The organism is Mycobacteroides sp. CBMA 271 (assembly GCF_009729205.1).
Classification (GTDB): domain Bacteria; phylum Actinomycetota; class Actinomycetes; order Mycobacteriales; family Mycobacteriaceae; genus Mycobacterium.
Window position 1 is genome coordinate 223,432 of the sequence record NZ_VTHB01000003.1, and the last position, 56,569, is coordinate 280,000.

Here is a 56,569-nt window from a genome sequence, read left to right on the forward strand (position 1 = left end):
TGATAATGGCTCTGTGTTCAGTCACGAGCGGTCGACGCGGACCGCGTTCGAAGCGAAGGTCGAAGGACTCGCGGGATTGCGGATCGAGGCTGTCGACTATTGGGACTTGCAAACCGAAGAGCCTGAGCCCGCTCAGTGGGACTACGGCGATTGGCATCACGCTGTGATGGGCGTCCAGTTGACGACTGATTCGGGGCCTCGCACGATCACGTGGACCAACGCCTTTCACCCCCACGGTGTCGAGGTCTTTAACGAGCCGATCCAGTGCCTGTTCGTTGGTGAGAGCGGGTGCGAGCGCAACGGACCGATTGGGATGTCGCGGTGGCAGCCGCTGGTTGGGCAACCAATACGGCGGGCGGTCCCGATATGGGAGAGCATTGAATTGGGGCCGGCGACTGATCGGCGTGGTTGCGTTGTCGGTGCGCCGAGAGTGGTCGAGGTGCCGGCTGCCGTCCGCGTAGATTTTGCCTCGGCTGCGGTGTGGTTCGTGGCCGCGATTCCCAAGCCGCATTCGGTAGACGACGTGGTCATGTTCGGCGACGAAATCATGGTCGTCTTCTCTGCCGACAAGATGCGGGCGATCGGGTTCGAAGATCCGACGATTGCGTCATAGGGCGACGACTCCAGCATCGTCGGCGTCGTGGCCAACCGCCGCGTACGTTCAACGTATGGGCCTGAAAGTCATACGGGACAGCGACCCATGGGAATCGCGGGATCTCGAGCTCTTGCATCACGCAGTGCTTGATGAGATGAAGACGACGAACGCCTTCCATGAATTTGGGCTGTCAGAACAGATAATGAAGACGCTGTCCTGGGCGGTCACTACTCGGATCGACTATGCGTTTGCGGTCAAGTGGTCACCAGACTGGGTGGCACATGGCCGGCCGCATACCTGGCGAGACGAGCAGGGCTGGCATGCCCGCTGCAATGAGTGCCTCGCGGAAAACGTCTCCGCGCAAGCCGAAGATGAGGTCGTGGCGTGGTTTGACGATCACTCCAGCCAAGAACATCCGTCAACATGACAGACGCCGTCTCCTCGCGCCTTCGTCGGAGGGTCGTGCGCGACTTCCCTGACCCCGAAACCGCGGCAGAGGGGATTCGACTCGTTGGAGGCGCTTCGAATTCGGAACGCATACAAGCAGCGATCGTTTTCGCAGCTGATGGCAATCAGCGGTGGATTCAAGACGGAGTCGAACTGGCTGCTTTGGACTATCGCGACGTATTAGTCAATGGGCGATTGGCGGGCGGCGACTGGGTTGTGCAGCTTGATCGTCAACTGGGGCCGTAGTGGCAGGGGTGCGTGCAGTCCTCTGCCGCTTGGGAATTGACGTCACTCGTAGAACTGGACGAGGCAGAATTCGTGTCTCTCGGGATCGAGCATGACGAGCACAACGCCTTCGTCATAGTCGTGACGTTCACCCGACCAGGATCCTCCGAGGCTTTCGACCTGCGCGCGAGCGGCCTCGATGTCGTCGACGTCGACATCGAGGTGCAACCGCACCTTTGAAGTCTTCGGCTCCGGTACCCGCTGAAAGGTAAGTCGGGGTTGGCTGCCCGTTCGTGAGCCCAACGTTGCCCAGTCCGGATCGTCGCCGTGTTCGGTAGAGGGCGCAAGGTCGAGCAGCGCACCCCAGAACAACGCGAGCCGCGTGGGATCCGTGCAGTCAATGGTGAGTCCGAACCAACGATTCGCCACTCGAGCATTGTCGCTCATAGGCGGGCACTTGTTTGTGTCCTAAGAAATCGCCAGCGTGTCAGTCTTGCACGTAGGACACCACGGTCATCATTCCGGTCTCGCCGTGATAGATGTTGTGGCAGTGAGTAAGCCACTGTCCGGGGTTATCGGCGTCGAAGTCCACCTCGACGGTTTTCATCGGGGCGACGAGGACGGTGTCCTTCCTGGCGCGGTGACCGCCCTTGGCGTCGCGCACCGCGAAGGTGTGCCCATGCAGATGCATGGGGTGGAACATCATCGAGTCGTTGATGAACCGCAGACGCGCCCGCTGCCCTTCGCGCACGGGCAGGCCATCGCGCGGATCGTAGGTCTTGCCGTTGATGGTCCACGTGTACTTGCCGACGGGCCCGGCCAACCGCACGTCATGCGTGACGTCGGGGTTGCGCTGCTGAAGTTGAACCTCGGGGGTGGCGGTCAGCGTCGAAGTATCCAGTGGCACTTGGGACTTCATCAGCATGGCGGCGTCCTGCGCACGCCCGAGTACCGGGGTGTCACCTGAACGCAGAATCAATTGCGCAAAGCCATCTTTCCCTTCGGGCACGGCCACAAGCGGCACCGACGCAGCCGGGATGGTGACGACGGCATCGACGCGCTCGCCCATAGTGACCAGGATGGTGTCGGCCTTGTACGGCTGCACCGGGAAGCCATCGGTGTGGGTGACGGTCATGGGAACGCCGGGGATACTGACCCGGAACGCCGTGTCGCCACCGGCGTTGATGATGCGCAACCGCACGCGTTGTCCGGCGCGGTAGGTGACCGTCTGTGGATCGGCGGCCACCCGGCCATTGGCCAGATAGTACGGATACTTCACGTCGCCGCTGTCCATGCCGAGCGGCGCCGTCGGGTCGACTCGCATGCCTCCCATGGAGTGATCCATCGGTGGCATTCCCTTGGTGCGCAACTCCTCCAGGACTCGATCGGGATCGGTGCCGGTGCCGTCGATCCAGTCGTCGAGGGCCACCACGAGTTCCTCGTCGTACTGGCCGCCGTCATCGGGATCCTCGATGATCAGCGGTGCGTAGAGCCCGCGATCGATCTGCGTCCCGACGTGGGGGTGGAACCAGTACGTGCCCGGGTGCGGCACCGCGAACTCGTAGTCGAACGTTCCCGTCGGTGGGATCTCCGGTTGGGTGAGGCCAGGTACGCCGTCCATGTCGTTGCGCAGCGCGAGGCCATGCCAATGCACCGTGGTGGGTGCCGGGAGATTGTTGACTGTTTGCACGCGAAGTATTTCTCCCTTGCGCACGCGGATCTCGTGCCCGGGTACCCGTCCGCCGTATGCCCATGTCGACGCGGGCGTTCCAGCGAGGTCGATTTGAGTGGGGCCGGCATTCAAGGTGAATTGTCGGATCTGTGCCGACGGGCCGCGTCGGGCCGCCTCTGCCGCCGCGACTCGCGGAGAGTCGGCAGTAACGCGTTGTGGTGTAGCAGTTCCCGTGGAGTTCCTGGTGCACGATGCGACGAATCCCGCCGCGGCCACTGTCATACCGAGCCGCAGTAGCTCGCGCCGGCCAATCATTGGTCGGATTCCAGACGCCATTGTTCCTCCTGAACCGGGATGTCGAAGACCCTCTATATATACCCCGTAGGGGTATATATAGGCAATTGCATGCTAGCGTCGGCATGTGTTGCCGTCCAATGGTGAACTGCAACCGGTGTGGCGGGGCTACGTCGCGTCGGATGTCCGTACGCGGGCTGTGGTGACGTGCTGAACGTCGCCCGCCTGCCGCGGTGGGTCGCTCTGGTCATCGCAGGCGTGATCGCCGCCCCCGTTCTTCATTGCACAGTCGCCACAGGCGCGGTGTCGCATGACTCTGTAGGTGTCATCGCAGACGCATTCCGCATGCCGTGGGCCACGGCATATCGCCTGTCTGCCAGTGAAGTCTTCGCCGCGCTAAGTGCGGCACAAACGTAGGGAATCGCATGTACGGACGCAGCATTTTCCACCGCATCGGCGGCCTCTGCGTGGCTGCCGCAACTGCCGGTGTCATCGCCGCTGTCGGCGCTCCGATCGCCGACGCTGGCCCCAAGAACCTTGGAGATGCCGAGGTCGTCGTCACCTCGCTGAAGGCCAGGGGCGACAAGGTTGTCATCAACCGCCGCGGCAGCGCGCCGTTGACCGAATGCATCGCGACCTCGGTGCGTGAGGGGCGGTCGGAGTATCGCTGGCAGCGCGTGCGTGGGGCCGACCCGACGAGTCCATTGGTGCAGGTGCTGGATTACCGGGTGATGCATGTCAGTGTTGAGTGCTGACCTCGGTTAGGTAGCGATCAGGTCACATACCCCGTGAGGGTATGCGAAACCGTGCTAGCCTGGCTCCATGCTGACCAGGGTGCGCCGTACGCGTGGCCAGGGTCGACTGTGGCTTGTTGCGGTATTGGTCGGGATCGTCGCGAGTCTGCCGATCCTGCATTGCGTCTCGGGTAGCGCTAGTGCCGCCCCCGCCCCGCATCATCAGGCGACGCATGCCGCACTCGTTGGGCACGGTCCGTCGGCCATCCATGCGCACCTCGACAATGCGGTGCATCAGATGTCATGCCAGACCGTGGACGGGCTGGTCGCGCTGACCCGAGGCCACAACCCGCTGCGGGTTCTCATTGTGCTGGCGGCGTTGGCGCTCGCCACGTTGGTGTTCCAGCCGGTGGCCGCACATCTCTCCCGCGGGCCGCCGCTACCCGTCGGCTATCAGGCGGCCCGGACGGGCCGCGACATACTCTCCAATCTCTGCGTCCTTCGGCGCTGATCGGCTCTTTGGGCCAAGCGGAGTTCCGCCATGCCCACACATGCCGTCATCAGCTTCCCGGCCGCCTCATGCGGCCCTCACGCAGGGATCCTTCATGAATAACAGCATTGCTCTGTCATCTCGCCGTAGCTGCACCCATCTGGGGCCGCGGTTCCACGACCCCAACACCTTGGTGGGCAACACCCCGGTGCTGTGGGTGGCCGAACCGTTTTCGGGGCCCGATACGGGCTTCTGGGCAAAACTCGAAGCCCACAACCCCAACGGTATGAAAGACCGCCCCGCCCTGTACATGATCGAGCAAGCCAGGACGCGCGGCGACCTCAAGCCCGGCGCCATGATCGTCGAATCCACCAGTGGAACACTTGGTTTGGGGCTGGCACTGGCCGGAATCATCTATCGCCATCCGGTCACTCTCGTCTGCGATCCGGGTTTGGAGCCCATCATCGTGCAGATGCTGACGGCCTATGGTGCGCGCGTGGACATCGTCGCCGAGCCACATCCGGTCGGCGGATGGCAGCAGGCGCGCAAGGATCGCGTCGCCGAAATTCTTTCCGTCGAAACCGATTCATGGTGCCCCGACCAGTACCAGAATCCCGACAACGTCGAAGCCTACCGAGGGCTTGCCGAGGAACTGATCGACCAGTTGGGCACCGTGGACACCCTCGTCTGCTCGGTGGGCACCGGCGGACATTCCTCGGGCGTGGGACGGGTACTGCGGGAACATAATCCGGACCTACGTCTCGTGGGCGTCGACACCATCGGCTCCACCATCTTCGGTCAGCCCGCCAGCACGCGGCTGATGCGCGGCCTCGGGTCGAGCATCTATCCGGGCAATGTCGATTACAGCGCGTTCGACGAAGCTCATTGGGTCGCACCCAATGAAGCGGTTTGGGCGGCCCGGACCCTGGCCGCCAGCTATCACGCTAGCGGCGGATGGAGTGTTGGCGCCGTCGCGTTGGTCGCAGGCTGGGTGGCCCGCACGTCCGCCCCGGGTACCCGCGTCGCGGCCGTTTTCCCCGACGGCCCAATGCGCTACCACGGCACAATCTACGACGACGACTACTGCCGCGAGCACAACCTGCTGGACCGCCCGCCGGCGCAGGATCCCGATGTGATCGACGATCCGGCGGACCGAGTGGTAGACCGGTGGACCAGACTGACCCGTGTGGTGGACCCCATAGGACGGACGGCGTGATCCAGACGTTCCGGCAGTTCCGGACTTTCGATCGGCCCAGCCAGGTGTTGATGGTGAACCAATTTGCCATCAACGTCGGTTTCTACATGCTGATGCCTTACCTGGCTGGGTATCTGGCCGGGCCACTGGGTTTGGCCGCCTGGATGGTGGGGCTGGTCCTGGGTGTCCGTAACTTCTCGCAGCAGGGGATGTTCCTGGTCGGCGGAACCCTGGCCGACCGGTTCGGCTACAAGCCGCTGATCATCGCCGGATGTCTGCTGCGCACCGGTGGATTCCTGATGCTGGCCTTCGTCGGATCACTGCCGGCGATACTGATCGCCTCGGCTGCAACGGGTTTCGCGGGCGCCCTGTTCAATCCCGCGGTGCGCGCCTACCTGGCGGCGGACTCGGGTGAGCGCAGGGTGGAAGCCTTCGCCGTCTTCAACGTCTTCTATCAGGCCGGCATTCTGTTTGGCCCGATCGTCGGTCTGGCGTTGACGGCGTGGGACTTCCGGATTACCTGCGCGGTCGCCGCGGCGGTGTTCGCGATCTTGACGGTGGTTCAGCTGATGGCTCTGCCGCCAAACCGTGCCGAGCAGGAGGCGGATAGGCAGCCGGTGTTGTCCGAGTGGCGTTCGGTGGTGTCCAACAAGGCTTTCCTGCTGTTTTCGGGCGCCATGATCGGCTCATACGTGCTGACGTTCCAGGTGTACCTCGCATTGCCGTTCCAGGCGGCCTTACTGACGGATGACAAGAAGTCCGAAACGGTGTTGGTGACAAGCATCTTCGTCGTATCTGGTCTGGTGGCGATAGCCGGGCAACTGCGGCTCACCCGGTGGCTCTCGGCACGATTCGGTCCCAGCCGCAGCCTGGTACTCGGGATGCTGGTCATCGCCGCTGCCTTCGTGCCGTTGGCGCTGTTACCGACGGCCGGCACCGCCGGATCGGTCCTGGCGGTCGCCGCGCTGCTGTTCTCGGCGGCGCTGTTGGCCGTCGGAACCATCGCGACCTTCCCGTTCGAGATGGACACGGTGGTCACCCTGGCGCGTAACCGGCTGGTTGCCACGCACTACGGGTTGTACAACACGATCGTCGGTGTCGGCATTCTGGCCGGAAACCTCTTGACCGGCACCATCTTCGGGTACTCGCAGCAGCACGGCACGCCCGCATTGCTCTGGGTATCGTTGACCGGTGTGGGTGTGGTGTGTGCGGTCGCGCTGCTAGCGCTGCGGCGGGCGGGGATGCTCGACCAGGGCAGGGAAGTGGCGCCGGCCGCCCGTGCCTGAGTAGTTTGTGGGGGCCATGACCATCCCCGCGAAGTCCGTCAACCTTGTCAACCTCGAGAACGTTTCGAAGTCATACGGCGTCAAGCCGTTGCTCTCGAACGTCAGTCTGGGGGTGCAGGAGGGGGACCGCATCGGGGTGGTGGGTCTCAACGGCGGAGGCAAGACCACGCTGTTGGAGGTGCTCGCGGGCATCGAGCCGGCCGATCAGGGCCGCGTGAGCCGCGTCGGGGACCTGCGGCAGGCCGTCGTCACCCAGCGCGACGACCTCGACGGCGCGACGGTGTTCGATGTCGTGATCGCGCCCCTGGGTGTCGCCGAGCACGAATGGGCAGGCGACGCGCGGATCCGCTCTATTCTCGACGGTCTCGGGGTCGCGGGGCTCGGTCTGGACAGACGCGTTGATCAGCTGTCCGGCGGCCAGCGGCGCCGGGTCGGCCTCGCCGCCGCACTCGTGCGCGATCTGGACCTGCTGATCCTCGACGAGCCCACGAACCATCTGGACGTCGAAGGCGTGCAGTGGCTCGCCGAACATCTTCTGGCACGGCGCACCGCGCTAGTGGTCGTCACCCACGACCGATGGTTCCTCGACACCGTCGCCTCCCGCACCTGGGAAGTGGTCGACGGCAGCGTCGAATCCTACGAAGGCGGGTACGCCGACTGGACTTTCGCGCGTGCCGAACGTGGGCGGCAGGCGGACGCCGCGGAAGCGCGTCGCCGCAATCTCGCGCGCAAGGAGCTGGCCTGGTTGCGGCGCGGTCCGCCTGCGCGCACCTCCAAGCCCCGGTATCGGATCGAGGCGGCCGAAGCCTTGATTGCCGATGTACCGCCGCCACGAGACTCCGTGGCGCTCACCGCGTTTGCGCGCCGGCGGTTGGGACGCATCGTCATCGAGCTTGAAGATGCGACGGTGACAACGCCCGGCGGCGAGGAACTGGTACAGGACCTGACCTGGCGTTTGGCGCCCGGTGAACGCATCGGCCTGGTGGGGGTCAACGGATCCGGGAAGACGACCCTGTTGCGGGTGCTTGCCGGTGCGGTGCCCTTGGCTGCCGGGCATCGCAAGGAGGGCAAGACGGTCAGCATTGGCTGGCTGCGTCAGGAACTCGACGATCTGCCGGGCGATATCCGGATGCTCGACGCGATCGAGGAGATCGCCCTGCGAATCACGCTGGGGGACAAAGAGATGTCCGCGTCACAGGTTGCCGAGATGCTCGGTTTCAGCCCGGCACGGCAACGCACGCCGGTGGGCGACCTCTCCGGTGGCGAGCGTCGCCGGCTTCAGCTGACGCGTGTGCTTATGGCGGAGCCGAACGTACTTATTCTCGACGAGCCCACCAACGACCTGGATATCGAGACCCTGCAGCAGGTGGAGGATCTGCTGGACGGCTGGGCGGGGACATTGGTGGTGGTCAGCCACGATCGATACCTCATCGAGCGTGTCTGTGATTCCACCTGGGCGCTGTTCGGTGACGGCAAGCTGACCAACCTGCCCGGCGGCATCGAGGAGTACCTGCGCCGGCACACGCCTACGGTGACTGGCCCCTTAAAGTCCGCACCGGATCGCGGCCGCGACGGTGCGGCGCAGCGGGCCGCGCAAAAGGAACTCGGCCGGCTCGAACGGGCTGTTGCCAAGTTCGACGATCGTGAGGCGGTGCTGCATCAGCAGCTCGCACAGCACGCCACCGACCCGGACCGGGTGGTGAGCCTGACGGCCGAACTCAACGCGGTCGTCGCCGACAAGGGTGCCGCCGAAGTGCGCTGGATGGAACTCGCCGAAGAGCTTGAGTAGTTCGGCCAGGGCAGATGTCACGTCCAGTGTGCGTCTACACAGAGATTTCGGCGCTTTTCTCTGCGTGGACGCACACTCGCGGATGCGGGATCTTAAATAAAGAACGCGGGCAGTCGGTGTGACTGCCCGCGTCTGTGAACGGATGGATGAGTGAGAAACATCCGGGACTGGGCCCGGCATGCGATGCGCTACGCGCCTCGCCGATGCGTCCCCCTATGGGGTTCGCCTACCTGCCGTTATCCGGCTAGCGGGAACCACTCATCGGTCTGCTCCGAGTTGTCGCCCTCAACCAGCAGCTCGCCGCTGTAGATGGCTTCGAAGTCGATCTCGATGACCGTGGCACCGAATTCCTCGTTCGTCATGTACTGAACAGTAGGGGTCACTATTAAGAAATCATTGAGTCACGATTCGGAAAAGTCTGGCAATTTTCGGAGAGGGCATCTGCCCAGGTCATAGACCATGAACGGCCTTGCTGAATCCTTAAGAAAGCGGATTCGTGTCCTTGACAAGTACCCAGGCGGCAATCGCGGCCCCGATTCCGGCCACCACAAGCACCGTCGACGCTGCCGGCGGCCATTGTGTGCGCCCGAATCGGCCGTCCACGGAGACGCGTCCCGGCCCCAGCAGGATCACGGAAATCGCGCCCACGCCGAGCACCAACGGCATCTTGATCCAGTCCCAGTCGGGGGCAACTCCCAACCCGGTTCGCATGGAGTAGCCGTGCAGCCCCACATACAACATCGCGGCCAGTACGGCGCAGGCGCCGAAGGGAGTGAGCAGGCCGACTACCAGCATGGCGCCGCCGATCGTGTACGCGCCGACGAGCACCTGCGCCGCCAGATCCGGGTAGGAATGTGCCGGCGATCCGATGATCTGCGCGGATGGCGTGGGCCCGAATAGGGCTTCGATACCGCTCCAGCACAGCACCGCGCCCAACGCGACACGCAGGGCCAGCAGCCCAATATTGTTGCGGGTCAAGGATTCACTGTATTCACCGGTGCGCGGCACGCCGGAAGTCTATGGCACGGGCGCTAGGGTGAATTCGCTATGGCGGCGGTCACTTCCCGGTACGACGACGGCAATGACGTCCCCGGCCTACCTCCCGTGCGGATTGCGCGTGGCGACCTGACGACGATCACCGCGCTGACGGCCCTGGTGTTCGGGTGGGCGAGCAGGGGTTACGGGTACTTCTTCGACGAGGCCTACTTTGTTGTCGCGGGACGCGACCACCTGTCGTGGGGCTACTTTGACCAGCCTCCGCTGGTGCCGTTCATCGCCGGCATGGCCGACAACCTCGCGCCCGGATCGTTGTTCGTGCTGCGCCTGGCGGCGACGGCGGCGGTGGCGATCGGGACGTTGATGTGTGGGCTGATCGCCGCGGAGCTGGGCGGTGGGCGCCTGACGCAGTCGCTGTCGGCGATCGCCTATGCCACCGCCATGTTCCAGATCCTCGCCCACTGGCTGCAGACGCCGGCGATCGATCCGGCACTGTGGGCGGTGGTGTGCTGGCTGTTGGTGCGCTGGACGCGCGGCTACCGCGAAGGGCTGCCCGACGATCGGCTGCTGCTATGGGCGGGAGTCGTCACCGCGGTCAGCATGCAGACCAAGTTCCTAATTCCTGCTTTGTGGTTGGCGGTGCTGCTCGGCGCGGCGGTCCTCGGACCGCGTGCGCTGCTGCGTCGTCCGAAGCTGTGGATCGGGGCGGCGGTTGCGGTGGTGGCCACCGTCCCGACTCTCATCTGGCAGGCGACCCATGGTTGGCCGTACCTGCGGATGGTCGGCATCGTGGCGGCCGAATCCGAGCGCGGTGCGGCACTACTGGCCGGGATGCTCATCGGTTCCGCGGTCATCGGATTGGTAATGCTGCTGGCTGGGATGGTGGCGCTGTTGGCGGCGCCGTCGCTGCGGTCCTATCGGTATCTCGGCATTGCGGCGGTACTGGTCGGGGCGTTCATGTTCGCCTCCCACGGGCGTGCCTACTACGCCATGGGGTTGTATGCACTGCTGATTGCCGCGGGTGCGGTGGGCCTTTCACGGTGGCGACCGGTGCGGCCCGCAGTGCGCGGCGTCGTCTATGGACTCATCGCGCTGGTAACCGCGGCATCGGTGGTGATGGCGATCGTTCGGCTTCCGATCGTGTCCGAATCGGCTGCGGCGCGTTGGTTTTCCTGGGCCGGGGCGATGGGGCCCACCATGCTGGCCGGAGGGGATCACTCGACCGAAGGGCTGCGCCGGGTGGCCCGGGACACCTACGAGTCGATGCCGTCGGACGTGCGCGACCGCACCGCACTGGTGGCGCAGATTTATCCGATGGCCGCCGCCTACGACGTCGAGGCCGGACGTGCGGGTACCTCCCGGGCCTTCAGTTTCCACCGCGGCTACTACTACTTTGGGGCGCCGCCGGAATCGATGACGGACATGATGTACATCGGTGTCGACGACCCGGATCCCACACTTGCCCAGGGGTTCCGGGGGGTACAGCGGATCGAGCTGCTGCATGCGCCTGACGAGGACGAGGCGCATGTCTACCGGTACTACGGCAGAATTGCGCCGTGGCAACAGCTATGGGATCAGTGGCGCACCTTCTAGTAGGCACCCGATGACGGTCGAACAGATGGCGCCTCGTGACGCCCAGATGTACTGGATGTCGACGAAGATTCCGAACGACCAGTTCCTGTTGTTCTGCTTCGATGGGCCCACCGCCGGTCTCGAGGCCGTGCGGTCGACCGTGGCCGCGCGTGCTGTCCGTATCGCCGATCTGCGGGTGCGGGCCGTCGACGTTCCAGGCCACCTCGACTATCCCTACTGGGGGCCACGCGACGAATCGCATCTGCCGTTGACGGTGCATTCGCTCGCCGAACCCAGTTGGTCGGAGTGTCGATCGGCGGTCGCCGCGCTGCTGACGGGCACCGTAGATATTCGCGAAAGTCCTTGGCATCTGCATATTTTCCCGGACGTTGTGGGCGCGCCAGAGACTTCTGGTCCGGCGCTGGTGGCGGTGCTGCAGGTGTCGCACGCACTGGCCGACGGTCGACGCTCCACTGCCGCAGCGCGTGCACTGTTCGGTGCTGACGCACCTACGGGCGGCCCAGTTCCCGAGGTGCCCCCGCTGACGGTCCTGCGCGGTGTGGCGGATTTCCCGGCGAAGCTGGGACGGCTGCTGGGTGCGAGCAGGGGCGGCTATCTGGCCTATCGACGGCAGCAGGAGTTGGTCGCGGCGGGTGAGCTGGAGCCCGAACCGCAAGGCTTCCCGTTGATTTCACTCAATGCCAGGCCCGACGAGCGCCACGAGATCCGGATGATTGTGCGACCACGCGAGGAGCTTCGGGCACCCCCGGTGAGCGTGACCGTCGCCGTTGTGGCGGCGATCGGCACGGCGCTACCGCAGTACTTGCGCGATCATGGTCAGTGGGTTCCAGAGAGGCTCGGTGCCGAACTCACCGTCGCCGACTCCGGAGAATCCCTGGCCCGCAACAATTTCCGGAACGTCGGCGTCGACCTGCACTGGAACGAGCCGGACCTGCGTATCCGGGCGCAGCGAATCACCGAGGGCATCGAGAACAGACGGCGTCGGGCCGCGCATCCGGTGATGGTCGCGCAACGTGAAGGCGGTAGCGCGATGCCCGCGCCGATGATGTGGGCCGGCGTCAACGCCTTCAACGCCGATCTCATGCCGCCGACCGTCGCCGGTAACACCGTGGTGTCGAGCGTGGTCAGGGGCGCCGCCGACCTGACGCTGGCGGGTGGACGAGTGGTGTTCACCGCCGGGTTCCCCGCACTGTCGCCGGTGATGGGCCTGACGCACGGGGTGCACGGGATCGGCGACACGGTGACGGTGAGCGTGCACACCAGCGCGGCGGTGATGCCCGATATCGATCATTACGAGAGCCTGCTGGCCGAGGCACTGGATACGGTGTCTCGCGGCTTGCGATGAGTTTTCTGGTCGGCGCCGGTCGATACCGATATGCCAACGATTATCCCGTGTCTCTGGTTCGACACCCAGGCCGAAGAGGCCGCCACGTTCTATGTGTCCGTGTTTCCGAACTCTCGGATTCTCGAAGTCACTCATTACGGGCCGAACACTCCTCAGCTGGAGGGCATGGTGCTCACCGTCGAATTCGAACTCGATGGGCAGCGCTACACCGCCCTCAACGGTGGGCCGCAGTTCACCTTCGATGAGGCGATCTCACTGCAGATCGACTGTGAATCGCAGGAGGAAGTTGACCGCTACTGGGATGCGCTGACCGCAGATGGGGGAGAGGAGTCCCAATGCGGTTGGCTCAAGGACAAATTCGGGGTCTCCTGGCAGGTCGTTCCGCGTGAGCTGATCGACCTGTTGTTCCACTCCGATCCCGTCACCGGCAATGCGGCGATGCAGGCCATGATGGGTATGCGCAAGCTCGACCTGGTGGTAGCGCGGGAGGCGGTGGCCGCCGCTAAGGCGTGATTGCGGGGCTTCATACACTTGGTGTGTGGCTGTCGAGGGTTGCATCGGGTACACGCGCGGTTGTCGCTGTCCGAAATGCACCAGGCATCGGAGACGGCGCGAGGACCGACTTGCCCAGGCCGAACAGCAGGCCGTCGACGAGCGAGCTGAGCGCCGCACACAACTGCGGGATGAACTCACCAGCACAAGGCCCGGCAGTTCCGAATCCGGCCGCGTTGCGCAGTCGCTGAACTATCGGCGCGAACTGGAACAGGAAAGGTCTCGCGTTCTGCAGATGCAGGGGCAGATCAGCGCGCTGCGGCAGATGGCGGTGCAACACTCACCGGGTGCGGAGAGCACCGAGTTGGCGTTGCTTCAGATGCGCCAGCTCCATGAGCTATTGGAGCAGCACCGCGACCAGCTGCGCGAGCTGCTGAACGGCAATGCTGCCGACGATCTGCCGCCGACGACCGACGGATAGTTACTGCGGCCCGAGTCCGTGCGCATAGTGTGCACGTAGCCAACAGACGTCTGGGGAGGGTCCATGAGCGGCGACAAATCTGGGGAGCCGGCGATCGAAGGGGCGGCAGAAGGCGAGCCCGATGCGACGCCGAGCTCAGCCGATCAGACCGGATCTCGTCGCACAGAGGCAGATGACGCGGGGCCGTCGTTGGTTCGCCGGTCGGTCGCCGGTCTCGGTGTTGGGTTTGCCGCGGCAGCGGCGATAGCTGCGATTGTTTTGATGATCCTGGCGATCGTACTTCGGCCGGCGACCGACTTGATCTCTGCGCGAACAACATTGGCATCATGGCTGGTTCTAGTCGCTGCTGCGGTTGTGTTGGTCGGAACGGCGGCTCGGCCGAAGCTGAGAACCGGTGGGCGTTCGACACTAGCCGGAGTAGTCGGCGTCGAGATGATAGTCGTAGCGGCTGTTGTGGTTCCGCTCTGGCTCGGCGGATTCTTTGACGATCTGGGGATATCTCGTTTTGTTGATACCACTGGAGTCACGGTTCTTTGGCGAGCGGCGATCCTGACAGTGCTATCAGCCGTGGTGATAGGCGCTGCGGTTGCGCTCTTCAAACACAAGGTGCCGCTTTACGCGGTGATCAGCGCTTTTGTCGTAGCGGTACTTGTGATTTCAGCGGTGTGTTGCTGGGCTACCGAAAGGTATCGTTCCAGTGTTTGGTACCCGAGTCTGACCGCGATAGCGGCGACGCCGGCGGCGGTGCCCGACGCGCTGGGAGTCGTCCGTTACAAGCTACGACCCGAACTTGGCCCACGGGCCGCCAGCACCGACACCGCGGACATTTACCCAGTAGGCAACGGATTTGTGACCTACGAGGACAACGAAGTGGTCGCCTACGACGGCCCCACCGGGGTAGTGCGTTGGCGTGCGACAGGCTTCGGCACCTTGGAGTCGGACGCAGGTCATTCGATGCTGCGGAGCGTCAACGTCGCGTGGCGAGATCGCGACGACAGGGTCGGCATTGTCGTGTTGCTGGTTGGTGGCGGCCTGGTCGCGCTGGATGGAAGTTCCGGAAAAGTGTTGTGGCGTAGACAATATGACGGCGACTATCCTAAGGTCACCGGTTGGGTTGATGCCCTGGCCATCGCGACACGAATCTCAACAGGCCCGGTGGACGACAAGACCCGTCTGGATTCTCTCGACCCTCGGACGGGCCAGGTGCGTTGGAGCAGGGAGCTCTCTTGCAGTACAAACCTTTCGGAGGGCGTGTCCGGACAATTCATTTCAAACGAATGTGGCAGCAGGCAATCGTCACTTGTCGATGCGTATACCGGAAACATCCTCGGTGAGACCGATCACGGGTGGCTCGACGTTTCGGCCGATAATGATGTGTACGTGACCGAGCCTGCAACTGTATACAAGTGGCCGGATGCGAAAGATGTGACGTCCGTGATTGATTCGACCGGTCATGTCATCGACAAAATCACGGGCGCGATCCCGGTCGGCCGAGCCTTTGACGGTTATCTGCTACTCAGCACCGTTGGTCAGATACCAGTCCTGCGGAACTACCGCACGCACGAATCCGCACCGCTACGTCTTGCGCCATTCCGTGATCCTTACTTCACCGACGCAGCCTGGTTGCAGCATCGGTTGGTGATCAACACTGGGCGCCGCGCCGCGGGCGATCCGATGCCGCTGCACGTGTTGGACCCGGCCCGCGTCGACGCAGAGCCCATCACCTCGCCGTCGCCGTGTGGCGCGAACCGGGCGGTTGAGCAGATCAAGGCGGTCCCCGGTGCCGTGGTGGCCTCTTGTGGCGGTGGCGACGACGTGGCTCCCCTAATCGTGGGTCTCACCAGCCCCGGGTAGCGGCGGTGCGTTGCAGGGTATCTTGCCGCCGTTACGGTTCGCCGAAGGTGTTGCGCGGCTGGTACGCCCGCTGCAGGTGGGCGAGGAGTTCTGGCACGAGTCGGGTGCCGATGTCGTTGAGCGTGTATCGCGCGACGTTGTCGAGGGTGTGCGCGTTGTTAAGATGGCTAGTGGTGGAGCTTTCGGCATAGGCCCCGAGGTCGGTGAAGATAATCCACAATTGGTGGCGGGTGAGGTCTTCGGTGGTTTCGCTGATTTTGGTGAACACCTCGTCCGCTAGGTCGGCGGGCAGCGGCAGCGTTATCTCGGGGTAGCCATCCCAGAATTCGGCGGCGACGCGGTGGATGCGTTTGAGCCAGAGCATGGCTTCATCCAATGTGGGTGCCAATGTGCCTGCCATGCGTGCGGTTTCGCGCGGCGCGAGCTGGCCGAGCATATCGATGGCGTCATGCCGATCCGACATCTCTGTTACTTCTCGTCGCCGAAGTCGACGTCCCAGCCCATGGACTTGTAGCGGCGTTTCTCTGATTCACGGCGCTGCTTCTCGGCGCGTTCGTGTTCGGTCCAGTCGCCGATGACGCCGGGGGAGGCCGGAGGCAGGTCGCCGAACAGCTCATTGCCGTTGTCCCAGTTGATCAGGAATTCGGGTGTCTGGTGTTCGTCATCCTCTTCGCCCTTGCCGCCGCGGCCGTGTGCGCCCGCGCCGCCCATCATGCCCATGCCACCCATGCCCACACCGCCGCCGCGGACTCCGGCGCCGCCGATGCCGGCCGCGTTGGTGCCGGGGCCGCCGGTTCCCGCTCCGGGGATGCCCGCGCCGCCACGCAGCGAGCCCGGGCCTCCACTGAGAGTTCCTGTGCCCGAACCTGTTCCGGTCGGAGAGTGGTAGCCCGCCGCGGTCGTGGAGCCCAGCGGCAAGCCTGTTCCGGTCTTGTCGGTGCCGGTACCTAAGCCGCTGAGGGCATTGCCGAGTCCGCCGCCAGAGCCTCCGCCGCCTTGTGGGGCGCCGCCACCCGAACCTCCGCCTTGGCCTTGGCCGCCACCCTGGCCCTGGCCTTGCCCACTCGGGTTTCCCGAGCCTTCGTTGAAGGCAGGCCTGGTGTTCTTGTCGGCGAGCTTGCTTGGATCGCTTGGGTTTTGGCTGCCGCTGCCGTTCGGGCTCCCGGTGTTGTTGCTGACGTTCTGAATACCGTTTTCGGGACGGTTCTCCTGCTGAGGAAGGGTGATATTCCCCGGGTTGTGAGCCTTTGGCGGCTGAAGGTCAGTGACCTGGCTGCCCTCACGCACGACGGGGTCGCTGAAGAGACTGACGATTTGGCTGCGGGCGTACTTTGCATCGTCGTCCTTAAGCTGAGCGATCTTGGCGTCAGACATGCCGGACTTCTTTTTGATCGCAACATCGGTCTCGCTCATGGGCGGCTCAATGTGTGACTTCGCGGTGCTCATCGCATCGGCCAACGGCGGCATGTTGCTGGCCAAGCGCCTGATGTAGATGGTGGCTTGTTCTGAGGCTCGGAAGTATTCAGACATCTTGGACTGCAACGTGAGCGCGGCCTCGCCCTGCCAGTCCTGAATCAGCATGCCCTGCACTTTCCCGCCGAGAGCCTGCATGATCTCACTCAGCTGCTGAGCAATGCCGTTGATCGATTCCTGGGCGGTGTTCGGGCTTCCACTCTGGAATGCCTGGGCTGCGTTGTAGACCGACTGGTGGTCGTGGCCTTCCCAGGACTCCTTTTGGATCTGCTTCCCCATGATTTTCTCCTCCTGAAAACTGTTGGGCCTAAGGTATTTTCGGCTCGATCTGCGTCATGATGCGCAGCGCGAGCGGGCACTGGTCCAGTCTCTGTCTGGTCTCGTCCAGGTTGAGGTCAACTTGAACAGTGGCGAGAGCTTGTTGCGACGGAACGACGATGGTGCAGCTCATCCCATCCTTGTCGTGTAGCAGCCATCCCGATTGCGAACCAATGGTGACGATCTCGTGACGATCCCACCTGTCCTTGGGCTGCTCGAACTGAGAAATGGATCCGTCAACCGCATACACTTTGATGCCCCACTTGGGTCCGTCCCAGATGCAACCGCGAACATTCTGGCCAAATGCTGTGGTGTGCGCGTCGCGCTTTCCGGGGTTGACCCCCCACGTCACAACATCGGCGTCAGTGATCGCCGTGCACGCGTCGAAGCTGGTTCCCTTTACCGGGTTGCTGTTAGCGACCGTTGTTGTAGTGGGGGACGTGCTGTCTGGCGAAGCGGACGAACTCGCTGAGGTCGCCGCGGATCCAGCAGTTGGTGTGCCTTCGATACCGCCCTGAGTGCAGCCGGACAGCAACAGTATGGACATGGCCGACACGGCCGCCGACAACCTCATCGATTGATTCCCTTATCCATATGTCGGTGTCGGATAGGCCCGGTGTAGCCCATTTTCGTCGAGGTTGTTGTCGAGCGACTTGAACGAGCCCGTGCTCTGGTGTTCGGTGTTGTCGTACTCGTTCTGCGCGACCGCTGCCCACTCGGCCCAAGTCCGCACGGTGTCGATGTGGGCGTCGATCACTGCGGCGACAGAGGCTGAATCGCCAGTTACCAACTCAGTTAGCGCCTTGTTCCAGGAAGTGCCTTCGGCGCATGCGCCCATGCCGAGGTCAAGGGCGAAGGAGGCTGCTTGGCTCCGCAATTCCTCTAACTTATCGACGGTTGCCTTGAACTCTTGCGAAACCTTCGTTGCTGCTCCGGGCGCTAGGTGCAGCTTCTGCATTTCGAGCCCTGAATCTCCAGGCATGGATGCTTCCCCTCGCTGGTCACACGGACAGGTTTGTCCTATATACACCTCAGACGTCGGTTGGCCCGATTTGGTTCCATCTTTTCTGAAAGATTTCGCTGCGCCGCGGGTATGAGCACGTCACAACCGGTCTGTGGCATGAACCGGCCGCGCCGTCAGGGTATTTTCGGCTGGATCTGCGTCATGATCCGCAGGGCGAGTGGGCATTGGTCGTAGTGCTTCCGAGTCAGATCTAGTTTGAGATCGACTTGCACGGCCGCGATGGCCTGCTGGGACGGGATTCCGACGGAGCAAGCAATCCAACTCTTGTCATGCAGTAGCCAGCCGGAGCGCGACCCGATTTGCACTGGTTCTTGTCGGTCGAACCGACTGTTGGGTTGCTCTAGTTGCGCTAGTGACCCATCAACGGCGTACACCTTGACAAACCAATCTGGCCCACCCCAGACACACCCACGGACTCGTTGGCCGAACGCGGTGGTGTGTGCGTCGCGCTTGTTGGCGGGGTCGACATTCCACGTCGCAACGTCGGCGTCGGTTATCGCGGCACACGCGTCGAAGGTGGTTCCTTTGACTGGGTCGCTGTCCGCGCTTGTTGTCGTCGTTGTAGTGGCGGGGGCAGATGATGAAGACGAGTAGGCACTGATTCCGCTGGATTCGGGGGTTGGCGTGCCTTGAATACCGTCATGCGTGCACCCCGAAAGCAGCACAGTCGTTGTCGAAACGATAAGTACGGCAGCTTGTCTCACGATTGCCATGTTCCCCTCCGGAGTCTGCGGGACCAATCTATCTGACCTTGGACACGCCAGGGGCTTTAGGTGCCTGCTGCCGGCCAGCCGGGGTCGGCGGGCAGGGTGGGGAAGTCGGTCCTCGGGTGTTCGCCGGTGACGAGGAACTTGCGCCGTTCGTAGGAGTCGGGCGCTTTATCACGGCACGCAAGCTGATCGTGGCCATAGTCTGCTCTAGGCCATGCGTTGGGTTCGTCAGGATATAGCTCTGTTGGTAGGTGAATCGCGCTGCGAATCCTCCACCCGCCGAATACATCTACGGTGGGATTGGGTGCATCGCCGCGTTGGGGTATGGCGGTGTGACCTGCTTCCGATGGTGGAGGCGGTGTGAGCGTGATTCGTACGGGCATGGTTCCGGTCAGTGGATCTGCAGTATCTGGTAGTTCAGGGGGCAGCCGGTGTGGGTACCGGTATTGGTTGTCGGGTTGTTGTGCAGCGGTGGCGTAGCTCCAATCGCAGACTATTGCGGTGTAGCCGGACGCGGGGTCGCCGGTCAGAGCCAGTAGATGTTGTCGCCAGGTGCCAACGATGGGCGTGGTGGTCTGGAACCCGCTACTCTGCAGCTCCGCATCGCCAACGGTCAACGGCCGTACATGGAGATTCGAGCCGCGATTGTTGGTTGGGACACTGTGTTCGAAGCCAGGGTAGTAAAACTTGGGGCTGGCCATGAGTCCGCCAACTATGTATGACTCGCGGTAAGCCCGAACGATGACCGCCGGGCCTGTGAGCAGATCAATACCGGGTTCTGCACTCCACTGGACCCGAAGGTCTTGGGTCAGCCCGGTGAACGGTATCGGCAGTTGATTCGTGTCGCTGGGAGTGGGGTTGGCATTGTCGCGATGGTGTGTGCATCCTGCTAGCACCAAACCGACAAGAACCAATGCCTGGATTCTGGATACCGGCTTGCATAGGGCTGAAACGGATTTCACTAGTTGCCTTTGGTTTCTGCAGGCTTAGCTGCTATGTCCTTGGCGGCACTGTCGTACGCGTTTTTGATGGTTCCGGATGTGCGCGCATCGGGTGGAACCTGGTGCATAGCTCTGTCTACCAAAGTGTGGTAGTCGTCCGCGCCCAGAGTGGCGTGGGGATGTGTGCCGTCGGGAAGTTTCATGTTCCTCACATCCTCCAAGGTGCCAACTTTCATGGCGCCTGGGTGCTCCGGTCCGGCGGGTACAAGCAGTTCCGAAGGGACTTGATCGGGCCGTAGCACCCCCGTCGCGACATATGCGCTGAGGAGTTGTTGCTGTGCTTTCGCTTCACTCAGATCCGGAACGACGCTGTGAGCGAGTTGGCTTGGATCGACGGACCCAACGATGCTTGATTTGAGTGCGTCGGTCATGATGCCAAAGCCTGTTGTCGCCCCTTCTGGTATGGGTAGAACCTTCGTTATCGCGCTATATGCCGTTTCCTTCATTTGCTGAAGATCCTTGGCTTTCTGCTCGGCGGTGACGGATGCGTCGTTGTGCTGCGCGTCGTTGGCTGCCGCCATCCCCGCATCCGCTAGGCCGCGGAACCTGCCAGCCTGATCCAAATCGCCCGCTGGTCCAGTGCCATGCTGTTTGACCTCTTCGGCATAGTGGTTTGTTGCGAGAACTGAGTCGCCGTAGAGCGCGGTGCCGAGCGTCGTGGCCGCTTCTTTGTCCGTGTCGAGCACGCTGAACAGCGCCTTGGCCCTAGGCATCGTTCCGTTATCGATCGCATTTTGAGTATCGAATATTTTCTCGCGGTCCTCCGGTTTCATGTCGTCGAAACCTGGTGTGGCCCCGAGTATGTTGTGGTCGCCGCCAGCGATGATTCCCGCATAAGGCACCAGGCCGGTGGCCATGCCTCGCGCGAGTCCAGGGCTCAGTTCTCCAAGGGTTTTGACTCCTCTATTGCCGAACCCTTGGTCGTCTGAGGTGGGCAGAGAGTTCAGATCCTTTTGATCCATCACATAGGTCGAATATGCCCGCGCCGTCTCACCGGACATCCGGGCCATCTCTGGTGAGACGCCCGGTCCGGGGTGGGCTGAATCGTGCGTCCAACTCATCAGACTGCCCGCGGCGGTGCCACCGTCAGGAAACTGATGGTGCGTCAGATCCTTCAAGAACTGGTCATTCCTCGTACCGTCGGTGTTGACCATCATGTTGTGATCGACGATGTGGTCGCGGCCCGCTGAGGAGAATATGTTCTGGATCGTCGAGTCCGCGGGACCTAGGTGGGCGCTCTTGTTGTCGTTCTCGAAACGCAGAATGTCGGCGCCGCGCTGCATGAGTTTCTGATCCAGCTCGGTACCTCGCTGGAAACCAGCGTCGCCGTCCTTGATGACGTCCGACAGCCTATCCAGATTGCCGAGGACATTCCCCTCTGTCACGACCCCGCGGCCCTGTCCGTGTTCGAGCGGGACGTAGTTGTATCCGACGGATTTGTCGTTCAGCGCATTCTGAACCGAGGTGGGCAGCTCGTTGAAGCCACCGGTCGTCAGTTTGTCGGTAGGTCCTTGTTCTCCGGGCTGCTCGGATTTCGCGAACGCGTATTGTTTCGAGCCCATCATCTGCAGCGCATTGGCGACGATGCTTTTGTTATCCCCGAGGCGTCGTTCTGCCCGGTGAATGTCCTCGATGGACATCCCCTTCATCTGGTCGTTCAGCTGCCCCAATATCTGCTGCTGCGAACGCGTCAGCTGTACAGGTCGCCCCGCGTCGCGGTCGGCGATCTGGTCCGGGCTGAGGGTCGACGCTGCCTGGACGCGCGCCCTTTCTTCGTCAGTAGCGGTTCCGGCGAGAACGTCGTGTACGTCTTGCTGGGCCTGTTGGGGGGTTTCCTCGGTAAGACCCTTCATAGCCATGGTGTGGCCGCCGGTGCCCTCGTCCAGCACGCGCGCCAGCTCGTCATCCAACTGCTCTCCTCGCGCGACCAGGCCCGACACCTTGTCCCTGAGATCCTTGAGTTTGTTGATGACCTTCTGCAGTTCGTCCTTGCTCAGCTGTGAGATATCAGGGGGTGTCACGTTATTCGTCTTGGGATCAATATCGACTTTGGGAGGCTCGTCGGCGTAAGCCAAGAACTTGCCGATGTCGTCGGCCAGCGTTTGTGACTCTCCCTCTGCCTTCATGGCCTGCATCGCGACAAGCAACGTCTCGGTTCCCGCAGTGTCGAATCGGGCGGCCGAGCGCTTCATCGCGTCCTTGGCGGCGTCGCCGGCATCGCCTTGCCAGGTCGACATATCGACGATGGCCTGCACGTTGTTGCCAGCCTGTTGGCTGGCATCGCCGCGTTTGGTTGCGGCGTCCGCGAGTGCCTTGATGTGCGGCGGCCACTGCTGCAAGTCGTAGAGTGTCATTCCCATAGCGAGTCTCCCTAAACCGTGCCTTCTGGCCCGGCCGTTTCGACAAGTCTGCGATTGGCCTCTTCGCGCGTCACAAAGCTTGCTGCCGACGTCTTGTGGTTCTCACCGTGGCTTGTGAGCTCGGCGTGATGATCCGCGGTTTCCTTCTCCCATTCGGAGATTCGGTTGCTCAATGCCTTGGCGGCCCGCCCCGAACCGAAACCTCCCTGAGCGTCAGTCAGAGCGCCATGGGCTGCGTCGTGCGCGTCCTTGAGTTCGGACGCGTGCTGGTGGAGCCGGTCTCCATGGAGGTGCAGTTCGGCGGGATCCAGGTGCAAGAAGTCACCGGGTGAACCGGATGTGCTGGCCATTGTTGACTCTCCTCGTCTGCGCATCTGACGGGCGCGTTGGGACAACATCGATCGGCAGCATGCATGCCGCTATGTAAGGATCCGACGGGCGAAGACCCGATTCGGTTCCATAATTTTCAAGATTTCTTGAACTGTCAGGTGTGGTGGAATCCATTCGCGCCGAGCACACACCGTACGCAGGCGTTCCGTACGTTTCTTGTGCCGGCCCGGCACGTTCCGCCACTCGCCGGAGTCATCATCAAGTGCCGCTACGAAGGACCGCAATATGGCCGAGTACGCAGACTCCAACCTGCTGCAAGATATCGAGGACATGCTTGATGTGGGAGCAGTTGGGCTGTACGAATTTGTTTGGACCTTGCGCAGTGAAAGACCAGGCACGTCGATCGACCAGCTCAGGGACCAGGCCGCCCGCGTACTTCGCCATCTCCTCGACACGCGAGATATCGAACCCATACTGCAGGTGTGGCCACACTCAGATCCGGTTGGCACCTTCGACCCAATGAACCTCGGCCTGAATGCATGGGATGACCCTGTTCTGAATCAGCCGTACCCCGCTCTGATCTTGGCAAAGCGCCATACCCACCCTTGACCGCCTAACTTACCGCTGATAACTTAACGCCGTTATCCTCTGGTGGAAGGCACGGCGACATGCTGGAACGTTTGGCTCGATCGGTTATTGCGGCACCTCGCCTCGTACTGGGCGTGGCACTGCTCATCGCCATCGCGGCCGCCATCTTTGGGGTTCCGGTCACCAAGCACCTCGCCGCCGGCGGACAGCAGGATCCCAACTCCGAATCCGCCCACGTGGCTCACGTTCTCACCGACAAGTTCGACATCAGCGACCAATCGCTGGTGTTCATGCTCAGCAGCGAGCTGGGCGCGCAGAGCCCGCAGATGCGTTCCGTCGCAGCCGATCTAGAGCGCCAACTCAAAGACTCCGGTGTCGTGCTGAACCTGACTTCGGCATGGACCGCACCGCAGCCCGCGGCCTCCGAGCTGTTCAGCACCGACGGAAAGTCGGGGATGATCGTCGCCGGACTCACCGGAGGTGAGAACGTGGCCCAGAAACACGCTGCCAAGCTCATCAAGGCTCTGGCCGTGGATCGGGATGGCGTCTCGATCAAGGCCGGGGGCGTCGCCACCCTCTACAACCAGATCGTCACGCAGACCGAAAAGGATCTGCTGGTGATGGAGTCGATCGCGATTCCCATCAGCTTCGTGGTGTTGGTGTGGATCTTCGGCGGGCTGTACGCGGCGCTGCTGCCGCTGCTGGTGGGCGTGTTCGCGATCGTGGGTGCGATGTCGATCCTGCGGGGCCTGACCTACCTCACCGACGTGTCGGTGTTCGCGCTCAATCTCACTGTCGCACTGGGATTGGCCCTCGCCATCGACTACTCGCTGCTGATCATCAGCCGATATCGCGAGGAGGTGAGCGCCGGTAAACCGCGTGATGAGGCACTGGTGCTGACCATGACGACAGCGGGCCGCACGGTGTTGTTCTCGGCGCTGACGGTCGCCCTCGCGCTGGTGGCACTGATCCTGTTCCCGATGTACTTCCTCAAATCATTCGGGTACGCCGGTGTCGCCACCGTCTTCGTGGGCGCAATCGCCGCCCTGGTCATCGTGCCCGCCGTGATAACCCTGTTGGGCGACCGGATCGACAACCTCGATGTGCGCCGGCTCATTCGGAAAGTCTTGGGCAGAGCAGAACCCGAACCTAAGGAAGTCACCGAAACGTTCTGGTACCGAACCACCAAACAGGTTATGACGCGGGCGGTTCCGATCGGAATCGTGATCGTCACGGCCCTGGTGGTCCTGGGCTTGCCGTTCCTCAATGGCAAGTTCGGGTTCCCGGATGACAGGGTGCTCCCGGCATCGTCGTCGGCGCACCAGGTCGGCAACGAGATGCGCAAGAACTTCAACAACAACAGCTCCACCAACCTGTCCGTCATCGCCGAGGGCATCGGCGAACAGTCGCCGGCAGAGATTGGCCGTTATGCCACGGAGCTGTCAAAAATCGAGGACGTCAAAGAGGTGGCGGCCCCCACCGGGGCATACATCCGGGGAATGAAGGTCGGGCCACCCGCTGGCGCAACCGGAATAAAGGACGGCACAGCGCTTTTCACAATTCAGACCGGCGCTAAGCCGTATACGTCCGCCGCGGATCGTCAGCTCGACGCCATTCATGCCCTCACCGGCCCTGGCGGCGCCGTCGCGCAGATCGGCGGCGGCGCTCAGCTGGACCGTGATGCCGTCGACGGCATTGTGCACAAACTTCCCCTGGTGCTGGCCATCATCGCGACCGTCACCTTCGTGCTGCTGTTCCTGCTGACCGGCTCGTTGGTGCTGCCCCTCAAGGCCCTCGTGCTGAACGTGCTATCGCTGTCCGCGACCTTCGGTGCGCTGATCTGGATCTTCCAAGAGGGGCACCTAGGTGGCTTCGGCACCGAGGTTACCGGCACCATCGTCGCCTCCATGCCGATGCTGTTGTTCTGCATCGCATTTGGCTTGTCCATGGACTACGAGGTATTCCTGATCTCCCGGATCCGTGAATACTGGATGGCATCGGGGCGCACGCGCGCCGACAGCGATGAGGCCGTCGCGCTCGGATTGGCTCGCACCGGACGGGTGGTCACCGCCGCCGCGCTGATCATGTCGATCGCCTTCGCGGCACTCATGGCCGCACAGGTGTCCTTCATGCGCATGTTCGGCACCGGATTAACCATCGCAATCCTGGTCGACGCCACCATCATCCGAATGCTGTTGGTGCCCTCGTTTATGCGGATACTTGGGCGCGCCAACTGGTGGGCGCCCAAGCCGCTGGTGAAATTGCATGAGCGAATCGGGTTCAGTGACTAAGCGCCAACGCTCCTCGCGGGGATCGGGCGATCAGCTGCGCGACGAGATCGTCGATGCCGCAATAAATCTCGTCCTGAACACCAAAGAGCTACGCGCACCGTCGATTCGCGAGGTGGCGCGCAAGATCGGTGTCACTCCACCGTCGATCTATCTGCATTTCGCGGACAAAGACGAGCTGATGGATGCGGTATGTGGGCAGTACTACCAGCGACTCGACGACAAGATGGTTGACGCGGCGCTCGACCAGCCGACCGCGCTGGAGCGCCTGCACGCCCAGGGCATGGCGTATGTGCGCTTTGCCGTTGCGACACCACTGATGTATCGCCTGGCCACTTCCGCGCCACCGCGCAACGACAGCGAGCTGGACGAGACGCTGGTCAGTGCGGCGTTCGCGCATCTACACAATGGAGTCAAGGAACTCGTCGCCGAAGGGTTCTACCCCGACGGTGACACGGTCGCCATGGCGTTGCAGCTCTGGGCTGCGGCGCACGGGGTGGCATCGATGCTGGTCACCAAGCCGTACCTGCCCTGGGGTGATTCGGAAGAATTCGCCGACAACGCATTACGTGTGGCCTGCCTAGGGCAGGCGGTCAGCGATATCGACTTGGCGGGCGTGCTGCCGCGTCAGAAGTAGAGACGCGCCGAGGACAACGTGCCGGGTGCCGCAGAGTTCTCGGAGAACTCGAAGAGCCCCACCCCGCGCCGGTCGCCCAGATGCACCGTGGCGGACACCGAGGAACCCGCGGCCAATAGCTTGCTGACACCCAAAGAACTTGCCGCCGAGCCAAACTCGTCCAGCGATACCTCGGAGACCCCGTCGAGTGACAGCGTCGCATCGGGGGAGAGCAGCGTCGTGACCGTCGAGATGTCGCGAGCGCCAAGGGCTGCGGCGAGTTCTTGAACGCGCTGTTTACCCGCTTCATGCACGCCCTTGAGGCCGCGCATGAAGCCCAGCACTCCGTTGAGTCCCTGGTTCTTCAGTAGCTGCGGTCCCAGCTTCACGCTCGCCAGGAGCCCGTCGCCGCCCGCGCCGATCAATTGGCCGATCATCGAGCGCAATTCCCAGTACGCGAACAGGCGGTCGATCTTGAGCGACGAGGCCGGTCCGTCCTCCACAACGTCGTAGCGCAGATGCATCGGAATATGCATGGTGACGCCGGTCGACATGGTGGTGTGAATGGTCAGATCACGCAGCACCGACATCCCGGCGACCACATCGTTCTCGACTTCGAACACGATGGTGTTGGGCGCGATGAAGGTGTCGTAGAACTTGCTGATCGCGTCCTCGCCGATGTGCGGTCGCGATCCCACTGGGTCATTTACCTGGCCGTAAGTGGCGAACAGGCCGACCCAGGCGTCCTTGTCATGTGCACCGACAGCTGCCGGCGACCCTTGAACGGTCGCCAGCAGCTCGTCAGCGTAGGGAGTGCTGGACACGACGGCTTAGGACAGTGCCCCGAGCACCGCGTCGTAGTCGGGCTCCTGGGCGATCTCGGGTACCAACTCGGTGTAGGCCACGTTGCCGTCGGCGCCGATCACGACGATCGCGCGTCCCAGCAATCCGGTCATCGGGCCGTCAGCGATGGTGACGCCGAAGTCCTCGCCGAACGAGCTGCGGAAGGCGGATGCGGTGCCGACATTCTCGATGCCCTCCGCGCCGCAGAACCGCTTCTGGGCAAAGGGCAGATCCTTGGAGACACACAGCACCGGCGCCCCGGCCTCGGCGGCACGCTGGTTAAAGGTGCGCACGCTGGTCTGGCAGACAGGGGTGTCGATCGAGGGAAAGATGTTGAGGATCACCGGCTTATCGCGGTACTGGTCGCTGGTGACGGGGCCGAGATCGGCGCCAACCAGCTCGAATGCCGGGGCAGGAGAGCCGACAGCGGGAAGCTCGCCGACCGTGTTGATGGGGTTTCCGCGCAACGTGATCTGTGCCATGAGCCCAGTGTTCCAGAGTTGGGTTGCTGATGCGGTCGGCGGGGCTAAGTTGGAGCCATGACTGGAAGTCGGTCCGAGCCTGTCAGCTTCGACAACAGGTTCTTTTCGACCGTCTGGTCCGCCATCGCGCGGCGTGAAGCACCCGAGATCAAGGAACTGCGCGCGGAGAACCTGCGGGGTCTGACGGGACGTGTCCTGGAGGTGGGCGCCGGAATCGGTTCGAACTTTCCGCTGTACCCGGACACCGTGACGTCGGTGACGGCGCTCGAACCGGAATCCAGGTTGCGCCCGCAGGCGGAGGAGGCGGCGGCTGCCGCGGCCGTCCCGGTGACGGTGACCGCGGGCGTTTTCGAGGATCTGACGGTGACCGATGCGGAGCAGTTTGACGTGGTGGTGTGCTCGCTGGTGCTGTGCTCGGTGAGCGACCCCGATCGTGCCGCGGCGCAGGCATTCCAGGTGCTCAAGCCCGGAGGCGAGGTGCGCTGCGACGTTCTGGCCGCGACTGTTCGGGAACTGTCATACACATCGGGACACGCTGGCCGCGATTGAGCGGGCCGGATTCGACATCGAGGGACAACGCGACGACTGGCTGAAGATGATGGGCATCCCGATGCCGTCCTCGTCGATCGTGATCGGACGCGCGGTCAAACCCGCTTAAAGCGCTGGCGGATCAGCCGAATTCGACGACGGTCATGGCCGGCCGCATCCGATCGGAGAAGGGCAGCCCGTAGAGCAGCGGCGTGGCCAACCTGAGGAGGCGGCCGCGTCCCGGAGGCATCTGCACCTCGCGTACCGCGCGGACCCCGTCGAGGGCGCGCAGCTCGTCGTACTGATTTGCGGTGAAGGAGAACGGCATCGGCGGCACGGTGTAGTGCTCACTCAGCTTCCAGCCACGCCGTTGTGAGTACACACTCATGAGCCACGGGATGCTGTCGAAGACCAGCCACCCGCCGGGAAATCGCTTGGCGCAGGCCGCGATGAGGTCGAACACCATGTCGCGCTCCAGGTACATAAACAGTCCCTCCGCGGTGATCAGGACACCTTTGGAGTCGTCAACCTGATCCATCCAGGAGTGATCGAGCGCGGATTGCGCGATATACCGAACCCGGTCCGTCGGCGGAAGCAACTGCTGACGCAGTCGCACGATCGGTTCCAGGTCGACCGTCAGCCACGTCAGCTCGCCGTTGTCGATACGCCAGAAGCTGGTCTGCAGCCCCTCGGCCAGCGCCACCACGGAGGCGCGCGGATGATCCGTCAGATACTCATTGGAGACGTTGTCGAATGTCAACGCCCGCAGGGCAATACCTTGGTGTGTGCGGCCGAAATGGTGATAGTCGTAGTCGAGGCTGTCGCGCACGACAATCGCCATGGGGTCCTCGAGCACCCCGTCGTCTCGGTCGGCTTCGGTGGCTCGCTGATTCAAGGTGATGAGCGCGGTTTCGGACACCCCGTCGAGGTGGCGAGCATCAATGGCGGCCATGCACGCCAGAGTACTAGCAAACGAGTTTGTGCAGCGTCCGCAGATTCCGGGTGGTGGTCGACGACTTGTATCGCTTCTTTCCGGTGGTCTTGCCGACGGGGCTGCCCAGGGTCTGCGACCTGGGGACCTGCCAATACAACACGCCGTCCCCGGCGGCGATGCGTTCGGTCTCGTCGAGCTCACCGCCGAGCGCGGCCAGCTCGGCCAGCACCGCCGGGTCGCTGCAGAACATCACGTACGAGTGGACACCCTCGACCTCAGGCTCCCAGGGAAACGCCGCGATGATCTCGCGAATGGTGTCGAGGTCATACATCAGCACCCAGGCCTCATAGCCGAAGCGATCGCCGAGCACTTGCTGCAATCGGCTCTTGACCGTCGCCGCGGATTCGGTGGAGTCCAAGAGCACGTTGCCGCTGGCGAGAACTGTTGTCACACCGGTGAACCCGTCGGCCTCGAGGGCATCTCGGACGTCGGACATCTTCATCGTGATACCACCGACGTTGACGCCACGTAGCAGTGCCGCGTACCGAGTCATCCTGTTTCCCTTCCTTGAGACTGAAACTACGCAGGAAAACTGCGAGTGAGGGTGTGCCTAGTTTCAATCTCGGCGAAAGTGGGCTATCCGAACTGCAACAGTGTCATGGACGGGCGAGTTCTCCGCAGAAATCCGCGATCAAGACGCTTGGCGTTCACGAACTTCCAGATGCCGCGGCCGGCATGTAGCGGAATATCGACGGCTGCAGCCACCCCCGGAATTGAGGTCAGTGCCTCGCCTTGATCGGCGGTGAGCGCGAACGGCATGGGCGGCGCCACGTAGCGGTCCGACAGTTTGAACCCCTGCAGGGTGCGCTTGCTGAACCAGCGCGGGATGCTGTCGAACATCATCTGCCCGCCAGGAAAGCGCTTGGCGCAGGCCTCAATCAATCCGAGCGACTCCTCCGGTTGCAGGTACATCAGCAGACCCTCGGCGGTGATGAATGCGCCGTTCCCGTCGTCCACCCGGTCCATCCAGCTCAGGTCGAGGGCCGACTGCGCCAGCTCGACAATGCGCTCATTGCGCGGCAGCAGCTTGTTGCGCAGGTCCATGACCGGCGGCAGATCCACTGAGTACCACGTGAGTTGGCCGTTATCGAGACGCCAGAAACTGGTTTGCATGCCCTCGGCGAGAGCGACTACCGCCGCCTTGGGATGTGTCGCGAGAAACACGCGCGCCTGCGCGTCGAACGAGAGAGCGCGCAGGGCGTGGGTCTGCGACGGACGACCGAACTTGCGGTAGTCGTACTCGATGGCGTCGAAGAGTTCTGCCGCGAGCGGATCCTTGATGAGTCCGTCCGGGCGTTTGGCCTCCGTTCCGCGGTTGTGCAACGTCCACAGGGTGGTGGCTGAGACGCCCTCCAGGCTGTCACCGCTGATCCTCGTCATGTGCGTCATGCTAGTGAAAATGGCGCGTGGGAAGGGTCAGACGTCCTCGGCCAGAATCCGGTCCATGGCGCGTTCGGCGACGGCGGCGATGGTCAGCGATGGATTGGTTGCGGCGGTATTGCCCGGCATGAGTGCGCTGTCAATGCAGTACAGCCCCGTGTAGCCCATGACGCGCCCGGCGGTGTCGGCAGCCTGTCCCATCACGCAGCCCCCAAGCGGATGTCCGGTGAATGCGGCGGGAACGCCAGCTGGGATGGCGGCATGCTCGGCTCCGGAGATTTCGGCTATCCGGTCGTTGAGGTGTTCGGCCGATGTGCGGCCGTTGGCCTCGGCATCCCAGGGCCAGTTCATGTTTGCGCAATCGTTGGCGCGGTCGTAGAACCAGGTGCCGCGATGGTCGAGATCTAGCGCATTCGCGTTGGTGACGAGCACTGGTGCGGTGGCGAGGTAGGGCTGGTACCAGGCTTCGATTCGAATGGGTACCGGCACTCCCGGGCCCTCGCTCACCAGCACCGAGGACCCACACGGTGACGCCTGGCTGGGTCCGTTGTCCATCGGTGAGGTGCGGGCGGCGTACTGCGGACAGTTGGTTCCCCAGCCCGTGCCGACGGCGGCGGAGAGATTGGGCAATGTCCCGGTTTCTCGTGCCTTGACAAGGAGTTTGGTGGTGTTGATCGACCCGGCGCAGACGAAGAGTTTCTCGCAGGTGAGCTCGTAGGTGTCGAGGACCGTGGCGTTGGCCGCCAGCTGTTGAACCTGGATCGTGTAGTTCCCGTTCGGAGCCTGGCTGATCGATTTCACATTCGATAGCGGAGAAATGGATACATGTCCGGTATTCTCAGCTGCCGGTAGGTAATTGCGTGACAGATCGTGTTTGGCGCCATTGCTGCACCCATAGTTGCTTTCGCCGATTATCGCCGACGGTCGCGCGGTCTTGTTGAGTTCCTGTCGAATTACGTTCCAGTCGAATGTCGACGGCGTCCTCTCGGTGCGGTATCCCGCTTTGGTTACTTGTGCATCCCAATGGCGGGTGTGGGTGAACGGTGGCGATGCCCAAATGTCGTCCGGGATCGACGAGACGGACAGCATCTGGCGTACACGCGGGAAGTAGATTTGATCGAGCTCCGCGTAGGACAAATCTGCGGGGAACACATGCTCGAAATGCGCTTGAGTGGGTTGCAAGGACACCCCGGTGTAGACCACGGAGCCACCGCCCACGCACGCGGCCGTCAGAACCGATGCCAGTCCGTATATGCCCTGTTCGAGCACTCCTGTGGTCCCCTCCACCGGGTTCCAGTTGGACTCGGATCCCGGTCGGGTTTCGGAGTTGAAGGCTGTCCCGGTCGGGCTGTAGCTATAGCGCTTGCCGCGTTCGAGTACCAACGTGTCGATGCCGGCTTGCCCGAGTCGCAGGGCGGCGATGGCGCCCCCGAAGCCCGAGCCGATCACAATTGCTGAATAGTGCCGGCGGCTCGGTGGCGTAGCGCGAGCAGTCTGCGGAGATCCCAACATTACTGCGCCGAATCCGGCTGATAACGCAGTAACTGACGCACCAAGAAATGCTCGTCGCCCGATGGACATCAAAGCTCCCTGCGTGATTCGGAATAGACAAAGTGCACATTGCGCGGCACTGCGCAACGCCTCCAGCGACCGCCAGATAAGTCTGGCGACAGATGTATACCAGATTTATCAAGAGGTGAATGGGGATTGAGAGAAGGGCAGGTGGCAGGGAGATCGGGCCGTCGATGGCTAGGCTGTGGGGCATGACCGAATCGAAGGCGAGCGGAGATCCGGCCGCTGATGACGCCAAGCGCAAGTTCCGTGAGGCGCTGGACCGCAAGAACAACAAGGCCTCGGCGGCGGCCGATCACAAGGACGGCGGCAACAAGCAGTCCAATGCACACGGCAAGGCTGGCTCGCACCGCGAGTTCCGCCGCAAGAGCATTTAGCTGCGCTTATCGCTGGCCAATGCCCGCGCGATGACCAGTCCAACCAGGACGATCCCCCAGCACGCGAGGCCAAAGCCCTTGAGTCCCCACACGACTGAGGCCAGGGTGCCCCCGCCGGCGATCATGAGCGCCACCCCGACGACGGCACTGCGGATACCGGGGTGCGCGACGTACCCTCCGTCCCAACCGGGCAGTGGGTTGTTCTCCAGCGGTCGCAAGGCCAGGAACAGTCCGGCGACCAGGGCGATCATGGTCACCACCTGTAGCGCCGACAGCAGCATGAAATCCGGTGCCGCGGTGTCGTATCGGGGGAACCCCAGGAAATCGAACGCCAGGTGCATGCCCAGCAGCGCGGGCATGTGCCACAGGTACAGCGTCATCGCGCCCGAGTTGCCGATGGCCACGGCCCACCACACTCGCGGGCGCTGAGCCCAGCGATTGATAGCCGGCATCGCCGCGATGGCGAGCGCGGACAGAACGATGGCGTGCCCGGCCAGTACCAGCGACGGCGGGATCATGTTCGGGACCTTCTGCCCGGCCACGCCGACCAGGCTGATGGTGTACGGGCCGAACGTCACCAGCGCGATGTTGACCGCGAAAACGGCTGCGGCCAAAAGCAATGCCGCCTTCTGGGTGATCAGCTGACGGCGGTACCCCACGCCCAAAACCGCCGGCAGCAGCCACACCACGAAGTTCACGTATCCGATGCTCTTGGGGGCATCCAGGCCCAGCCGCAGCACGTCGACCGCCGCGATACTCAGATAGATCCCGGCGAGCGCGCCGCACATGGCACGCGTCGTCGTGATCCGGGCCAGCAGCGGAATCGCCGCCAGCACCAGGACGTAGGCGCCGAGGAACCAGAGCAGCTGGGTGCTCACGCCGGCGACGGGTTCGTACACATGCACCGGCAGGATCTGCCGAAGTATCAGCAACGCCAGCGCCCAAAAGCCCAGGTAGTAGAACACCGGGCGGTACAGCCGGGTGCAGCGATGCATGAGCCAGGACCCCCAGCTGGTTCCGGGCTTCCATGACCCCACGCTTGCGGCGACACCGGCGAAGAAGAACAGCGGCATGATCTGGAAAACCCAGGTCAGTGCCTGGAAAATTGGGCGGCCGTTGAGCAGGTTTCCCCACAGCAGCACGCCGTTGTCGATGGTGCTCACCGCCATGATGGTGTGCCCGAGGACCACGCCGACCAGCGACACGATCCGGATCACATCCAGTGCGCGGTCACGCGTCGTCGGAGTGGCTGCACCCACCTCGTCGGCGGTGGGCAGGCCAAGAGTCATCGTCATGCACCCAGCGTCGCCGAGCGGCCCGCGCTGCTACAGCGCGTACCTACCCGAACCCGCTAGGTAGTTTCCCCTGCTCTGTCGCTGTGAGATCGCAGGCAGTGCCGACTAGCCGCCGAGTGCGGCGATGAGGTCCTTGATCTTGGCGGCCTCATCCTCGGTGATGGATTCCTCGGACTCGATCGCGTTGAGGAACCCGACCTTGAGCCCGGCGCCGTTGGCGGTTTCCTGTGCGGTCAGCCGGGCGCGGCGACGCGCCGTGTAGAGGCGTTGGCCCAGAGTTGCACTGGGGCTGTTGGCGGCGTCCTTCATCAGATCGTCGTACCGATGGCGCACACCGCTCAAAGCGACGACGACTGAGGGGGTGACCCGGCTGCGGCCGGCCGCCTTCGCGATCGCGCCTTCGAGCTTGCGCAGCCCGCTGAGAACGACAGCGACGCGTTCGCCGTACTCGGGGTCGGTGGGTTCAGGCAACGTGTCGATGGCGGAGGCGTACATGTGCACCGCCGCATCGACCAGGCTGACAATGACTGGGGCTTCTCCGTCATCCGGCACGACTTCAGACACGACCCATCGACTCCTTCTGAAATAACCGGTGTACGACGCCGATGGCGCTCGAAATTCGGCGGTTCTTGGCGTGCGCAGACCCCGAACGTGGCCGGGGTCGCCGACACCGTAGCGCCGATCCGGCAGCGGGACAACCCTAATCGGATGAATGATTTCTGGTCGGCGGGTTCAACTACGGAGCGTGAACTGTGCTGTGCTACCTACCTTTTCGGCGGCGAAGCTGTGCTCTTGGGGTGCGTCGGCAACGGTGCTTGATTAGCCGGAGGTGCAACGCCCGGGCGCGGACGCTCCTGCCAGATGACGGCGATCAGGCACAGTGCCGTCAGTGCGGCCACCGCGAGCGCGAAGGTGATGCCGGCGGCGCGCAGGCCCCACGCCTGGGCGGCCAGACCCTCGCCGATGACGGGCAGCGCGATCCCCACATAGCCGACGACGAAGTAGCTGGAGGTCACCTCGGCGCGGTTGTCCTCCGGTGTCCGGTCGGCGATGGAGGCCAGGCCTCGGCTGAAGCTGATGCCCTGCCCGACGCCCACGACCACCGCGCTGGCCAGATACCAGGGCAGCGACGATGCTTGCAGCGCGACCACCACCAGCAGCATTCCGGTGAGCAGGATCGCGCAGCCGATGATGAGTGCCTTGGCCGCGGGCACTCGTCGGACCAGTATTTGTGCAACGCAAGAAGATCCGAACACCAGGAAGACACTTGCTCCGGCAACGGCGTGGTTATCGATGCCGATCACACCCGAGAGAAATCCGGGTGCCACCGCGGTGAAGGACCCGAGGGCGGCGAAGCCCGCGAAACCCGCCGTGGCGGCAGCAGCGAACGTCGCACGCACCTGCGCTGGCAGTGAAACTCGTTGCACACCAAGCTTTCCGTGCCTGGGTGCGGTTTCGGGAGCCAGCAGCAGGGCCACCACGGCGATGATCACCAGCCCGATGTGAACGATGAACGCTAGCTGGGTGGGCCACGGCGCGTACTGCACCAGGACGCCCGCCACGAGTGGACCAAGTCCCAGACCGCCGGTGTTGGCGACGGTGGCCACTGCGGCTGCCCGGCTGCGCCACTGTTCTGGCGCCGCCTCGATGACGGCGACGGTCGCTGCACCGGTGAAGAACCCCGCGGAGAGCCCGGAAACGATGCGCGCGATGAGCAGCAGGGGAACGGAGTCGACGAACAGGAAGATGACCGAGCTGAGGATGGCGAACCCGGCGCCGGTCAGCAACAGCGGGCGACGGCCGAGAACGTCGGACCAGCTGCCGAACAGCAGCAGCGCGAACAGCACGCCGGCCGCATAGGTGGCGTATACGACCGTGGTGGTGAGCACCGAGAAGTGCATCTGCTGCGAGTACAGCGCGTACATCGGGGTCGGCATCGTGGTGCCGATCATGACCGCGGAGAAGCTGAACGCCAGCAGGATGAACGCAGCGGAACGGCGCAGACGGGCAATCACAACCCACTGTAAGCAGATTTAGCCCTGGCTGATTCCGCCGAGTTGGTGATCTACCGCCTTCTCCGCGCCGATGCCGGTTAGGGAGCGCACTTCCATTTCCGCGTTCAGACCCGGGTCGCCCTTGTCATGGGACGTCAGTGTCCCGACGATCCCCAACAGGAAGGCCAACGGGATCGACACAATGCCCGGATTGGCCAGTGGGAACCAGGCGAAATCGGCGCCGGGGATCATCGCCGTCTTCGCGCCGGACACGGCCGGGGAGAAGACGATCAGCACGATGGTGGAGATGAGCCCGCCGTACATGCTCCATAGTGCCCCGCGGGTGTTGAACCGTGGCCAATACAGCGAGTACAGGATGGTGGGGAGGTTGGCCGCGGCCGCGACGGCGAACGCCAGGGCTACCAGGAACGCGACGTTCTGTCCGTTGGCCAGGATGCCGAGTCCGATTGCAACGACGCCCAAGATCACCGCGGTGATCCGGGACACCCGTACCTGCTCCTGCTCGGAAACGTTGTGCCCCTTAATTACCGAGGCATAGATGTCGTGAGCGAACGACGCGGACGCGGTGATGGTCAACCCCGCCACCACCGCGAGGATGGTCGCGAAGGCCACCGCCGAGATGACCGCCAGCAGAATGACCCCGCCCAGTTCGAAGGCCAGCAGTGGGGCGGCCGAGTTCTGGCCGCCCGCCGCCGCCAGGATGCGGTCCGGTCCCACAAGTGCCGCGGCGCCATATCCGAGCGCCAGTGTGAAGAGGTAGAAGGCGCCGATCAGTCCGATGGCCCACACCACCGAGCGGCGCGCCTCCTTGGCAGTCGGCACGGTGTAGAAACGCATCAGGACGTGGGGGAGTCCCGCTGTGCCGAGCACGAGTGCGAGCCCGAGTGAAACGAAGTTGAGCTTGGACGTTAACGAGCCGCCGTACTGGGCGCCGGGCGCGAGAACATCCCGGGACGCAACACCTTTGGTATGGCTGCCTGCGACCGCGTGCTGGGCCGCGCCGAGGATATCGGAGAAGTTGAAACCGAACTTGGCCAGCACCATCGCCGTCATGAGTGCGGCGCCGGCGATCAGCAAGACGGCCTTGATGATCTGCACCCAGGTGGTGCCCTTCATCCCGCCGACCAGGACGTAGACGATCATGAGCACGCCCACCACACCGATCACCACCGACTGGCCGAGCCTGCTGTGGATGTTGAGCAGCAGCGCCACCAGGCCTCCGGCGCCGGCCATCTGCGCCAGCAGGTAGAAGAGCGACACCGTCAGCGTGGATGTTGCCGCCGCCAGCCGCACCGGACGCTGCTTGAGTCGGAAGCTCAGCACATCGGCCATGGTGAATTTACCTGTGTTGCGCAGTAATTCGGCCACCAAGAGCAGCGCCACCAGCCAGGCCACCAGGAATCCGATGGAGTAGAGGAAACCGTCGTAGCCGTATACCGCGATCGCCCCGGCGATGCCGAGAAAACTTGCCGCAGAAAGATAGTCGCCCGCGATGGCGATGCCGTTTTGTGGACCGGAGAACGCGCGACCGCCGGTGAAGAACCCCTCGGCGGTTTTGTTGCTGCCGCTGGCCCGAATCACCAGATACAGGGTGACGGCGACAAAGGCGGTGAATATCGCGATGTTCGTGACCGGATTGCCGACGGTGTCGGCCGCGAGGATGCTCATTGCGCCTCCGCGTCCTTGCGGATGGCTGCGGCGCGCGGATCCAGCTCACGGTTGGCGAACCTGACGTAGAGGCCGGTGATGACGAATGTGGTGAGGAACTGGCCAAGCCCCAGGGCGAGTCCCACATTGATGTTGCCGATGAGCTTGATCGCCATGAAGTCATGGGCGAAAGCGCCCAACACGACGTAGAGTCCGTACCAGGTGAGGAAGAACGCGGCCATCGGAAAAACAAAGCGACGCAAAGCGTTCCGGAGTTCTTGGAACTCGGGACTGGCCTGGATTTGCAGGCTGCGTTCGGCGGTTAGCTCGGGAGGATCGACAGCGGTCAACGCGGGCTCCTTGTGGGTACCTGGCAGGCTGCTGGGAGCGTAATGAGAGCCGAGTCGCACCGGGGGGTTTCGGGTGCCGGTTTGTCAGGTGTTCACCTGATCGGGCGGGGGTCGGCTCGCCCCAGGATCACACCCGCTTGGTCGAGGAATCGTCCCAATGCTGCTGATTGACCGCACGTAAGAACTTCTCGGCATCGGTCGGCTCGTTGGCCGGAGGCGTGTGGATTGTTTCGCTGACGATGCCGTCCGGAAGCCGGGGTTCGGATCCCACGTCGGGGATGAAGTTTTTCAGGGCGCCGTCGGTGAACGGAACGCCGGACTTGACCTGATCGTTGGACACCAACGCGAACGCCCGCGTCATCGCGTCCTGAGATTCCTCGGGGAGCGCTGCCTTGATTGCGGCGATTTCGGTGGGGGACTTGCCGTCGAAGGACTGTGCGAACTCGTACAGGTATTGCAGCTGGTTGGAGGGGATGGTGACGGCCTTGCCCGCCGCGAGGTCCTTGAGCTGCCGATCGTCCAGCAGCGATGCCGCCTTGACCCGGTCCAACACGTGCGGATCCCGCTGGCTGTCCTCTTGGAAATGCGCGCCATCCTGATTCCCTTGCGCGGACGTCAGCCCGCAATAGGGGTTGAACGAGGCCGACAGTTCATCGCAGATGGCGTGAATCTGCTGCTCGGCCTCCAGCTCGGCGCCCCACCACTTGTCGTAGGCCGCGCGGATCGTTCGGGTGAACTTGGCGGCGTACTGGTTGCCCTTTTCGGCGATCTCGGGAGTAGACCGCGGCTCCACGATCCAACTGGCGGTGAGATCCTCGGCCACGTGGTAGCCATGGTCGATGGCCTCGTTGTACAGGTCTACGGCCTCGCGGCGATACTCGATCGCCTGAAATTCCAAAGTGACCAGGGCTTTCGGGGCGTCATCGAGGATTATCTGGGTGGCGCGGTAGATCGATTTCTCGTCGCTGTCGGCGGTCTCTTGGGTAGCGCGGGCGGTCTCGCCCTCCCAGGGCAATCCGCCGGGCATCTCGACCGCGCGCTTGTAATCCTGGGCGTGGTGTTGCAGTTCGGCGGCGGCGAGCATTGCTTGCCGCAGGGGCACGATCGATTGTTCTGGGTGATTGGTCAGCAATCGTCTGGCCGAGTACTCGGATTTCATATCGGCCTCGACAACGACGCAGCCGAGAGGATCGTTTGCCGAACGTACTCTTCGGTGTCGCCGAAGCGAGTCTGCGCTTGTTCGGACAGATCGGCCATGTTGGCGCATCGTGCGGCGAACATGCGTTGCAGCTCGGGAATCACCTCGGTAACCAGTCGCCTGACCGCAATCAGCGATGGCGCATCCCCGGCTTCAACCCTCGTGGGATTCGCGGCCCTGTTGCAGAGCTTGTGGGCCTGTTCTCTCAATTCCGGCGATAGCTTGCGCAACGCCTCTAGATCAACGTCCAATTGGCCTGACAGCGGCAGCCTCCCCGGCGCGCGGCGATCTTGGTCGCCTGAGTTGCCGTAGCGTAGCACCGCTGGGGTTGTCAAAGTCCAGAAGGAAGGAATGTCACATTGGCGAAACTGCAGCTAGCACAGGACTCGGCCGCCGATGAGTTGCTGGAAGAGAATCCGTTGGCGTTGCTGATTGCGATGCTCCTCGATCAGCAGATTCCGATGGAGGTCGCGTTCGCGGGGCCCAAAAAGATCGCCGACCGGATCGGCGGTATCGATGCACACCAGATAGCCGAGTACGACCCCGACAAATTCGTGGCGTTGTGTTCCGAGCGGCCCGCCATACATCGGTTCCCCGGCTCGATGGGCAAGCGTGTGCAGGTGCTCGCGCGGGAGATCGTCGACGCGTACGACGGCCGCGCCGAGAACATCTGGAAGGCCGGCGACCCAAATGGGGCCGAGCTACTTAAGCGACTCAAGGCGTTGCCGGGATTCGGAGAGCAGAAGGCCAAGATTTTCGTGGCGCTGCTGGGCAAGCAGTACGGAGTTCGGCCCACGGACTGGCGCAAGGCGGCGGGAAATTACGGGGAGCAGGGCACGCATCTTTCGGTGGCGGACGTCGTCGACGCCGAGTCGCTGGGTCTTGTGCGCGCCCACAAGAAGGAAATGAAGGCCGCAGCAAAAGCAAAGGCGGCCAAGGCGTAACGCCCTGACCGCCTTGCTTCTGTGTTGAGTTACGGCAGCGCGGCGAACATCGGTGCCGTCGGGACCAGACCGGCGCCGGGGGTGGCGACGGTAGGCAGTCCGGCCGCCGGAGCGACCGCGGCGGGAAGTGCGCTGGCGCCGGTCAGCGCCGGGGGAACCAGCGTCTGCTGGACACCGGCGGGCAGCAGCTTGGGCAGGTTGGTGGCCCACAGATCAACGGTCTGCGTGACACCCTCGGCGCCCGGGATCTGCGGAATCTGCGGGATGCCGGGCACGGTGTTGGCGCCGGGGACCGAGGCCGGAGAGAGTGCCTGTGCGGCGGCCGGGGTTAGGGCCGGAGCCTGCGGTGCGGCTAGCGCCGGAACCTGGGGAGCGGCCACGGCCGGAACCTGCGGCGCGACGGGCGCGACGCCGGGCGCCGGTGCCACGGCGGGAGCCGGTGCGACAACCGGAGCAGCAGGAGCCAGACCCGGCAGCGCGGGCGCGGCCGGTGCGGCGACAGCGGCGGGCATCGCGGGCACTGCCGGAGCAGGTGCGGCGGGAGCGCTGCCGAAGCCCGAGGCGGCCTGCCCGAGGATCGCGGCCGGATTGGTCGGGTTCGGCCCCGGGGCCGGGATGGGGTCAGCGCTGGCGGTCGACGCCAGGCCCAGCGCCAGGCCGGCCGACGCGAAGGCCGCGATCGACGCGCCCATGAAGACGTTGGTGATCCGTGACATATTGAACTCCAATGCTGTTTCGCTAGACGTGATTACTGGTGCTAAAAGCCAAGGTAATCCGTTACGCGTGTTACTCAAGTGACGCGTGTGGTGTAGACGGAACCGTTACCAAAACGAGTGAGTGAGGTTATCTATCTCCCCCATGAACACCGAGAGGATCGAGCCGACCAGGGCGGATGCTGAGCCGTTGCCGACACGCCGCGCGGCGGCGTGGCAGCGTGTCCGGGAGTGGGGTCCGTGGCTGCTGCTGCTCAGTGTCGCGGTGCGAATCGCCTGGGCGTACCTGACGCCCCATGGCGCGGATCTCGTCGATCTGCATGTTTACGTCAGCGGCCCCGCCACCCTGGGGAGCGGGAATCTGTACGAGTTCACCTATCCGGATAAGACGCCCGACTTTCCGCTGCCCTTCACCTATCCGCCGTTCGCGGCCGTGGTGTTCTGGCCGCTTCATCTGCTGCCGTTCACTCTGCTGGGGTTGTGCTGGATCCTCGGAACCGTCGCCGCCCTGTATGCGGTGGTACGGCTGAGTCAGCGGCTGCTCGGATTCGACGACGCCCGCGCAGCCGCAGTCTGGACGGCGGTGACGATGTGGACCGAGCCAGTGCGCTCGACGCTCGACTACGGGCAGATCAATGTGCTGTTGATGCTGCTCATCCTGCTGGCGGTGACCTCATCACGCTGGTGGATTTCCGGCACGCTGGTGGGGCTCGCCGGAGGGGTCAAGCTGACGCCATTGGTGAGTGGGCTCTACTTCCTTGGCGCGCGTCGCTGGACAACTGCGATCTGGGCCGCCGTGGTTTTCGTGCTGACCGTGGTGGTGGGCATCGCCGTCGTCGGATCACAAGGGCGGTACTACTTCACCGACCTGCTGGGCAAACCGGATCGCATCGGGCCGATCGCGACCGTCTTCAACCAGTCATGGCGTGGCGGGATCTCCAGGATCCTCGGACATGACGCGGGTTCGGGGGCGCTGGTGCTGGTGGCCTACCTGGTCACCGCGGTCCTGGCCTTCCTGGCCTGGCGCGCCGTGGACGACAGGCTCGGGCAGATCTGCGTCGTGCAGACGTTTGGTCTACTCATCTCGCCCATCTCGTGGACACATCATTGGGTGTGGATGGTTCCGTTCATGGTGTGGCTGATACACGGACCGTGGCGAGAGAAATTGGGCGCCAAGGTCTTTGGTTACGGGTGGCTGGCACTGATGCTGGTCGGGGTGCCCTGGCTACTTAGCTTCGCCCAGCCCGATATCTGGCGCATCGACCGCCCGTGGCCCTTGGCCTGGGCCGGGCTGGTGGATATCGCGGCGGCGATGGCGACACTGACATGGATGGCGGTGACCGGTGTCAGGTCACGTCGGGTTGCAGGTCAGGCGGCAGTGACCACCGGCTAGCGTTGCCGTCATGGCAGAGCATCTCACCGTCCTCGTTACCGGCGCCTCCAGCGGGATCGGTGCGAGCGTGGCCCGGATTTTCGTCGAGCGCGGGCACCGTGTGTTCGGTACCAGTCGCAACCCCGATACCGTCGCCGACCGCATCTCCGGGGTGCAATATCTGCAGCTCGACCAGACCGACAAGGCGAGCATCGCCGATTGTGTCGCGCAAGCGGGCGCGGTGGACGTCCTGGTCAATAATGCCGGCGAGAGTCAGATCGGCGCACTCGAAGACGTCTCGATGGAAGACTTCGAGAAGCTGTTCGTCACCAATGTCTTTGGGCCCGTTGCTCTCACCAAGGCGGTGCTGCCCGGTATGCGGGAACGGCGTCGGGGATCGATCGTCATGGTGGGGTCGATGGCGGGCACCCTGCACGTCCCGTTCCGGTCGACCTACAGCGCCGCGAAATCGGCGCTGCACACCGTGGCCGACTGCCTGCGCCAGGAAGTGGCGCCCTTCGGGATTGTCGTGAGCACAGTGGAACCCGGCGTCATCGCGACCGGCATCGAGACACGACGCAACCGCGTCGTGTCCGAAGACTCGGCCTATCGGGATGCGTTCCGCACGGTCGACGCGGCCATGGCCGCGCGCGAACAGCACGGCATGGCCACCGACGACCTGGCGCAGTTGGTGGTGGACGTGGCGCTGAATCCGAACCCGAAACCCTTGTATGCCAAGGGGAGTAATGCCCCGCTGATCATGGCCGCGCAGCGGCTGCTGCCCGCCCGATTGTTCCTGGGGTTCCTCGCGCGCATGCACGGGCTGAAGGTGCGTTAGCGATGTTTCCACAAGGCATGCATTCGGATCCGTGGCACACCAACGACATCGGCAGGCTGATACTGCAATGCCCCGACCGGATCGGCGTGGTGGCGGCGGTCAGCGCGTTCCTGGCCGATGCCGGTGCCAGCATCATCTCGCTCGCACAACATTCGACGGAGCCGCAGGGTGGGTGGTTCATGCAGCGCACCGTCTTTCACCTACCGGGCTTAGGGGCGTCGCGCGAGGGTCTGGAGCGCGATTTCGCGGCGATCGCCGCGAAATTCGAGATGGAGTTCCGATTCAGCGAGGCCGCCAAGCCGAAGCGGGTGGCGATCATGGTCTCGCGCACGGATCACTGTCTGCTGGACCTGTTGTGGCGTAGTCGTCGCGGCGAGCTCGACATGTCGATCGTGATGGTGCTCTCGAACCATCCAGACCTCGCGGAGCAGGTGCGGTCATTCGGTTTGCCGTTCATACACGTTCCGGCGACCCGCGAGAATCGCGGCGAGGCCGAACGTATGCAGCTCGACTTGCTACGGGGGAACGTCGACCTGGTGGTGCTGGCGCGGTACATGCAGATCTTGTCACCGGAGTTCCTCCAGGAGGTCGACTGCCCGCTGATCAACATCCACCATTCGTTCCTGCCCGCGTTCACCGGCGCGATGCCGTACCGGCGTGCGCGTGAACGCGGCGTCAAAATGATTGGAGCCACAGCGCATTACGTGACGCCGGAGCTCGACGAGGGACCGATCATCGAGCAGGACGTGATCCGGGTCGATCACACCCACACGGTCGAGGACCTGGTGCGGCTGGGTTCCGACGTGGAACGGCTGGTGTTATCGCGTGCGGTGGCCTGGCACTGCGAGGACAAGGTCATGCGGCACGGCAACGTCACCGCAATCCTCTAGCTCGGCGCGAGCGACACCTTGTGTACGCCATTTGCGGCGTGTCTACGTGCGCAACGCCGCGCTCGCTAGCTGCCGACCTCGGAATCGATCGCCTGAGCCAGCGCTACATCCTTCTCGGTGAGACCGCCCTCGGAATGCGTGGACAGCGCGAACGTCACTGTGCGCCAGCGGATATCGATATCGGGATGATGGTCGACGGATTCGGCATGCACGGCTATTCGTTGTACCGCCGCGACCCCATCGAGAAACGCGCTGAACGTAATGGCGCGGCGCAGCGTGTCACCGTCGCGGGTCCAGCCGGAAAGTCCGGAGAGCGCTGCGTTGATCTGGTCATCGGTGAGCAGGGCCATGAGTCCAACGTATAGCGTTCAACGCCATGCCGATAGTGGTCGCAGGCGCGGTGATCGACGGGGACAAACTGCTCATCGCGCAGCGCTCCAAACCCCCGGAACTTGCCGGGCAATGGGAGCTGCCCGGGGGCAAGGTCGCTAATGGCGAATCCGAGCCACAAGCACTCGCCCGCGAGTTGCACGAGGAACTGGGCATCACCGTCACCGTCGGGTCACGCCTAGGGCATGACGTCGCCGGTATCGGCCCAGACGGCACCCTGGTGCTGCGGGCGTATCGGGCGCGACTGGACGGCGGCACGCCGCATCCCCACGAACATTTGGCCCTGCGATGGGTCGGAGCCGACGAACTCGACACGGTGGGGTGGGTCGCGGCAGACGCGGGATGGGTATCCGCGCTCCGGCAGGCGCTAGTGGGCGCGCGCCCGGTGTAGAGCCTTTTTCATCTCTTTTTCGGACAAACCATGATGCTCGGCCTTCTGCATCTTGTGCACCACAAGCGGGCACTTCATGCAGCGTGGCTTGCTTTTGCAGCACTTCTTCTTGGGCTTGAGCCTTGCGACCTTGCTGGCCTTCACGGGTGTCCTACTTCTGGGGCTGACGGTGCTTTTGCTATGTCGGGCGTCACACTCAGTGTTCGCCGGTTTCGTGAACTAGGGGTTTCACTGCCAGAATTGGCAGACGTGACCCATAGTTTCCGGAACGTAGCCATTGTTGCGCACGTCGACCACGGCAAGACAACCCTGGTCGATGCAATGCTCAAGCAGTCGGGCGCGCTCTCGCACCGCGGTGATGACGCTGTTGAGCGCCTGATGGACTCCGGTGATCTGGAGAAAGAAAAGGGCATCACGATCCTGGCCAAGAACACCGCCGTGCACCGTCAGCACGCGGACGGGTCCATGACGGTGATCAACGTCATCGACACCCCCGGCCACGCCGACTTCGGTGGCGAGGTGGAACGCGGCCTGTCCATGGTCGACGGTGTGCTGCTGTTGGTGGACGCCTCCGAGGGCCCACTGCCGCAGACCCGGTTCGTGCTGCGCAAGGCCCTCTCCGCGCACCTGCCGGTGATCTTGGTCGTCAACAAGACCGACCGACCCGACGCCCGCATCGCGGAGGTCGTCGAGGAGAGCCACGACCTGCTGCTCGATGTCGCCTCCGATCTGGATGAAGAGGCGCAGGCGGCCGCCGAGAAGGCACTCGACCTGCCGACGCTGTACGCCTCGGGCCGTGCCGGCATCGCCAGCACCACCCAGCCGGCCAACGGGCAGAACCCCGACGGCGAGAACCTCGACCCGCTATTCGACGTGCTGCTTGAGCACATTCCGGCGCCCAGCGGCGACCCGGAGGCCCCGCTGCAGGCACTGGTGACCAACCTCGACGCCTCGGCCTTCCTCGGCCGGCTCGCGCTGATCCGCATCTACAACGGCCGGCTGCGTAAGGGCCAGCAGGTGGCGTGGATGCGCGAAGTAGATGGCCACCCCGTCATCACCACGGCCAAGATCACCGAGCTGCTCGCCACCGAGGGTGTCGATCGCAGCCCCACGGAAGAGGCAATTGCCGGTGACATCGTCGCGGTCGCGGGTATGCCCGAGATCATGATCGGTGACACGCTGGCCGATCCCGATCACGCCCACGCGCTCCCGCGGATCACCGTCGACGAGCCGGCCATCTCGGTGACCATTGGCACCAACACCTCGCCGCTGGCGGGCAAGGTGTCCGGGCACAAGCTGACCGCGCGGATGGTCAAGTCCCGGCTCGATTCGGAGCTCATCGGCAATGTATCGATCAAGGTCGTCGATATCGACCGTCCCGACGCCTGGGAGGTGCAGGGCCGCGGTGAGCTGGCGCTGGCCATCCTCGTCGAACAGATGCGCCGCGAGGGCTTCGAGCTGACCGTCGGCAAGCCGCAGGTGGTCACCAGGACCGTTGACGGCAAGCTGCACGAACCATTCGAGGCCATGACCATTGACTGTCCCGAGGAGTTCGTCGGGGCCGTCACCCAGCTGATGGCCGCCCGTAAGGGCCGCATGGAGGAAATGGCCAACCACGCCGCGGGATGGGTCCGGATGGACTTCATCGTGCCGTCGCGCGGCCTCATCGGATTCCGGACCGACTTCCTGACGCTGACCCGTGGCACCGGCATCGCCAACGCGGTGTTCGAGGGCTACCGGCCGTGGGCCGGGGAGATCCGCGCCCGGCACACCGGGTCGCTGGTGTCCGACCGCACCGGCTCCGTCACCCCGTTCGCGATGACCCAGCTATCCGACCGCGGACAGTTCTTCGTGGAGCCTGGGGACGCGACCTATGAGGGCCAGGTCGTCGGAATCAACCCGCGTGCCGAGGACCTCGATGTCAACGTCACCCGCGAGAAGAAGCTGACCAACATGCGGTCCGCGACCGCCGATGTCTTCGAGACACTCGCCAGACCAATGGAACTCGACCTCGAAAAGGCGATGGAGTTCTGTGCAGGCGATGAATGCGTCGAGGTCACCCCGGAAATCGTGCGGGTGCGCAAGGTGGAACTCACCGCGACGCTGCGCGCACGGGCGCGTTCGCGTTCGAAGGCCGCCAACAACAGCTGATATCCACTCGACGGTAACGCCACGCAGAAGTTTCGCTGAAATCCTCTGCGTGGCGTAACTGTCGGCGGCCGAAACGACGACAATGCAGTACATGGTGGATCTCAAGCGACGCGTCGTGCACACGGTGCAGAAGTACCTCGTCAACCCCGTCGGCAGACGACTGCCGGTCACGATGCTTGAGACGACCGGCCGCTCCTCGGGGCAACCGCGCCACACCGCGATCGGCGGACGCCTCGTCGGGAACCAGTTCTGGCTAGTCTCCGAGCACGGCGAGCACTCCGATTACGTCCGCAATATCAAGGCCAACGCGGCGGTGCGGCTGCGCATCCGTGACCAGTGGCGCAGCGGAACCGCCCACTTGCTTCCCGACGATGATGCAAAAGCACGACTCCGGGAGCTGCCGCGCGGCAATAGCGCGGTGGTGCGCGCGGCGGGCACCGAACTATTGACCGTCCGCGTTGATCTGGATTGACACCGCACTCTGGTGACGGCGGTACCCGCTTCCTGGTGAACTGCTGTGATAGATAACAGCTTTCGCGGTGGATTGCGCTTGCTTTCTCGGTAGCATGTGCGGTATGTCCCAGCCGACTCCCCGCATCGCCGAACAGAATGAGCAGGCAGCCAGAGAGCTGCCGTTTGCCAACGCCGTGGACCAAGAAGATGCCGACCGCGGATTCATCGCGGCACTGGAACCGGGTGTTGTCACAGATGCTTCCGGGAACATCGTGTGGGACAACGACTCCTACGGATTTCTGAGGGACAGTTGCCCCGCCTCCGTGCACCCGAGCCTGTGGCGGCAGTGCGGACTCATCATCAGGCAGGGACTCTTCGAGGTCGCCGACGGCATCTACCAGGTTCGTGGCCTCGACATATCGAACATGACTCTCGTTGAGGGCGAGCGGGGAGTCATCGTCATCGACCCGTTGACGTCCATGGAGACCGCGGCCGCCGCGTTGGAACTTTACCGCCGTCATCGTGGGGACCGGCCGGTGACCGCGCTGATCTACTCCCATTGCCATGCGGATCACTTCGCGGGTGCGCTCGGGGTCACCACGGTGGAGGAGGTCGCGGCCGGGCACTGTCCGGTCATTGCCCCCGCCGGATTCCTGGAGCACGCCGTTGCCGAGCACGTGTACGCCGGTCCGGCGATGACCCGGCGGGCTGTGTACATGTACGGCGCGGTGTTGCCGCGCGGACCGCTCGGGCAGGTGGGATCTGGCCTGGGGCAGACCAATTCGCTCGGGACAATCACCCTGATCCCGCCGACCGTCGACGTCACTCACACCGGTCAGGAGGAGACGGTCGACGGTGTTCGCATGGTTTTCCAGCTCACACCGGGAACCGAGGCCCCCGCGGAGATGAACTTCTATTTCCCGGAGCGCCGGGCGCTGTGTATGGCCGAGAATGCCACGCACACCTTGCACAATCTGCTGACGTTGCGCGGTGCGGTGGTGCGCGACCCGCACGTGTGGGCGCAGTACATCACCGAGGCCATCAACCTGTACGCCCACGACTCCGATGTGGTGTTTGCCTCTCATCACTGGCCCACCTGGGGTACCGAGCGGCTAACGGAATATCTTGCGCTGCAACGTGATCTGTACGCCTATCTGCACGACCAGACGCTGCGGCAACTGAACCAGGGATTTGTCGGCTCGGAGATCGCCGAAACCCTGCAGCTGCCGCCGGCGATTGCGGGTGCCTGGCACGCGCGCGGCTATTACGGCTCGGTCAGCCACAACGTGAAGGCGATCTATCAGCGCTACATGGGCTGGTTCGACGGCAACCCGGCGCGCCTCTGGGAGCACCCGCCGGTGGCCGGCGCGCAGCGGCACGTGGAATTCATGGGCGGTGCCGAGGAGGTGCTGCGGAAGGCGCGCGTCACTTTTGAGCAGGGGGACTACCGGTGGGTGGCGCAGGTGGTCAACTACGTGATCTTCGCCGACCCTGAAAACGAATCGGCAAAAGAATTGCAGGCCAGCTGTTTCGAACAACTCGGCTACGGGGCCGAGAATGCCACCTGGCGGAATTTCTATCTCATGGGTGCCCATGAGCTGCGCCACGGCAGCGTCGGCACCCCCATGAAGCTTGATTCAGCGTCGATGCTGGCGGCGCTGACCATCGACCAGCTCTTCGACGCGCTGTCACTCCGGATCAACGGGCCCGAGGCCTGGGATGAACGCTTCGTCAGCGACTGGCACTTCACCGATGAGGATCGCGTGCACCGAGTGGAGCTGCGCAACGGGGTGCTGGTGCATTACGACCGACCCGCTAGGGCCAACCTGCCGGAGCCCCATGTCACCTTCACCCTTACTCGACCCGCACTCATCAAGGTCCTCCTCGGTGGCACGGATCCCGCAGCGGTGTTCGCCTCCGGCGAGATCACCGTGGACGGGGATGCAAGCGGGTTCGCGCGGCTGGTTGCGGTGCTCGATCAGCCCGACCCCGGCTTCGCCATCGTCACGCCGTAGCCGAAGTGCATCGCGGTTTGCTGGGTGGTGGCTAAGGTTGGTGATGATTCCGTGTGGGGGAGTGTGCCGTTGAGCGGGTTTCAATTCACCTTCGTCAGAGAGTCGATCCCCGACCTGACGGAGTGGCGATACCACGAACCGCACCATGTGATCGCCGTGTATGAGGGCGGGCAGATGTGCAAGAAGGAAGTCGAATTCGACAGTGGCCCTTTTCAGCGGAAACTACCCAAGACCGCTGATGTGATGGTGATACCGGCCGGACGACGCATGGCCTTTTGCGCGCAGGGCGATCGAGCGGAGTTCTGCGAGCTCATCGTGGATCCAAAACTGTTTGACCAGCGTGAGCTGCAACCATTGCTCGGAGCCCGAGATCTCCTGTTGTACCAATTGGTCAAAAGGGTCCACAGCGTGGTGGACCGTCATGACGTGATGGCACGGCTGCTCCGCGATTCGTTGGTGGATGTGGTGCGGCTGCACCTGATCGACCATTACGCGAAGATCCGCAGGCAATCCGCCCTGCATCGCGGTTTAGGGCCCGCCCTGCAGGCGAAACTGGTCGAGTACATCGACGACGGACTTGATTCGGACATCAGTCTGGCGACGCTGGCGCGGTATGCCGAGATGTCCATCAGTGAATTCCGGACGGCCTTCGTGCACGCGTTCCACAAGACGCCTTACCAATTTGTCCTGGACCGCCGGATGAGCCGCGCGAAGCATCTGCTCGCAGCCGGCCAGCTCTCCATTACAGATATCAGTGCTGCCCTGGGCTTTTCCAGCCCCAGCCATTTTGCCACCACGTTCAAGGCGCGCGCCGGCGTGACACCAACCGTCTTTCGGGACGGCTTCTGATGCTTTTCCGCAAGCAACTCAGATCTTGAAGGCGCGGCGTGCGAGCTGCACCTAGATTGGCTGGACGTGGTCACGGGGGACGTGGTCACGCTGTCGGGCGGGTTCTGGCCTCGGATTGACGAGCGCCAGAATCTGCCCGGCGCCATTGCCAAAAATAATGTAGCGGAGGATGAGTCGGGTTGAAGGCGCGCCAACAGCTCTTTGCCTTCCTTGGAGTTCTGGGACTGAGCCTTGCGATCGTCTCGTGTGGCTCTCAGCCGTCGACTCCCCAAACCTCTACCGCTGCAATAGCCCAGCAGCAAGGAACGCAACACCGGACAGGTTCGGCGCCAGCGGAGAAACGCACCACTGCGTACTGCGCGCAGAACCACGACCCCGCATGTGCGGCAGGAACTTACGTCGGCCCGCACGCCGCCCCGACTGCAGGCGGGGGATACTGGGACGACAAGGGCAACCCGGTCGATGGTGGGCCCGTGGGTGCTAATGGCTCGACCGGCAACGGCGTGACCCAGGTGTACTGCGCGCAGAACGAAGATCCGGGCTGCCCGGCGGGAACCTACGTCGGACCGGGCGCCATCAAGAATCCTGACGGCAGTAACAACTACGTCCCGTGCGAGGGCAGTATCTGCACCAACCCGAACCATGGTGGCGGGGATGCGGCCGGGTCTTGGGACGCTCAGGGACAGCCGATCAATGGTGGACCACAGGGCGCCAATGGTTCAACCGACAACAATGTGACTCGGGAGTACTGCGCACAAAACGAAGATCCGGGCTGCCCCGTGGGGTCATATGTTGGGCCGAAGGCGATCAAAGATCCTGACGGCAGTAACAACTACGTCCCGTGTGAAGGCAGTATCTGCACCAATCCGAACCATGGTGGCGGCGACAACACCAACGGTCCCGGCTCGGACACTGCGGTGCCCGAGCAAGCCGATTCGTCCAATCCTTCCGGAGGGGCCGAGGGTTCGACGCCCGGGCAATAGGATCGCCGAGTGATTCCCCGTCCGCTGATCCGGCCGGCGCGTCCGTGGATGCACGGACTTTTGATTGCGTGCTTATGGGCAGTGGGGGGTTGCAGTGAGGCGACCTCGGAGCATTCCGGCAATCTGCCCCAGGGACCTGGCACCACGCTGTCCCATATCACCGTCGAACGGTTTCACTATCTGACAGACGGCCCTTCCGATCCGATGCAAAACTGGGCAGACCTGTATCTGCCAGCCGGTCGTCAGGATCCGGACACGATTCCGCTCGTGGTGTTGATTCATGGCGGCGCGTGGCAAAACCTGTTGGGGGCCAATGTTTTCGAGCCATTGGCCCGCGAACTCGCGGCCCGCGGCATGGCCGTCTACAACGTGGAGTATCGGCGGGTGGGATCCGGTGGCGGCTGGCCGACCACGTTCCACGACGTGGCGCGCGCCCTTGACTTTGTCGTCGAGGTGGACAAGAAGCTTCCGCAGCTCACCACCGATGACGAACTCGTCGTGGGACACAGCGCTGGTGCGCAACTCGCGGTCTGGGGCGCTACCCGGCATAACCTTCGCGACGACGAGGTGGGCTCACACCCCCAGTTCCGGCCCACGCGCGCAGTATCACTGGCCGGGCCGCTCGACATGGTCTACGCCGCAGAGCACGGTGACGACCGCATCGTCACGGTGCTCGGCGGGGCGCCCGGTGCCGTGCCAGATCGATACACATCGGTCGATCCCATCCAGAACATCGATATCGGTACGCCCGTAATTGCCCTACACGGCGCCCGGGACCACGTCGTTGAACCCGTCATCTCGCAGCGTTATGTGGCGGCAGTGAAGCGTCAGGGTGGCCGGGCCGCCGTCGAGCTGCTTCCCGAGCAGAATCACGTGTCCATCGTGGCGCCGGACAGTTCGGCCTTCGAGCGGGTGGTGCGGATTATCACGACTACCTCGCAGGCGGAGCTCGATGAGCTGCTCAAGGAGTAGGCCGGTCGCGACGGAGTCGCCGCTGCCGCCTCGTTCACGTTCGTGTCCCAGCACCCCACAGATAGGGTGGGTCCTCATGCCAACCGAGTCACTGCGCCTGCGACTGTGCGCCTTGCTCGGTGTGGTGCTGCTCGCCGGGTGTTCGGTCAGCGCGCCCCCGGCCGTTCAGGGCAGCGAAACCACCAGCTCCACGACACCGCCACCGCCTAAGAAAGAGCAGATAGTGGTGGGTATCGACACGATCGGCGCGGGGTTCAACCCGCATCTGCTCTCCGATCAGTCGCCGGTGAACTCGGCGATCAGTTCGTTAGTGCTTCCCAGCGCGTTCCGCCCGGTGCCCGATTCGGCGACGACCACCGGCTCACGCTGGGAGATGGACCCGACGCTGCTGGTGTCTGCCGTGGAGACCAGCCAGGAGCCGTTCACGGTCACCTACACGATTCGCCCCGAGGCGCAGTGGACCGATAACGCGCCCATCGGTGCCGACGACTTTTCATACCTGTGGCAGCAGATGCTCACCCAACCCGGAACGGTCGACCCGGCGGGATACGGAAGCATCACCGATGTCCAGTCGCGGGACGGCGGCAAGCGTGTGGTCGTCACCTTCGACCACAAGTACCCCGCCTGGCGCGAGCTGTTCACCGACCTGCTGCCCGCGCACATCGTCAAAGACATCCCGGGGGGCTTCGCCTCGGGGTTGGTCAAATCGATGCCCGCTTCCGGCGGACGTTTCCGGGTGGACACGATCGACCCGCAACGCGACGAGATCCTGCTGGCCCGTAACGATCGGTATTGGGCCGCCCAAGCGGTCCCCGACGAGATCCTGTTCCGTCGCGCGGGCGCGCCCACCGTGCTGGCGGATTCCATCCGCAACGGTGACACCCAAGTGGCCCAGGTGCATGGCAGCGGGGTGACGTTCGCTCAGTTGGCCAACATCCCGGGTGTGCGCACCGCCCGCATCGTCGCGCCGCGCACTCTGCAGCTGACGTTGCGCGCGGGCCAGGAGACGCTCACCGACTCGACGGTCCGCCGGGGCCTGCTCGGCCTGCTCGACATCGGTCTGCTGGCCGCGGTGGCCGCCGGTAACGACAACGCCGTCACCCTGGCGGCGGCGCAGGTACGTTCGCCCTCGGACCCCGGATACAAACCCACCGCGCCCACCGCCCTCACCCGTGAAGCCGCGCTTGCGTTGCTCAAGGAGGCCGGATACGAGGCGGTCGACGTGCCCGCACCGCCCGGTGCGCCGGCGGGGCCTCCGCAGATCACCAAGAACGGTGAGCCGCTGAGTCTGGTCATCGGTGCTGCCGCCAACGATCCGACGTCGGTGGCCGTCGCCAACACCGCCGCCGATCAACTCCGCAATGCGGGGGTGCGGGCCAGCGTCCTCGCGATCGATCCACCCGCCCTGTACGGCCAGGCGATCCCGGACGGCCGTGTCGACGCCATCGTCGGCTGGCATCAGACCGGTGGGGATCTGGCCACCGCGCTGGCCTCCCGGTACGGTTGCCCGGCGCTGCAGTCGGGCAAGGTCCCCGACACCCGCACCACCACACCGCCTCCGCCGCCGGCGAGCAACACGCCGTCACCGCCGTCGAGGGAAGAATCCGTCCGTGCCCCAAGCAATCTCACCGGGCTATGCGACGAGGGGTTGCAGAGCAGTATCGACGCCGCGCTGACTGGTCAGGCCGATGTGGGCAAGGTCGTCGATCAGGCCGAGCCCCAATTGTGGAAGATGGCAACGGTTTTGCCGATCATGCAGGACACCACGATCGCCGCGGCCGGTCCCAGCGTGCAGAACGTGGAGCTGACCGGTGCGGTCCCGGTGGGAATCGTCGGGACTGCGGGCGAGTGGAAGAAGACGCGGCGATGAGCGTTTGCGCGAAGAGCAGAGGGTCACGATGAGCGTTTGCGCGAAGAGCAGAGGGTCACGATGAGTGCTTCCCGACGTCTGATGCTGGTGCATGCGCACCCCGACGACGAATCCCTCACCACCGGGGGCACCATCGCGCGGTATGCCGCCGAGGGCGCCGATGTCCGGGTGGTCACCTGCACTCTCGGGGAAGAAGGTGAGGTGATCGGCGATCGCTGGGCGCAGCTGGCCGTCGATCATGCCGATCAGCTGGGTGGGTACCGGGTCGGCGAATTGTCTGCCGCACTGCGGTACCTGGGTGTCGACGGGCCCACTTACCTCGGGGGTGCCGGGCATTGGCGCGACTCGGGTATGGCGGGTACCGGATCGCTACATCCGCGCGCCTTCGCCGGCGCGAACGTAGACGACGCGGTAGCGGCGTTGGTGCAGCAGATCGACGAACACCGCCCGCAGGTCGTCATCACCTATGACCCCTTCGGGGGATACGGGCACCCCGATCACATCCAGGCGCACACCGTGACCACCGCCGCCGTCGAGAGAGCCACCTGGCAGGTGTCCAAGCTGTACTGGACCGTCATCGCCACCAGCGCCATGGCGGCCGGAAGCGAGACGATGAAGGAACTGCCCCCGGGATGTGAACCCGCGCCCCTTGACCTCGTGCCTACCTATAGCGACGACCAGATCAGCGCCGCCATCGACGTTTCGGCGTACCACGGCGCCAAGGCGTCGGCGCTGCGCGCTCATGCCACCCAAGTCATCGTTTCCGAGGACGGGACCGCGCTGGCATTGTCGAATCTGATGGCGTTGCCCATAGCGGATACCGAGCATTTCGTGTTGGTGCGTGGACAGCGCGGGGTCGACAGCGGGTGGGAATCCGATCTGTTCGCCGGGGTGGAGTTGTAAGCTCGACCCATGCCACCCGATCAAGACCTGGATCCCAATCAGCAGCACTGGCAAGACCGGGTGGACAACTTCCAATGGGTCGTTGGCTCACTCGTGGCCCAGCTCGATTCCGTCCCGATCTAGACACCTGTTCGTTTTCATGCGCGCGTTCGTCCTGACCGCGCTGATTCTCGACGGCGTCATCAGCGCGATCTTTGGGGCCGCCCTGCTCAATCTGAGGATCGGCGGGGTGTTGATTCCACTCGGTGTGATCATCAGCGCCGCGCTCAACGTGCTGCTGGTCTGGATCGCCCTGCAGTGGGCACCCTCGCACCGGTGGGCGGGCGCGCCACTGTGGGCATTCGTGGCGACCACCACGCTGCTGCTGTTCGGCGGGCCGGGCGGTGACGTCGTCTTCGTAGGATTCTGGCCGGTGCTGCTGCTGATCGCGGGCGTACTGCCCGCCGCGTACGTCTTGCGCCGGGCCGGCGACTAGGCGCTCATCCCAGGCTGATGGTCTTCGCGCAGGCGCTTACCCCAGGCTGATGGTCTTCGCGCAGGCGCTCATCCCAGGTACTCCGACTCAAGCACCAGATCCTTCACCAACGTCTGGTACTCCACGTGGGTTTCGTGCTCCACGGTCTGCCAGAGCTTGCCTTGCTGCTCCTTCATATACGCGCGGTACTTGGGCGAGCCCGGGAAACGGACGTTGTCGGCGACGACGATCGTTCCCTGATGCAGCCAGCCACGGTCTTTGAGACGCAACAGGTCGTCCAGGTAGAGATCCTTCCAGTGGTCAATGAACACGAAGTCCAGGCATCCCTCGGTAAATCCGTAGTCCTTGGTCAGCAGGTCCAGGGTGATGCCGTCGTCGACAGTGCCGGTGAGGCAGGTGGCGCGGTCCGACAGCCCGGCATGCGCCCAGACCCGGCGCGCCACCGAGGCGTTGGCCCCGGACTTCTCAATGGAGAAGAATTTGGCGCCTGGAGCGGCACGAGCAATCCGCAGACCGCTGTAACCGCAGTAGGCGCCCAGTTCCAGCGCGATCCTAGGTTTGGCGCGTGTGACGGCCGCGTCGAGAATCTGGCCCTTCTCATCGCCGACATTCATCAGGATCGACTGGTCGTATGCGAAATTGTCGATGGCATCGATGGCGGCATCGACATCACCCGCCGGAGCGGTGGCAATGACGTGCTCCGCGGTGGCCTCTTCGCGACCATCGCCCATCTGACCGGTGCGCATGACGTTCAGACCGCCGAACACCGCCCGCAGAAATGAATACCGCAGAAAAGGAAGTTTCTGCTTGAGGGTTCTCGTAATACTCACGGAGATCAGCCTAGCGATCCCGGGTATTTCCGCAGGGTGACCTCGTTGGTGAACCCCCGAGTGGCCGGGCTTTTGGTACGGGCGGATGATCTGGGGGTGACCGACGGTTGTACAAACGTGCCCGACGACGTAACGCCGCTGCCGATTCCTGCATTTCCCGCGAGAAGGGCGGCATCCCCTGCCGCATTGCGACGGGTGTTGCGTCGTGCGCGCGACGGGGTGACGTTGAATATCGACGAGGCCGCGTTGGCGCTGACCGCACGCGGGGAGGATCTGGCCGACCTGATGGCCAGCGCGGCCCGGGTACGTGACGCCGGGCTGGAGTCGGCGGAGCGCCTGGGTGCGAACGGTCGTCTGCCGATCTCCTATTCACGCAAGGTGTTCATCCCGGTGACGCATCTGTGCCGGGACAAGTGCCATTACTGCACATTCGTGACGGTTCCGGGCAAGCTGCGGGCGCAGGGTCAGGGCATGTACCTGGAGCCCGACGAGATTCTGGATATTGCCCGTCGCGGTGCCGAATTGGGTTGCAAAGAGGCCTTGTTCACGCTGGGGGACCGCCCCGAGGACCGCTGGCCCGAGGCCAAACAGTGGCTCGATGAGCGCGGTTACGACACCACGCTGGATTATGTGCGGGCGATGGCGATCCGGGT

The 56,569-nt window shown here is 63.7% G+C and carries 59 protein-coding genes and 1 pseudogene (1 of these 60 cut by a window edge); 32 read left to right on the top strand and 28 right to left on the bottom strand.

What is annotated here, in order from left to right; genetic code table 11:
• The first annotated feature begins 13 nt into the window (after window positions 1–13).
• A complete protein-coding gene (locus tag FZI91_RS09800) occupies window positions 14–613 on the top strand; it encodes a hypothetical protein (protein ID WP_162525477.1) in 600 nt (199 codons plus the stop codon).
• A 55-nt stretch (window positions 614–668) separates the two neighbouring features.
• On the top strand, window positions 669–1,022 hold the full coding sequence (locus FZI91_RS09805) for a hypothetical protein (protein ID WP_155938826.1): 354 nt from the start codon (window positions 669–671) through the stop codon (window positions 1,020–1,022).
• Between the two features lie 308 nt (window positions 1,023–1,330).
• On the opposite strand, the gene FZI91_RS09810 is transcribed toward FZI91_RS09805, so the two are convergent.
• Window positions 1,331–1,696: a VOC family protein gene (locus FZI91_RS09810; protein WP_162525495.1), complete on the bottom strand. Its 366-nt coding sequence runs from the start codon at window positions 1,694–1,696 to the stop codon at window positions 1,331–1,333.
• A 58-nt stretch (window positions 1,697–1,754) separates the two neighbouring features.
• Window positions 1,755–3,275 carry a multicopper oxidase family protein gene (locus tag FZI91_RS09815; protein WP_155938828.1) on the bottom strand — a complete coding sequence of 507 codons (1,521 nt, stop codon included), beginning with the start codon at window positions 3,273–3,275 and terminating at the stop codon, window positions 1,755–1,757.
• Between the two features lie 383 nt (window positions 3,276–3,658).
• Here FZI91_RS09815 and FZI91_RS09820 point away from each other — a divergent pair, with 383 nt between their 5' ends.
• The 5 genes from FZI91_RS09820 (at window position 3,659) to FZI91_RS09840 (ending at window position 8,727) form a co-directional block, all read left to right on the top strand.
• Window positions 3,659–3,988, top strand: coding sequence for a hypothetical protein (locus FZI91_RS09820; protein ID WP_155938829.1), 330 nt, complete (start codon window positions 3,659–3,661; stop codon window positions 3,986–3,988).
• 133 nt (window positions 3,989–4,121) lie between these two features.
• Window positions 4,122–4,478, top strand: a complete 357-nt coding sequence (locus tag FZI91_RS09825) for a hypothetical protein (protein WP_162525824.1) — start codon at window positions 4,122–4,124, stop codon at window positions 4,476–4,478.
• A 169-nt stretch (window positions 4,479–4,647) separates the two neighbouring features.
• A complete protein-coding gene (locus FZI91_RS09830; protein WP_162525823.1) occupies window positions 4,648–5,673 on the top strand; it encodes a PLP-dependent cysteine synthase family protein in 1,026 nt (341 codons plus the stop codon).
• Window positions 5,674–5,723: 50 nt separating this feature from the next.
• Window positions 5,724–6,938 (top strand): MFS transporter, encoded by a 1,215-nt coding sequence (locus tag FZI91_RS09835; protein ID WP_155939061.1) that lies wholly within the window; start codon window positions 5,724–5,726, stop codon window positions 6,936–6,938.
• A gap of 7 nt (window positions 6,939–6,945) precedes the next feature.
• Window positions 6,946–8,727 (top strand): ABC-F family ATP-binding cassette domain-containing protein, encoded by a 1,782-nt coding sequence (locus tag FZI91_RS09840; protein WP_309224080.1) that lies wholly within the window; start codon window positions 6,946–6,948, stop codon window positions 8,725–8,727.
• Between the two features lie 236 nt (window positions 8,728–8,963).
• On the opposite strand, the gene FZI91_RS24095 is transcribed toward FZI91_RS09840, so the two are convergent.
• Both FZI91_RS24095 and FZI91_RS09845 read right to left on the bottom strand, forming a co-directional pair.
• Complete coding sequence (locus tag FZI91_RS24095; RefSeq protein ID WP_255455770.1) at window positions 8,964–9,089, bottom strand: hypothetical protein; 126 nt, start codon at window positions 9,087–9,089, stop codon at window positions 8,964–8,966.
• Between the two features lie 118 nt (window positions 9,090–9,207).
• Window positions 9,208–9,735, bottom strand: coding sequence for a DoxX family protein (locus FZI91_RS09845; protein ID WP_162525813.1), 528 nt, complete (start codon window positions 9,733–9,735; stop codon window positions 9,208–9,210).
• Window positions 9,736–9,774: 39 nt separating this feature from the next.
• On the opposite strand from FZI91_RS09845, the gene FZI91_RS09850 reads away from it, so the two are divergent.
• The 5 genes from FZI91_RS09850 (at window position 9,775) to FZI91_RS09870 (ending at window position 15,488) form a co-directional block, all read left to right on the top strand.
• Complete coding sequence (locus tag FZI91_RS09850; RefSeq protein ID WP_155938833.1) at window positions 9,775–11,316, top strand: glycosyltransferase family 39 protein; 1,542 nt, start codon at window positions 9,775–9,777, stop codon at window positions 11,314–11,316.
• A 10-nt stretch (window positions 11,317–11,326) separates the two neighbouring features.
• Complete coding sequence (locus FZI91_RS09855) at window positions 11,327–12,661, top strand: WS/DGAT domain-containing protein (protein ID WP_155938834.1); 1,335 nt, start codon at window positions 11,327–11,329, stop codon at window positions 12,659–12,661.
• 30 nt (window positions 12,662–12,691) lie between these two features.
• Window positions 12,692–13,174 (top strand): VOC family protein, encoded by a 483-nt coding sequence (locus tag FZI91_RS09860; RefSeq protein WP_155938835.1) that lies wholly within the window; start codon window positions 12,692–12,694, stop codon window positions 13,172–13,174.
• A 25-nt stretch (window positions 13,175–13,199) separates the two neighbouring features.
• Entirely contained in the window at window positions 13,200–13,634 is a 435-nt protein-coding gene (locus FZI91_RS09865) for a hypothetical protein (RefSeq protein WP_155938836.1), read from the top strand.
• Between the two features lie 63 nt (window positions 13,635–13,697).
• A complete protein-coding gene (locus FZI91_RS09870; protein ID WP_155938837.1) occupies window positions 13,698–15,488 on the top strand; it encodes a PQQ-binding-like beta-propeller repeat protein in 1,791 nt (596 codons plus the stop codon).
• A gap of 31 nt (window positions 15,489–15,519) precedes the next feature.
• On the opposite strand, the gene FZI91_RS09875 is transcribed toward FZI91_RS09870, so the two are convergent.
• From FZI91_RS09875 to FZI91_RS09905, 8 genes are all read right to left on the bottom strand, one after another.
• On the bottom strand, window positions 15,520–15,951 hold the full coding sequence (locus tag FZI91_RS09875; RefSeq protein WP_155938838.1) for a hypothetical protein: 432 nt from the start codon (window positions 15,949–15,951) through the stop codon (window positions 15,520–15,522).
• A 5-nt stretch (window positions 15,952–15,956) separates the two neighbouring features.
• Complete coding sequence (locus FZI91_RS09880; protein ID WP_155938839.1) at window positions 15,957–17,240, bottom strand: hypothetical protein; 1,284 nt, start codon at window positions 17,238–17,240, stop codon at window positions 15,957–15,959.
• Between the two features lie 28 nt (window positions 17,241–17,268).
• Complete coding sequence (locus FZI91_RS09885) at window positions 17,269–17,826, bottom strand: DUF3558 family protein (RefSeq protein ID WP_155939063.1); 558 nt, start codon at window positions 17,824–17,826, stop codon at window positions 17,269–17,271.
• A gap of 39 nt (window positions 17,827–17,865) precedes the next feature.
• Window positions 17,866–18,261, bottom strand: coding sequence for a hypothetical protein (locus tag FZI91_RS09890; protein ID WP_155938840.1), 396 nt, complete (start codon window positions 18,259–18,261; stop codon window positions 17,866–17,868).
• A 155-nt stretch (window positions 18,262–18,416) separates the two neighbouring features.
• Window positions 18,417–19,016 (bottom strand): DUF3558 family protein, encoded by a 600-nt coding sequence (locus FZI91_RS09895; protein ID WP_155938841.1) that lies wholly within the window; start codon window positions 19,014–19,016, stop codon window positions 18,417–18,419.
• A 56-nt stretch (window positions 19,017–19,072) separates the two neighbouring features.
• Window positions 19,073–19,912: a hypothetical protein gene (locus tag FZI91_RS23680; RefSeq protein WP_375234349.1), complete on the bottom strand. Its 840-nt coding sequence runs from the start codon at window positions 19,910–19,912 to the stop codon at window positions 19,073–19,075.
• Between the two features lie 62 nt (window positions 19,913–19,974).
• Complete coding sequence (locus FZI91_RS09900; RefSeq protein ID WP_155938842.1) at window positions 19,975–22,374, bottom strand: hypothetical protein; 2,400 nt, start codon at window positions 22,372–22,374, stop codon at window positions 19,975–19,977.
• An 11-nt stretch (window positions 22,375–22,385) separates the two neighbouring features.
• The gene (locus FZI91_RS09905; RefSeq protein ID WP_155938843.1) at window positions 22,386–22,724 is read right to left on the bottom strand and encodes a WXG100 family type VII secretion target; all 339 of its coding nucleotides are present in this window, start codon (window positions 22,722–22,724) and stop codon (window positions 22,386–22,388) included.
• A 265-nt stretch (window positions 22,725–22,989) separates the two neighbouring features.
• Between FZI91_RS09905 and FZI91_RS09910 the strand changes: the two genes are divergently transcribed.
• Genes FZI91_RS09910 through FZI91_RS09920 form a run of 3 tightly spaced genes read left to right on the top strand, consistent with a single transcriptional unit; the run spans window position 22,990 to window position 26,217 of the window.
• Window positions 22,990–23,313: a hypothetical protein gene (locus FZI91_RS09910; RefSeq protein ID WP_155938844.1), complete on the top strand. Its 324-nt coding sequence runs from the start codon at window positions 22,990–22,992 to the stop codon at window positions 23,311–23,313.
• 59 nt (window positions 23,314–23,372) lie between these two features.
• Complete coding sequence (locus tag FZI91_RS09915) at window positions 23,373–25,583, top strand: MMPL family transporter (protein WP_155938845.1); 2,211 nt, start codon at window positions 23,373–23,375, stop codon at window positions 25,581–25,583.
• On the top strand, window positions 25,576–26,217 hold the full coding sequence (locus FZI91_RS09920) for a TetR/AcrR family transcriptional regulator (protein ID WP_162525822.1): 642 nt from the start codon (window positions 25,576–25,578) through the stop codon (window positions 26,215–26,217). Before FZI91_RS09915 ends, FZI91_RS09920 begins: the two co-directional genes overlap by 8 nt.
• Here FZI91_RS09920 and FZI91_RS09925 read toward each other — a convergent pair.
• Window positions 26,208–27,020: a nuclear transport factor 2 family protein gene (locus FZI91_RS09925; protein WP_162525812.1), complete on the bottom strand. Its 813-nt coding sequence runs from the start codon at window positions 27,018–27,020 to the stop codon at window positions 26,208–26,210. The genes FZI91_RS09920 and FZI91_RS09925 overlap by 10 nt on opposite strands.
• A 6-nt stretch (window positions 27,021–27,026) precedes the next feature.
• Complete coding sequence (tpx, locus tag FZI91_RS09930) at window positions 27,027–27,521, bottom strand: thiol peroxidase (RefSeq protein WP_155938847.1); 495 nt, start codon at window positions 27,519–27,521, stop codon at window positions 27,027–27,029.
• A gap of 57 nt (window positions 27,522–27,578) precedes the next feature.
• Between tpx and FZI91_RS09935 the strand changes: the two are divergent.
• Window positions 27,579–28,179 (top strand): annotated as a pseudogene (locus FZI91_RS09935) (class I SAM-dependent methyltransferase).
• Window positions 28,180–28,191: 12 nt separating this feature from the next.
• On the opposite strand, the gene FZI91_RS09940 reads toward FZI91_RS09935, so the two are convergent.
• From FZI91_RS09940 to FZI91_RS09955, 4 genes are all read right to left on the bottom strand, one after another.
• Entirely contained in the window at window positions 28,192–29,001 is an 810-nt protein-coding gene (locus FZI91_RS09940) for a class I SAM-dependent methyltransferase (protein ID WP_162525811.1), read from the bottom strand.
• 13 nt (window positions 29,002–29,014) lie between these two features.
• Window positions 29,015–29,536, bottom strand: a complete 522-nt coding sequence (locus FZI91_RS09945; RefSeq protein ID WP_155938848.1) for a DUF1697 domain-containing protein — start codon at window positions 29,534–29,536, stop codon at window positions 29,015–29,017.
• Between the two features lie 83 nt (window positions 29,537–29,619).
• Window positions 29,620–30,423, bottom strand: coding sequence for a class I SAM-dependent methyltransferase (locus FZI91_RS09950; RefSeq protein WP_162525810.1), 804 nt, complete (start codon window positions 30,421–30,423; stop codon window positions 29,620–29,622).
• Window positions 30,424–30,459: 36 nt separating this feature from the next.
• On the bottom strand, window positions 30,460–31,872 hold the full coding sequence (locus FZI91_RS09955; RefSeq protein ID WP_162525809.1) for a GMC oxidoreductase: 1,413 nt from the start codon (window positions 31,870–31,872) through the stop codon (window positions 30,460–30,462).
• A 314-nt stretch (window positions 31,873–32,186) separates the two neighbouring features.
• Here FZI91_RS09955 and FZI91_RS09960 point away from each other — a divergent pair, with 314 nt between their 5' ends.
• Window positions 32,187–32,372: a DUF5302 domain-containing protein gene (locus tag FZI91_RS09960; RefSeq protein WP_155938851.1), complete on the top strand. Its 186-nt coding sequence runs from the start codon at window positions 32,187–32,189 to the stop codon at window positions 32,370–32,372.
• On the opposite strand, the gene FZI91_RS09965 is transcribed toward FZI91_RS09960, so the two are convergent.
• The 7 genes from FZI91_RS09965 to FZI91_RS09995 all read right to left on the bottom strand — a co-directional run bounded on the left by FZI91_RS09965 (window position 32,369) and on the right by FZI91_RS09995 (window position 39,128).
• Window positions 32,369–33,667 (bottom strand): acyltransferase, encoded by a 1,299-nt coding sequence (locus FZI91_RS09965; RefSeq protein ID WP_155938852.1) that lies wholly within the window; start codon window positions 33,665–33,667, stop codon window positions 32,369–32,371. The genes FZI91_RS09960 and FZI91_RS09965 overlap by 4 nt on opposite strands.
• Window positions 33,668–33,772: 105 nt before the next feature.
• Complete coding sequence (locus FZI91_RS09970) at window positions 33,773–34,162, bottom strand: hypothetical protein (protein ID WP_162525821.1); 390 nt, start codon at window positions 34,160–34,162, stop codon at window positions 33,773–33,775.
• Between the two features lie 269 nt (window positions 34,163–34,431).
• Complete coding sequence (locus tag FZI91_RS09975; protein ID WP_309224079.1) at window positions 34,432–35,682, bottom strand: MFS transporter; 1,251 nt, start codon at window positions 35,680–35,682, stop codon at window positions 34,432–34,434.
• A gap of 18 nt (window positions 35,683–35,700) precedes the next feature.
• A complete protein-coding gene (locus tag FZI91_RS09980) occupies window positions 35,701–37,350 on the bottom strand; it encodes a cation acetate symporter (RefSeq protein ID WP_155938853.1) in 1,650 nt (549 codons plus the stop codon).
• The gene (locus tag FZI91_RS09985; protein WP_155938854.1) at window positions 37,347–37,679 is read right to left on the bottom strand and encodes a DUF485 domain-containing protein; all 333 of its coding nucleotides are present in this window, start codon (window positions 37,677–37,679) and stop codon (window positions 37,347–37,349) included. The genes FZI91_RS09980 and FZI91_RS09985 overlap by 4 nt, the downstream gene beginning before the upstream one ends.
• Window positions 37,680–37,806: 127 nt before the next feature.
• Window positions 37,807–38,838: a hypothetical protein gene (locus FZI91_RS09990; RefSeq protein WP_155938855.1), complete on the bottom strand. Its 1,032-nt coding sequence runs from the start codon at window positions 38,836–38,838 to the stop codon at window positions 37,807–37,809.
• Window positions 38,835–39,128, bottom strand: a complete 294-nt coding sequence (locus FZI91_RS09995; RefSeq protein WP_162525808.1) for a hypothetical protein — start codon at window positions 39,126–39,128, stop codon at window positions 38,835–38,837. The genes FZI91_RS09990 and FZI91_RS09995 overlap by 4 nt, the downstream gene beginning before the upstream one ends.
• A 117-nt stretch (window positions 39,129–39,245) precedes the next feature.
• Between FZI91_RS09995 and FZI91_RS10000 the strand changes: the two genes are divergently transcribed.
• Window positions 39,246–39,821 (top strand): HhH-GPD-type base excision DNA repair protein, encoded by a 576-nt coding sequence (locus tag FZI91_RS10000; protein ID WP_162525820.1) that lies wholly within the window; start codon window positions 39,246–39,248, stop codon window positions 39,819–39,821.
• A 29-nt stretch (window positions 39,822–39,850) separates the two neighbouring features.
• Here FZI91_RS10000 and FZI91_RS10005 read toward each other — a convergent pair whose 3' ends face one another.
• Window positions 39,851–40,537, bottom strand: a complete 687-nt coding sequence (locus tag FZI91_RS10005) for a hypothetical protein (RefSeq protein ID WP_155938857.1) — start codon at window positions 40,535–40,537, stop codon at window positions 39,851–39,853.
• A gap of 142 nt (window positions 40,538–40,679) precedes the next feature.
• Here FZI91_RS10005 and FZI91_RS10010 point away from each other — a divergent pair, with 142 nt between their 5' ends.
• Genes FZI91_RS10010 through purU form a run of 3 tightly spaced genes read left to right on the top strand, consistent with a single transcriptional unit; the run spans window position 40,680 to window position 43,634 of the window.
• A complete protein-coding gene (locus FZI91_RS10010; RefSeq protein ID WP_155938858.1) occupies window positions 40,680–41,927 on the top strand; it encodes a mannosyltransferase in 1,248 nt (415 codons plus the stop codon).
• A gap of 10 nt (window positions 41,928–41,937) precedes the next feature.
• Complete coding sequence (locus FZI91_RS10015; RefSeq protein WP_155938859.1) at window positions 41,938–42,744, top strand: SDR family oxidoreductase; 807 nt, start codon at window positions 41,938–41,940, stop codon at window positions 42,742–42,744.
• 2 nt (window positions 42,745–42,746) lie between these two features.
• Entirely contained in the window at window positions 42,747–43,634 is an 888-nt protein-coding gene (purU, locus tag FZI91_RS10020) for a formyltetrahydrofolate deformylase (RefSeq protein ID WP_155938860.1), read from the top strand.
• A 65-nt stretch (window positions 43,635–43,699) separates the two neighbouring features.
• Here the strand turns inward: purU and FZI91_RS10025 are convergent, their stop codons facing one another.
• Complete coding sequence (locus FZI91_RS10025) at window positions 43,700–43,984, bottom strand: 4a-hydroxytetrahydrobiopterin dehydratase (protein ID WP_155938861.1); 285 nt, start codon at window positions 43,982–43,984, stop codon at window positions 43,700–43,702.
• A gap of 26 nt (window positions 43,985–44,010) precedes the next feature.
• Here FZI91_RS10025 and FZI91_RS10030 point away from each other — a divergent pair, with 26 nt between their 5' ends.
• From FZI91_RS10030 to FZI91_RS10080, 10 genes are all read left to right on the top strand, one after another.
• Window positions 44,011–44,415, top strand: a complete 405-nt coding sequence (locus FZI91_RS10030) for a (deoxy)nucleoside triphosphate pyrophosphohydrolase (protein WP_155938862.1) — start codon at window positions 44,011–44,013, stop codon at window positions 44,413–44,415.
• Between the two features lie 249 nt (window positions 44,416–44,664).
• The gene (gene typA, locus FZI91_RS10040) at window positions 44,665–46,566 is read left to right on the top strand and encodes a translational GTPase TypA (RefSeq protein ID WP_162525807.1); all 1,902 of its coding nucleotides are present in this window, start codon (window positions 44,665–44,667) and stop codon (window positions 46,564–46,566) included.
• Window positions 46,567–46,648: 82 nt separating this feature from the next.
• The gene (locus tag FZI91_RS10045; RefSeq protein ID WP_155938864.1) at window positions 46,649–47,038 is read left to right on the top strand and encodes a nitroreductase/quinone reductase family protein; all 390 of its coding nucleotides are present in this window, start codon (window positions 46,649–46,651) and stop codon (window positions 47,036–47,038) included.
• A 94-nt stretch (window positions 47,039–47,132) separates the two neighbouring features.
• Entirely contained in the window at window positions 47,133–49,034 is a 1,902-nt protein-coding gene (locus FZI91_RS10050; RefSeq protein WP_155938865.1) for an alkyl/aryl-sulfatase, read from the top strand.
• Between the two features lie 147 nt (window positions 49,035–49,181).
• Complete coding sequence (locus FZI91_RS10055; protein WP_309224078.1) at window positions 49,182–49,883, top strand: AraC family transcriptional regulator; 702 nt, start codon at window positions 49,182–49,184, stop codon at window positions 49,881–49,883.
• Between the two features lie 179 nt (window positions 49,884–50,062).
• Window positions 50,063–50,866: a mesocentin gene (locus FZI91_RS10060; protein ID WP_155938867.1), complete on the top strand. Its 804-nt coding sequence runs from the start codon at window positions 50,063–50,065 to the stop codon at window positions 50,864–50,866.
• A gap of 9 nt (window positions 50,867–50,875) precedes the next feature.
• Entirely contained in the window at window positions 50,876–51,838 is a 963-nt protein-coding gene (locus FZI91_RS10065; protein ID WP_309224077.1) for an alpha/beta fold hydrolase, read from the top strand.
• Window positions 51,839–51,914: 76 nt separating this feature from the next.
• Window positions 51,915–53,708, top strand: a complete 1,794-nt coding sequence (locus FZI91_RS10070; RefSeq protein ID WP_155938868.1) for an ABC transporter family substrate-binding protein — start codon at window positions 51,915–51,917, stop codon at window positions 53,706–53,708.
• Between the two features lie 81 nt (window positions 53,709–53,789).
• Window positions 53,790–54,611: an N-acetyl-1-D-myo-inositol-2-amino-2-deoxy-alpha-D-glucopyranoside deacetylase gene (gene mshB, locus FZI91_RS10075; protein WP_155939069.1), complete on the top strand. Its 822-nt coding sequence runs from the start codon at window positions 53,790–53,792 to the stop codon at window positions 54,609–54,611.
• Between the two features lie 139 nt (window positions 54,612–54,750).
• Entirely contained in the window at window positions 54,751–55,086 is a 336-nt protein-coding gene (locus tag FZI91_RS10080) for a hypothetical protein (protein ID WP_155938869.1), read from the top strand.
• 68 nt (window positions 55,087–55,154) lie between these two features.
• Here FZI91_RS10080 and FZI91_RS10085 read toward each other — a convergent pair whose 3' ends face one another.
• Window positions 55,155–55,916 carry a class I SAM-dependent methyltransferase gene (locus FZI91_RS10085; protein ID WP_162525806.1) on the bottom strand — a complete coding sequence of 254 codons (762 nt, stop codon included), beginning with the start codon at window positions 55,914–55,916 and terminating at the stop codon, window positions 55,155–55,157.
• 117 nt (window positions 55,917–56,033) lie between these two features.
• Between FZI91_RS10085 and FZI91_RS10090 the strand changes: the two genes are divergently transcribed.
• Window positions 56,034–56,569 carry the start of a bifunctional FO biosynthesis protein CofGH gene (locus FZI91_RS10090; protein ID WP_162525819.1) on the top strand. It continues 2,038 nt past the right edge of the window, so the window shows 536 of its 2,574 coding nt (coding positions 1–536); its start codon is at window positions 56,034–56,036; the stop codon falls past the right edge of the window.

Bases quoted from the DNA above. Each gene is read 5' to 3' on its own strand.
- FZI91_RS10080 (WP_155938869.1), top strand. From the start codon at position 54,751: ATGCGCGCGTTCGTCCTGACCGCGCTGATTCTCGACGGCGTCATCAGC.
- mshB (WP_155939069.1), top strand. From the start codon at position 53,790: ATGCTGGTGCATGCGCACCCCGACGACGAATCCCTCACCACCGGGGGC.
- FZI91_RS09895 (WP_155938841.1), bottom strand. From the start codon at position 19,016: ATGGCAATCGTGAGACAAGCTGCCGTACTTATCGTTTCGACAACGACT.
- FZI91_RS09905 (WP_155938843.1), bottom strand. From the start codon at position 22,724: ATGGCCAGCACATCCGGTTCACCCGGTGACTTCTTGCACCTGGATCCC.
- FZI91_RS09850 (WP_155938833.1), top strand. From the start codon at position 9,775: ATGGCGGCGGTCACTTCCCGGTACGACGACGGCAATGACGTCCCCGGC.
- FZI91_RS10045 (WP_155938864.1), top strand. From the start codon at position 46,649: ATGCAGTACATGGTGGATCTCAAGCGACGCGTCGTGCACACGGTGCAG.
- FZI91_RS09910 (WP_155938844.1), top strand. From the start codon at position 22,990: ATGGCCGAGTACGCAGACTCCAACCTGCTGCAAGATATCGAGGACATG.
- FZI91_RS09880 (WP_155938839.1), bottom strand. From the start codon at position 17,240: ATGGGGAAGCAGATCCAAAAGGAGTCCTGGGAAGGCCACGACCACCAG.
- FZI91_RS09915 (WP_155938845.1), top strand. From the start codon at position 23,373: ATGCTGGAACGTTTGGCTCGATCGGTTATTGCGGCACCTCGCCTCGTA.
- FZI91_RS10005 (WP_155938857.1), bottom strand. From the start codon at position 40,537: ATGTCACGGATCACCAACGTCTTCATGGGCGCGTCGATCGCGGCCTTC.
- FZI91_RS09815 (WP_155938828.1), bottom strand. From the start codon at position 3,275: ATGGCGTCTGGAATCCGACCAATGATTGGCCGGCGCGAGCTACTGCGG.
- FZI91_RS09980 (WP_155938853.1), bottom strand. From the start codon at position 37,350: ATGAGCATCCTCGCGGCCGACACCGTCGGCAATCCGGTCACGAACATC.
- purU (WP_155938860.1), top strand. From the start codon at position 42,747: ATGTTTCCACAAGGCATGCATTCGGATCCGTGGCACACCAACGACATC.
- FZI91_RS09820 (WP_155938829.1), top strand. From the start codon at position 3,659: ATGTACGGACGCAGCATTTTCCACCGCATCGGCGGCCTCTGCGTGGCT.
- FZI91_RS09950 (WP_162525810.1), bottom strand. From the start codon at position 30,423: ATGACGAGGATCAGCGGTGACAGCCTGGAGGGCGTCTCAGCCACCACC.
- FZI91_RS10025 (WP_155938861.1), bottom strand. From the start codon at position 43,984: ATGGCCCTGCTCACCGATGACCAGATCAACGCAGCGCTCTCCGGACTT.
- FZI91_RS10030 (WP_155938862.1), top strand. From the start codon at position 44,011: ATGCCGATAGTGGTCGCAGGCGCGGTGATCGACGGGGACAAACTGCTC.
- FZI91_RS09835 (WP_155939061.1), top strand. From the start codon at position 5,724: ATGGTGAACCAATTTGCCATCAACGTCGGTTTCTACATGCTGATGCCT.
- FZI91_RS10010 (WP_155938858.1), top strand. From the start codon at position 40,680: ATGAACACCGAGAGGATCGAGCCGACCAGGGCGGATGCTGAGCCGTTG.
- FZI91_RS09870 (WP_155938837.1), top strand. From the start codon at position 13,698: ATGAGCGGCGACAAATCTGGGGAGCCGGCGATCGAAGGGGCGGCAGAA.
- FZI91_RS09945 (WP_155938848.1), bottom strand. From the start codon at position 29,536: ATGACTCGGTACGCGGCACTGCTACGTGGCGTCAACGTCGGTGGTATC.
- FZI91_RS09875 (WP_155938838.1), bottom strand. From the start codon at position 15,951: ATGTCGGATCGGCATGACGCCATCGATATGCTCGGCCAGCTCGCGCCG.
- FZI91_RS09970 (WP_162525821.1), bottom strand. From the start codon at position 34,162: ATGTACGCCTCCGCCATCGACACGTTGCCTGAACCCACCGACCCCGAG.
- FZI91_RS10050 (WP_155938865.1), top strand. From the start codon at position 47,133: ATGTGCGGTATGTCCCAGCCGACTCCCCGCATCGCCGAACAGAATGAG.
- FZI91_RS09960 (WP_155938851.1), top strand. From the start codon at position 32,187: ATGACCGAATCGAAGGCGAGCGGAGATCCGGCCGCTGATGACGCCAAG.
- FZI91_RS09805 (WP_155938826.1), top strand. From the start codon at position 669: ATGGGCCTGAAAGTCATACGGGACAGCGACCCATGGGAATCGCGGGAT.
- FZI91_RS10015 (WP_155938859.1), top strand. From the start codon at position 41,938: ATGGCAGAGCATCTCACCGTCCTCGTTACCGGCGCCTCCAGCGGGATC.
- FZI91_RS09940 (WP_162525811.1), bottom strand. From the start codon at position 29,001: ATGGCCGCCATTGATGCTCGCCACCTCGACGGGGTGTCCGAAACCGCG.
- FZI91_RS09900 (WP_155938842.1), bottom strand. From the start codon at position 22,374: ATGGGAATGACACTCTACGACTTGCAGCAGTGGCCGCCGCACATCAAG.
- FZI91_RS09855 (WP_155938834.1), top strand. From the start codon at position 11,327: ATGACGGTCGAACAGATGGCGCCTCGTGACGCCCAGATGTACTGGATG.
- FZI91_RS09965 (WP_155938852.1), bottom strand. From the start codon at position 33,667: ATGACGATGACTCTTGGCCTGCCCACCGCCGACGAGGTGGGTGCAGCC.
- FZI91_RS09860 (WP_155938835.1), top strand. From the start codon at position 12,692: ATGCCAACGATTATCCCGTGTCTCTGGTTCGACACCCAGGCCGAAGAG.
- FZI91_RS09885 (WP_155939063.1), bottom strand. From the start codon at position 17,826: ATGTCCATACTGTTGCTGTCCGGCTGCACTCAGGGCGGTATCGAAGGC.
- FZI91_RS09990 (WP_155938855.1), bottom strand. From the start codon at position 38,838: ATGAAATCCGAGTACTCGGCCAGACGATTGCTGACCAATCACCCAGAA.
- tpx (WP_155938847.1), bottom strand. From the start codon at position 27,521: ATGGCACAGATCACGTTGCGCGGAAACCCCATCAACACGGTCGGCGAG.
- FZI91_RS09890 (WP_155938840.1), bottom strand. From the start codon at position 18,261: ATGCCTGGAGATTCAGGGCTCGAAATGCAGAAGCTGCACCTAGCGCCC.
- FZI91_RS10070 (WP_155938868.1), top strand. From the start codon at position 51,915: ATGCCAACCGAGTCACTGCGCCTGCGACTGTGCGCCTTGCTCGGTGTG.
- FZI91_RS24095 (WP_255455770.1), bottom strand. From the start codon at position 9,089: ATGACGAACGAGGAATTCGGTGCCACGGTCATCGAGATCGACTTCGAA.